The organism is Micromonospora radicis (assembly GCF_003583405.1).
GTDB classification, from domain to species: domain Bacteria; phylum Actinomycetota; class Actinomycetes; order Mycobacteriales; family Micromonosporaceae; genus Micromonospora; species Micromonospora radicis.
In genome coordinates, this window is record NZ_QXEC01000031.1 from 1 (window position 1) to 57,671 (window position 57,671).

The window sequence follows — 57,671 nt, forward strand, 5'->3', positions numbered from 1 at the left end:
CCAGGGCCGGCCCCGATGGGGCCGCCGCTCGGGGACCCCGCGCCCCTTAGCGCAAGCGCACGGGGCGCACCCCGGCGGTTGCAGCCCGCCGGCGGCGCGACATACGAAGAAGCCCCGGGCCGCCATGGGTTGATGGCAGATCCGGGGCTGCGATGTCGACCAGAACAAGTGCGGTGCCTCCGGCGGGGTCCTCAGGCACTCCGGGATGGTGGCGCCATCCCGACAACCTTCGTCCGGGCAGAGCCGAGTGGGTGGGGCCAGCCTGGTCAAGGTCGTTCAGACGGTGGTGTGCTCCACCTTGACCAGGCAGGCCCCACCCACTCCACGATGTGCGGACGAAGGCCGACGGGATGGCTAGGAGACGCAGGGTAAGGGGGCCGCGCGGGTGGGTCATCGCGGCCAGTACTTGGGCGGCTCACGTCTTGGATCGATTATCTTGAACCTTTTTGACGGATCGATGCCTTGGATTGCCACCAAGCGTTGGCCGTTGGCTCGCTCCAGCTCCTCCATTATCTGGGGCATGGAAGCGACGATGGCACCGACTGCAAGGGCGAGGCCCTTGAGCCCCGTTTGTCGCTGCCGATAGGACACATGGTGCAAGCCGGACTTCTTGATCCGGCTTGTCTCGTCCGGATCGTCAAACTGTTTGTAGTTGTTGGTGACGATAACGTCGAACCGGCCCATCGCATCCTGAAAGACGTAGAGGTCCTTCTTGCCGGACCACTTTATCGAATGGATGTGGTCTACTTCGTGACCGCGCAGGACGTGGCGAAGTACATGCAAAACCTGTTCTGGCACATCTTCGTCTAGGAGAACCCGCATTAAGCCGCCTGACGCCCAACCGATCGGTCGACGTAGTCCGCGAAGTCAACGGCATCCCGCGCCGCTTCCGCGCTGACTGAGGGGTAAAAGTCGGCCACTTCCTCCGGCTCGACGCCATCACGAACTAGCCCTGCGATGATCTCGAAGGGAACGCGGGTGCCCTCCACAACAGGATGCCCTCCGCGCACCTCGGGATCAACTGAGATCTTTTGCCGGGGATGCAGAAGGTTCGGCACCTCGACATCCCCCAGCGGGAACGACTGGAGTACGTCGCCAAGCTTGACTACGGTCAGTGACTGTCCCGGCTTCTCGACTAGATCCACTGCGCCCTCGTCGCGTACCAAGGCGATACTCTTCTTGCCTTGGGCGACTAGGCGGTAAGAGGAGAGGTGTTCGGTCTCACCAATGTCTGCCAGCGTTCGCACCGCTCGTCTGATGCTTTGCAAGGAGCGCTCGCCGCGAAGGTACGCAAACGTCCTGAGCGCGATCAGATCTCTGAACGAATAGAGCACAGGTCTCGAAGCGGAGATCTCGGGCTGAAGCACCCGTGTGACCCGCCAGTAGGAAAGTTGCCGGAGGGTGGCACCCGAGAGGGCGGCGGCTACGCGAGGCTCGTAGGACACTGCCAGCCCCCTCCCTCGACCGCTCGGTAGACAGAACTCCCAGCCGTAGCATAGATGGTCTGGTCGTCGGCAGTTGCCCTCGGCGTGTCGGGCTCGCGACATCCCCGGTAGCGAGGTGGTCCGGGAGGCATCAAGGCACCGAGCGGGGACGGGCCGCTCCGCGTCCAGGATCCAAGATCATGCCGTCGCCATGCCGTCCAACGAGAGCTGACAGCGACCAGCAGTGACCATCGATGCCAGTTGTGGCGGCAGCTCAGGAGCACACTCGCCCGGTTTGATTGTCTACGCCCGGGACCTAGATCAATACCGCTGGAAGTAGTGCCGCCCCGGGGCCGTCAGAGGGGGTAGGTACGGGCCACGGCGAGCATCTCGGAGGTGTGCGAGCCGGTGACGCCGACGTCCGGCGGGCGGGGCCGGAAGCCGGGCAGGGCGTCGAGGCCGTCGCTGGCGTCCATCGCGCGTAGGGCGATCTGGTCGGCCTTCGGCTCGACGGTGAGGGTGATCTCGATGCCCTCGGGCGGCGGGGCGTGGAAGACCACGCCGAAGCCCCAGCGGCCCTCGCGCGGCTCGATCGGCACCGCGCGCCCGGCCACCTGGGCGTTGCGGACCGTCGCCGTCGAGGTGTCCAGGTGCAGGGTGGCCAGGCGTACCGGGCGCTGCGGCGTGAGCCGCAGTCGCAGGGTGCGCTGGCCGTCCGCGCCGGTGTCGGCGAGCACCTCCAACCGGGGCGCGGGCAGGTCGGCCGCCTGCGCCGGGCCGCCGAGCAGATCCTTGCCGCCGATGCCAGGGAAGTCGTCGGCGACGGAGACCGGCCCGTCGACGTAGTCGGCGGTCCAGGGCTGCGGGTCGGACTCGTGGCTGAGCCAGCGGGCCTGGCCGGTGCCGGCATCCAGCGCATACATCAGGTGGGTGGGCACGGGGTGCGCGGCGTCGAACCGGTCGACGGCGAGCCCGACCCCGGCGAACAGCACCGCCGCCAGGGCGGCGGCACCGGCGGGCAGGGCACCCAGCCGACGGGCCCGCGCCGCGACCATGCCGCGCTGGCCGCCGGCCTGCGGGTGCAGCAGGTCCACCACCGGCAGGGCGGCCAGGCCGAGCAGCACCGCGAACAGCGCCGCCACCCCACCCATCGCCATGCCCAGCGCTGGGAAGAGCAGCACCACGGTCGGCAGCAGGACGACCACCGCCACCACGCCGGCCAGGGTCACCGCGAGCACGGCTACCGGGCCGTCGACCCGGGTGGCCACCGCGACCAGGCCGGCGAGGGCGCCGGCCAACGCCGGCACGGTCGCCAGGTACGCCCCGCCGGGCGCCACCACGGCGAGCAGTACGCCGAGCAGCGCCAGCCAGCCCAGCCCGCCGACGGCCAGCGCGGCCGGGCCGACCCGTCGCCGGGTCAGCGCGTACCAGCTGAACAGCACCGTGGCGGCCAGGGCCAGTACGGCCAGCCGGTACCAGGTCGGCCGGTACGGATCGAGCAGCTCGGCGTAGCCCGGCCGGACGACCGCGATCCCGGCCCAGAGCAGCTGCGCGCCCAGCGGCGCGACCACGATCGGTACCAGCGCCAGCCCGAACCCGGCGGCCAGTCGCCCTGCGGTGACCCGACCCCGACGTCGGGCCAGCCAGCCGAGGGCGATCACCGCGGCCAGCGCGAGCAGCGCCAGCGGCAGCACCAGGGTGCCCGGGTAACGGGCCAGGCCGCCGGGGACCGGGAAGTAGGTGGCGTCGTGGCCGGCGTCGAGGCCGCCCAGGTCGATCCGGCCGAACTCGCGGGCCAGACCCAGCGCGTTGTCCCCGTGGTGCTGGAGGCTGGCCCGGTCCATCGACTCCGGGGTGTCCAGCGGGGTGTGGTAGATCGCCCCGCCGTCGAGGTACGCCGAGTTCAGGCCGGCGAATCCGTGGTCGAGGAAGGCAGTGAAGTCGGTGTCGTTGGGCAGCGCGCGGTAGACCTCCACCGCGAACGAGGTGCCGACCGGGTGCGGTGCGGCCCGGCCGAACACGTCGACAAGCGCGGCGTTCTCCGGTGACGTCTCGAACATGATCACCGGCCCGGTACGGCCGCGGGCCTCCAGGTTGAGCACCACACCGTTGCCGGCGGCCAGCGGGTGGTCTGCGGCGAACGCCGACGCTCCGCAGAGGCAGGCCTCCTCGGCGTCGGTGAGGACGAACACGACGTCGTTGCGGGGGGCTGGCCCGCCGGCCAGCGCCCGGGCCACCTCCAGGATGGTGGCGACCCCCGCGCCGTCGTCGTTGCCGCCCGGCCCGGTCTGCACCGCGTCGTAGTGGGCGACCAGGAACACCGTGCCGGTCGGGTCGGTGCCGGCCAGCCGGGCCACCACGTTGCGGACCCGGGCCAGCGTGGCGCCGCCCGCCGCGCCGCTGAGTTGACCGGCCTCCTCGGCGACGGTGTCCTGCACCTCGGTCGCCAGACCCAACCGGCTCAGCTCGGCCGTCAGGTGGGCGCGTACCTCGTCGTTGGCCGGGCTGCCGGCGACGTGTGGCCGGCCGGCGACGACCGGCAGGTGCGCGTACGCCCGGCCGGCGCTGAACTCCTCCGCCGGTGCGTCGGCCGGTCGGGGCGTCGGCGGGCGGATGTCGAGCAGCGCCAACGTGCCGACGGTGCCGAGTACGACCAGCGCCGCCAGCGCGGCGACCAGCCGGTGTCGGGGGCGGGCGAAGGCACGGTCGGCGGCCAGGCTGGGGGGTGCGCCCACGGACGGCTCCTCGGGGGTGGGACCAGGGGTGCACATCATCCTCCATGTCACCCCAGGGCGCCCCGTCGTGTTGTGTGCGAACGTTGTCTAATACAGGATCAGCAGGGCACTCGGAAGGAGCCCGACATCACCAGCGATCTCCCGCCCGCCGCGGCGGTGACCCGGCCACACCGGGGGAGCGGCCCGGCCGCTCCCTCCGTCGTGTCGTGGCCGTACCCGCGAGGTGGGCTGGGCGGCAACCCGAACCTGCCGCCCGGGGAGCGGCTGCGGGTGCTGCTGGTCGAGGACGACGAGGGCGACGCCTTCCTCGTCGGCGAGCTGCTGGCCGAGACGAACTCCGGGATCGACCTGCTGGTCGCCACCAGCCTCAGCGAGGCCGGGCAGCGGATGGTGGGCGTCGACTGCGTCCTGCTCGACCTGGGTCTGCCCGACGCGCAGGGCCTGGACGGCCTGCGGCGGGTGCTGGAGATGTCCGGCAGCGCCGCGGTCTGCGTGTTGACCGGCCGCTCCGACGAGCACCTGGGCATCGTCGCGGTCGCCGAGGGAGCACAGGACTACCTGGTCAAGGGCCAGGTGGACGGGGTGCTGCTGACCCGCGCGCTGCGTTACGCGGTGGAGCGTAAGCGGGCCGACGAGAACGCCCGCCGGCTGCGCGAGGTCGAGCTGCGGCAGGCCGAGTCGGCGCGGTTGGAACGCGGCCTGCTGCCCCAGCCGCTGATGTCGACCGAGCAGATCGCGGTGCACACCTTCTACCGGCCGGGCCGGCACGCCGCCCTGATCGGCGGGGACTTCTACGACGTGGTGCAGACCCGGCCCGACCGGGTCGACCTGATCGTCGGCGACGTGTGCGGGCACGGGGTGGACGAGGCGGCGCTCGGGGTCGAACTCCGGGTGGCCTGGCGGGCGCTGGTCCTCGCCGGGGTGCCGGACGACGAGGTGCTGCCCGCCCTGGAACAGGTGCTGATGAGTGAGCGCCGTCTCCAGGAGATCTTCGCCACCGTCGCGACGGTCCGGCTCGACCTCGCCGGCAACCGGGCCACCGTGCGGTTGGCCGGTCATCCGCCGCCGGTGCTGCTCGCCGGCGACCGGGCGGCGCCCGTGCCGGCACCGGGTGGCCTGCTGCTGGGCGTACGGCCGCGCCGTCCCGTCGCCTTCGACCTGGAGTTCGACACCGATGACTGGTCTCTGCTGATGTACACCGATGGTCTGATCGAGGGCCGGGTGGGCGAGGGCGACGAGCGCCTCGACGTGCCCGGCCTGACCCGACTGATCGAGGACCCGGACAGCCGGGCCGTCCCGCTGCCCGAGTTGCCGGCCTGGCTGGTCGGGCGCGCCGAGCAGCTCAACGGTGGCCCGTTCGCCGACGACGTGGCGATGCTGCTGGTCACCCGGGGTGGTGGCCGATGAGCGGCGGGCCCGGCCGGTGGACGCTGCGTCGCCGGGTACTGGCACTGCTCGGTCTGGTCGGCGCGCTGCTGCTCGGCGTCGCGCTGGCGGAGGCGGTCGTCGCCACCAAGAACCGTGACTACACCGACGTGCTGCTGATGAAGGTCGGGCCGCTGCGGGTACACGGTCAGGACATGCTCAACGCGCTGCTCGACCAGGAGACCGGGGTCCGCGGCTACGCGGTGACCGGCGACCCGGAGGACCTCGTCCCGTACGAGCAGGGGTTGGCCCGGGAACGGGCGACGGCGCGGGAGATCCGGGAACTCTCCGACACCTACCCCGGCATCGAGGCGGATCTGGTGGCGGTGGAGCAGCAGGCGGAGCAGTGGCGGCGTACGGTCGCCCAGCCGGTGATCGACACCACCCGTACCAGCGGCACCGGGGCCGGTCAGGCGCTGCTCACCGACGAGAGCCGCCAGCGCTTCGACGAGCTGCGTGACGCGGTCGGCGCCCTGCAGGAGGAGATCCTCACCGCCCGGGAGGCCACCGCCCGCAACGTGGAGCGGACCGGCAACCTGCTGGTCGTACTGCTGATTGTCGCCGGCCTGGTGGTGGCGCTGGCCGGAATCGCGTTGCTGACGGCGCTGGACCGGATGGTGCTGCGCCCGCTGACCACCCTGGCCGGGCAGGTCCGGGAGGTCGTCACGGGCGACTACGAGCGGGAGATCGCCGGCACCGGGCCACCGGAGTTCCAGCGCCTCGGCGCGGACGTGGACGCGATGCGTCGCAAGATCGCGGCGGATCTGGCCGAGGTACGCGAGGCACGCGAGCGGATCGAGTGGGTCAACACCCAGTTGCAGCGGCAGGCCGAGGAGTTGACCCGGTCCAACCGCGACCTGGAGCAGTTCGCCTACGTCGCCTCGCACGACCTGCAGGAACCGCTGCGCAAGGTGGCCAGCTTCTGCCAGTTGTTGCAGCGCCGCTACGCCGGCCGGCTCGACGAGCGGGCCGACCAGTACATCGCGTTCGCGGTCGACGGCGCGCAGCGGATGCAGCGGCTGATCAACGACCTGCTGGCGTTCTCCCGGATCGGTCGGCTCACCGCCGGCTTCACCGACGTCGACCTGAACGGCCTGATGGCGGAGGTCGCCGCGCAGACCGAGCCGGCCCGGCAGTACGCCGACGCCGAGCTGACCTGGGACGAGCTGCCGGTGATCCGGGGCGAGGAGCCGCTGCTCACCAACCTGCTGGTCAACCTGGTCAGCAACTCGGTGAAGTTCCGGCGGCCCGACGTCGCGCCGAGGGTGCACGTCTCGGCGCGGCTGGTCGGTGACGAGTGGGAGATCACCTGCCAGGACAACGGCATCGGGATCGAACCGGAGTTCGCCGACAAGATCTTTGTGATCTTCCAGCGGCTGCACGCCAAGGACGCGTACCCGGGCACCGGGATCGGTCTGGCGATCGTCAAGAAGATCGTGGAGTACCACGGCGGCCGGGTCTGGGTGGACACCGACGTGCCCGAGGGCACCGCCATCCGGTTCACCCTGCCCGTACGCGCGGGTGACGTCGAGGCCGCCGCCGGTTCGTCCGCCGGGGCCGGTGCGGACGAGTCCCCGTCGGAACCGGCCGGCGCGGCCGCTACCGGACCGGTCGGCGCGGCCCCGTCCGACCCGGCCGGCGCGGCGGCTACCGGACCGTCGACCGGTCAGGTGGCCGGAGCCGTGGGCGAGCGCCCCGCCGGTGACGGTACGGTCGGCGCGGAGGCCGCCGCCGGATCGGTGGCCCGGACCCCGGCCCCGGCCGGCCCGCCCGACGGTGGGGTGTCGGAGAGCGGTGCCACAGGTGGCAGGAAGGAGGCGGTGAGATGACCGCGCCAGCGGACGGGAACAGCCCGATCGAGGTGCTGCTCGTCGAGGACGACCCCGGTGACGTGCTGATGACCCGCGAGGCGTTCGAGGAACACAAGCTGCGTAACCGGCTCAACGTCGTCTCCGACGGTACCGAGGCGCTGGCCTACCTGCGCCGCGAGGGCCAGTACGCGGACGCGTTGCTGCCGGATCTGATCCTGCTCGACCTGAACCTGCCCCGCCGCGATGGCCGGGAGGTGCTGGAGGAGATCAAGAAGGACGAGCAGCTGTGCCGGATCCCGGTGGTGGTGCTGACCACCTCCCAGGCCGACGAGGACATCCTGCGCAGCTACCAGCTGCACGCCAACGCGTACGTGACCAAGCCGGTGGACTTCGAACGGTTCATCTCGGTCGTCCGGCAGATCGACGAGTTCTTCGTCAGCGTGGTGAAGCTGCCGCCGCGTGGCTGACACCCTGCTCGACGACGTCGCCGGACTGCTGCGGGAGACCGCCGAGCGGGTGGTCCTGCCGTCGTTCCGCCACCTCGACGCGGCCGACGTGACCGAGAAGGCGCCCGGTGAACTGGTCACCGTCGCCGATCGGCGGTCCGAGGAGGTGATCACCGCCGGCCTGCTCCGGATGCGGCCGGGTTCGGTGGTGGTCGGCGAGGAGGCGGTGGCGGCGGATCCGGGTCTGCTGCGGCACCTGCGCTCCGCGGGGGACGTGTGGTTGGTGGACCCGATCGACGGCACCGCGAACTTCGCGGCCGGTCGACGTCCCTTCGCGCTGATGATCTCTCTGCTCGCCGACGGCGAGCCGGCGGCCGGCTGGGTGTTCGACCCGCTGGCCGGGACGCTGGCCACCGCGCGGCTCGGTGAGGGGGCATACCTCAACGGCCGGGCGCTGCGCCTGCCCGCCGAAGCGCCGCCGGTCGGCGACCTGCGGGGCGCCGCGATGACCCGGTTCCTGCCGCCCTCCTCGCGCCGTACGGTCGAGTCGGGTGCCGCGCGCGTCGGTGAGCTGCTGCCGGGCCAGCACTGCGCCGGCCGCGAGTACCTCGACCTGCTCACCGGCGAACAGCAGTTCGTGCTCTTCTGGCGAACCCTGCCGTGGGACCACGGGCCGGGCACGCTGCTGGTCCGGGCCGCCGGTGGGGTGGCGCGTCGGTTCGACGGCACGGACTACCACCCCGCCGACAGTGACGACGGTCTCCTGGTCGCCGTCAACGAGCGGGTCTGGGACGAGGTCCACGCCGCTCTGCTGCCGGGCTGACCGGTTTCCGCCGGCCGATCCGGGGCGACGCCAGCCCGGCCGTCACGAGCTGCGGATGCGTTCGGTGAGAGATGCGTTGCGATCTGTCGACGATCGATGGGGTGGGAGGGTCGGGGGAGTGGTCGGCCGGGCCGATTCCGGTATCCTGACCGGCGGCCTACCGCCAGCAGGCCGCCGACCGGCGCCGGCGGGGGTCGCCGCCGCGCAGTGATCTCACCGGGGGCCGGCGGACGACGAAAGGATGCTTTCGTGCGCAGGTCCATGCCCGTCCGGCGGCGCGTTCAGCGGCCGCTGATCGCCCTGCTCGCCGCAGCGGCGCTGCTGCTCGGCGTCGGTGCCGTACCGGCGTACGCCGAGCCCAACGAGGGGGGCAGCAAGAAGCTGCGGGACGCCCTGGCGGCCACCGCGAAGGCGCACATCGAGGCCAAGCGCAAGCTCGACGGCTCCAAGAAGCGGCAGCAGGCGTTGGCCAAGGAGCTGTCCGCGATGGAGGGCCGGCTGGACGAGCTGACCGTGATGGTCGGCGAGGTGGCCGCGCAGTCGTACCGGATCGGCCGGCTGAGCGCCGCTGCCGCCCTGCTCGACAGCGGCACCCCGGAGGCGTTCGTGCAGCGGGCCGCCAGCCTCGACATGATGGCCCAGCGCGACGGCCGGCGGGTGCGCGAGCTGACCGAGGCCCGTGAGCAGACCCGACAGGCCAAGCTGGCGATCAACGCCGAGGTACGCGAGCAGACCAAGCAGCTCGCCGTGATGGCCAAGAAGAAGAAGGAGGCCGAGGCGGCCCTCGCCGCGGTCAGTTCGGGCAGCAGCGGCGGCTTCAGTGGCGGCAGTTCCACCTCGGCGAAGTCGGCGCCGCGCAACTCGGACGGTTCCTGGCCGTCGGAGTCGTGCTCGGTGAACGACCCGACCACCTCCGGCTGTATCACCGCACGCACCCTGCACATGCTCAACCAGACCAAGGCCGCCGGGTACAAGCGGCACGTCTCCTGCTACCGCAGCGGCGGCTCGGGCGAGCACCCCAAGGGTCGGGCCTGCGACTTCTCCGCCGCCACCAACGGCTTCGAGGACCGTACGGCCACCGGCGGCGACAAGGCGTACGGCGACAGCCTGGCCGCCTGGCATGTGCGCAACGCCGACCGGCTGGGCGTGCTCTACGTGATCTGGTACCGACAGATCTGGCATCCGGGCACCGGCTGGCGGGCGTACAACGGCAGCGGCAGCCCGGCAGCGGACCACACGAACCACGTTCACACTTCGATGTACTGACCCGTGACCGTCGACTGCTGCGTACCATCGCCACGGTGAACTCTCCATCGCCTGGCCTCGTGGAGCCGGATGCGCCGGCCGAGTCGGCGGCCCCACGGGCCCTGCCCAACGGGCTCGCCGCGTTCCTGGTCTTCTACTCCAGTGGCGCTGTCCTGGTCCTGGAGACCGCCGCGTTGCGCCTGGTCGGGCCGTACGTCGGGGTCACCCTCCAGGTGACCAGCTCGGTCATCGGCATCGCGCTGGCCGCGATCGCGTACGGCGCGTGGGCGGGTGGTTGGCTGGCCGACAAGCGCAACCCCCGGACCATGCTGGCGCCGGCCCTGGTGCTCTCCGGCATCGCCACCGCGATCACCCTGCCCGCCGTGCGGTACGCCGGTGAGGTGCTGCGCGGCGGCGCGACCGGCGCGATCCTGCTGCTGGTCGCGGTGGCCGTGTTCGCGCCCGCGATGCTGCTCTCCGCGGTCAGCCCGCTGGTGATCAAGCTTCAGCTCGCCGACCTGCGCCGTACCGGTCAGGTGGTCGGCCGGCTCTCCGGCATCGGCACGCTGGGCGCGGTCACCGCCACCCTGGTCACCGGCTTCGTGCTGGTCGCCGCGCTGCCCAGCACGGTCATCCTGTTCGGGCTGGCCGCCTCGCTCGGCGTCACCGGGATCGCCCTCGGTGTCTACCTGCACCGGCAGGATCGGGCGGTGCTGCCCGGCCCGGCCCGGGTGAAGGCCGCGCTGGCGGTGCTCGGCCTGGCCGGTGCCGGGTTGACCATGGTCGCGCCGAATCCGTGCGACGTGGAGACGGCGTATCACTGCGCCCGGGTCGAGGCCGACCCCGACCGGCCCGACGGGCGTACCCTGCTGCTCAACTCGGCCCAGCACTCGTACGTGGACCTCGCCGATCCGACCCACCTGAAGTACGCGTACACCCGGTGGATCGGTGCGGTGGCGGACGTGGCCGCCCCGACCGGTCAGCGCCTGGACGCACTGCACCTGGGCGGCGGCGGGTTCACCATGCCGCGCTACCTGACCGCCACCCGACCGGGCACCGACAACCTGGTCTTCGAGATCGACGGCGGCCTCGTCGAGTTGGGCGAACGACGCCTGGGCGTACGCCAGGGGCCGGAGCTGCGGGCGGAGGTGGGCGACGCGCGGCTGCTGGTCGCCGGTGAGCCGACCGACAGCCGTGACCTGGTGGTCGGCGACGCGTTCGGGCACCTGGTGGTGCCCTGGCACCTGGCCACCCGGGAGATGGCCGCCGACATCCGGCGGGTGACCCGTCCCACCGGCGTGTACGTGCAGAACGTCATCGACTACCCGCCGCTGCGCTTCATCCGCAGCGAGGTGGCCACCGTGGCCGCCGAGTTCGAGCACCTGGCGCTGATCGCCCCGGCCGAGGCGCTGGCCGGTGAGCGGGGTTCGAACTTCCTCATCGTGGCCTCGGACACGCCGCTGCCGCTGGTGGCGCTCCGGGCCCGGTTGGACGCCGACGCCGAGCCGGTCAGCCTGCTCTCGGGCGACACCCTGGCCGACTTCGTCGGCGACGCGCTGGTGCTCACCGACGACTACGCGCCGGTGGACCAACTGCTCGCGAACGCCTGATCGGGTGATTCGCTGACCGAATCCGACCAGAAAGGTGTAGTCGGCCTCACGTCGGGCAACAACGCCGACCATGGGTGGGGAACGCAGGAACGCGCAGCTGCTCGGTGAGCGGTACCGGCTGATCGAGCAGCTCGGCGCGGGCGGGATGTCCGTGGTCTGGCGGGGCTACGACGAGGTGCTCGGCCGGCAGGTCGCGGTCAAGGTGCTCGCCTCCCGGCTGGCCAGCGACCGGGCGTTCCGGCACCGGATCCGCAGCGAGGCCCAGGCCGCCGCGCGGCTCTGCCACCCGAACATCACCAACGTGTACGACTATGGCGAGTCCCACCAGGTCGGGCTCACCGTGCCGTACGTGGTGATGGAGTTGATCGACGGCGGTCCGCTGACCGCGCGGCTCGCCGACGGCGCGCGCCTGCCCTGGCGGGAGGCGGTGACCGTCGCGGCGGAGGTCGCCTCGGCGCTGGCCACCGCACACGCCCGGGGGGTGGTGCACCGGGACGTCACCCCCGGCAACGTGATGCTCACGCCCACCGGGGTGAAGGTGGTCGACTTCGGTATCTCGGCGCTGGTCGGGGAGAGCGAGAAGGGGCCGGACGGCACGCTGCTCGGCACCCCCGCCTACCTCGCCCCGGAGCGGCTCGACCAAGGGCAGGTCAGTCCGGCCACCGACGTGTACGCGGTCGGTCTGCTGCTCTACCGGATGCTCACCGGACGTCTGCCCTGGCAGGCCGAGACCACCACACAGATGCTGCGGGCGCACATGTACCACGAGCCCCGGCCGATGCCGCCGGTGCCGGGTCTGCCCACCGAGGTGACCGACCTGGTGCGGCGTTGCCTGGCGAAGCGGCCCGCCGACCGGCCGACCACCGCCGAACTGGCCCGTACCCTCGCGGAGTCGGCCGGGAAGGTGCCGTCGGTGCGGGTACCGGCCGGCGGTCGACCCGGGCCGTTGTCGCTGGCCGCCGTGAGCACCACGATCCTGTCCTGGTCGGCCGCGACCGACGCGCTGCCGTTCGCCGGTCGGCAGACCGGTCGGACGGCGGATCGCCGCCGCCGGATCGAGGCGGTGGTGGCCGCCGCCGCGTTGATGGCCGTCACGGCCGCGGTGTGGGGGGTCACCTCGCACAGCCCGGCCAGCGGCGGCATCGACCAGCCGACCCAGGCTCGGATCGGTGGCGAGCAGAGCAGTCCGTGCCAGGTGTCGTACGCGCTGCACAAGGATTCCGGTAAGGACTTCACCGCCGAGTTGAAGCTGACCAACACCAGCGACCGGGACCTGCGCGACTGGACGGTGCGGTTCGTCTTCCCGGGCCGCCAGCAGGTGACCGGCGCCGGTTCGGCGCCGGTCCGCCAGCAGGGGCAGGCGGTCGCCCTGCAGGCGGCCCCGGACCGGGCGGTGCTGGCCTCCGGCGCCACCGAGAAGCTGCGCCTGACCGGTACCTACACCGGGAACAACCCGTTGCCGGTGGAGTTCCGGGTCGGTGACGCGCGGTGTGGGGTACAGGTGTCCGGTGTCGCCGGCACCGCGCCGACCAAGCCGGCGGGTAACGCCGGTGCGGGTGGCTCCGGCGGCACCAAGAGCAAGGCCGAGCAGGGCAAGCAGAAGTCGACGCCGGCCAAGGCGGGCAAGGAGAAGCCCGGCAAGGAGAAGCCCGGCAAGGACAAGTCCGGCAAGGAGAAGCCGGGCAAGGAGATGGCGGGCAAGGAGCCGGGCGAGGGTGGCTCCGGCGGCGGTGACGCCGGCCAGGGTGGCCCGGGTGGCGACGACGCCGACCAGCCCGACCCGGGCAAGGGCGACCCGGGCGAGGGTGACTCCGGCGGCGGTGACGCCGGCAGCGGTGGCGGCTCCGGCAGTGGTGGCGGCTCCGGCAAGGGCGGCGACGACCAGGGTGACGACGGCCAAGGGGCCGACCAGGGCGGCGACAGCTCGAAGGAGGGTGACCCGGAGCAGGTGTGATGCCGGTGCGCTGCCCTCCCGGCTGCGCGAGGAGCCGGTTGGAGAGCGCCGCCGACCGCGGGCAGCAACCCTCCGGCGGTCACGACAGCGACGCGAAGCCCTGCACCTGCTCGATGGTGCCCTCGATGATGAGGATGTCGTCCCGGCTGAGTTCCACCCCGTCGGTGACGTACCGGAAACGTTGCTCGGTCGACCGCTTGAGCCCGATCAGCCGGATCCCGTAGCGGTCCAACAGCCGCGTCTCGCTCATCGCCTGCCCGACCAGTGGCTCCGGTACGCGCAGCTTGGCGATGGCGAAGGCGTCGCCGAGTTCCACGAAGTCCAGCAGCCGGGTGACGATCAGGTGCGCCAGCCGTTCACCGGCCTCCGCCTCCGGAAAGATCACGTGTTGGGCGCCGACGGCGGCCAGGATCTTCGAGTGCTGGACGGAGGTCGCCCGGGCCCAGATCTGGGGTACGCCCAGTTCCACCAGCGCGAGCACGGTGAGCACACTGGCCTCCACCGAGGCGCCGATGGCCACCACCACCCGGTTCAGGTCCGCCACGCCGAGCTGGCGCAACGCATCCTCGTCGGTGGAGTCGGCCTGCGCCACCTGGTCGACCCGGGCCGACCACTTCTGCACCTTCTGCGGGTCACGGTCGATCGCCAGTACCTGGTAGTTGAGCGCGTTGAGCGAATCGGTCAGGCGGGCGCCGAACCGGCCGAGGCCGATCACGGCGATGCCGCCGGAGTCCGGTTTCCTATCCGACAATGGGTTGCTCCTCTGGATAGCGGTAGAGCCGGCGGCGGGTGTTCAGGGCGATCGCCGAGCCGAGGGTGAGCGGCCCGACCCGGCCGATGTACATCAGCGCGGCCAGCAGTAGATGGCCTCCGTCGGAGAGGGCCGACGTGACTCCGACGGAGAGCCCGGTGGTGCTGAACGCCGAGGTGACCTCGAAGAGCACCGCGTAGAGCGGGACGTGGTTGGTCACCGCGATCAGCAGGGTCGTACCGCCGGCGATGATGGCGACGCTGAGCAGGGCGACGGTGAGAGCCTGTCGTTGGCTGGCGGTGGCGACCCGGCGGTGCCCGACCGTGACGTCCGGCTCGCCGCGGATCTCCGCCCACATCACGAAGGCCAGCAGGAAGAAGGTGGAGACCTTGATCCCGCCGGCGGTGCTCGCGCTGCCACCGCCGACGAACATCAGCCCGATCAACAGGGGGTAGCTCTCCTCCCGCAGCACGTTGGTCGGTACCACCTCGATCCCACCGGTACGCGACAGCGCGATCTGGGTGAACGCGGCGAGCACCTTGTCGGGGGCGGCGTACTGGCCGATGGTCCACGGGTTGGCCCACTCGATCAGCAGGAACAGCACGGCGCCGACGACCACCAGGGTGGCGCTGCCCCAGATGGTCAGCTTGGTGGCCACCGCCCAGCGGTCCGGCCGCCGCCACTGGCGTACCGCTTCGAACAGAGCCGGGAAGCCGAGCCCACCCACGATGCTGCCGAACGCCAGCGGCAGGCTCACCCAGGGATCACGGGAGAAGGCGAGCAACCCGTCGCTGTAGAGCGAGAAGCCGGAGTTGTTGAACGCCTGGACGGCGTGGAACCCGGCCGACCAGAGGGCGTGCCCCGGCGGGTAGTCGTAGCCGAGCCAGAGCCGACCGGCAACCACGACGGTCATCGCCGCTTCGCAGGCCAGCACCGTCGCGGCGATGTGCAGCAGCAGTCGGCGCAGGTTGCCCAGACCGTACTCCAGCGTCTCCGCCTGCACCAGCATTCGGTTGTGCAGGCCGAGCCGCCGGGACACGGTCAGGATGACCAGCGCGGCGCCGGTCAGGATGCCGAGCCCGCCCAGTTGGGTGAGCACCGTGATGACCACCAGGCCGGTGGTGGACCAGTAGTTCGGGGTGTCGACGACGGTCAGCCCGGTCACCGAGATCGCCGAGGTGGCGGTGAACATCGCGGTGAGGAACGGCGGCCGCTGGTGCAGCGTCGTCATCTGCGGCCACATCAGCAGGCCGGTGCCGATCAGGATCGCCACCAGGAAACCGACCGGCACCAGCCGTACGGGGTGACGAAGGAACCGGCGCACCAGACAATCTTCCGATTCCACCCGATTCGGGGTGGGTAAATCGACATCCGAGGATTCACCCGGTGGTCAGGCGTGGACCATCTGGCGGTCAGCCCGGGCGGGTCTGCCGAGCCGGTGCCTCGACGCGAAGGAGACGGCGTTGCGGCGCAGCTGCTCGACGCCGCCGGCAGGCTGCTCGCCCCGACCATGCTGGTCCGGGACACGCACCGGGCGCTCGTGGATGGGGCGTGATCATGTGCCAGCCGCCGTTCGCTGCACGACCCGGGCTGCCCTCGGGTGAGCCCGGCTGGTCCCGCTGGCGTCCGGCCCCCACCGCCACCAACGCGGTGGGGGCCGGGTTACGCGCGGAAGGGCCAGGCATTGACTAGGCGTGATTTCACACCGAAATTTTTATTTCACTGTGAAATCAGCGACCTGGAGACAACCGCCCCGGGCATGCCAGCCACGGTGCCAGCGCTGATCATCCGGCATCGGGCCGGGTTCACCGCCGCCAGGCAAGGGTGGCTCATCCTCCCGAGATCGAGCGCGTGCTGAGCTGGTGGTGGGGGGTGGCGACACAGGGGTGCCCGGCGCCGTGGGACGGCCGGCCATCGTCTCGCCGGGTGGTCACTGTCTTGTCATCGTCGTTGTCATCGGGCGCCACCCACCTCCGGTTACTTGTGTGTTTCCGCCACATAGCCCGTGGGTGACGTCACTTCTAGCGTGAGCCGACACATAAGGTTTCCCTTCCTCTGAGTCCTCACGTGGAGTCGCAATGACGGTCCGGACGACACGGCGGGTGTTCCTGTCCACCGCCACGATGATGGCCGCGGCGCTCGCCGCCACGGCGTGTGGCAGTCCGCAGAACACTGCCAGCGGCGGCGGCGACAGCGCCGCGCCGGTGAAGGTTGGTCTGGTCTACTCCCAGTCGGGAGCACTGGCCAGTTACGGAAAGCAGTACATCGAAGGGTTTCGGGCCGGTCTCGACTTCGCCACCGGTGGCACCAACAAGGTGGGCGACCGGGCGATCGAGATCACCGAGGTCGACGACGCCGGTGACCCGGCCAAGGCGGTCTCCGCGGCCAAGGACCTGATCGGCAAGGGCAGCAAGATCATCGCTGGCTCGACGGCGTCCGGTGTGGCGCTTCAGGTCGCGCCGATCGCCGCCCAGAACCAGGTGCTGTTCATCTCCGGTCCGGCCGCCACCGACGCGGTCACCGGCGCGAACAAGTACACGTTCCGCTCGGGGCGGCAGTCGTATCAGGACGTGGTGACCGCCAAGTCGTTCATCGGCGACCCGACCGGCAAGAAGGTCGTGGTCTTCGCCCAGGACGGTGCGTTCGGCGACGCCAACGAGGCGGCCGTCAGGGCCGTCATCGGCGGGGCCGGCGCGAACGTCAGTGCCGTCCGGGCGCCGGCCAGCGCGACCGAGTTCACCCCGTTCGCCAGCCAGATCAAGTCCGCCAAGCCGGACCTGCTCTTCGTCGCCTGGGCCGGCACCACCGCCCCGGCGATGTGGCAGACCCTCGACCAGCAGGGCGTGCTGACCTCCACCACGGTCGTCACCGGCCTGGACATCCGCGCCTCCTGGCCCACCTTCGGCGCGGCCGGCAGCAAGATCTCCTTCCTGTCGCACTACTTCGACGGGGCCAGCGACACCGAGGCGGCCAAGGCCGCGAAGGCGAAGATCCCCGGTGGCACCCTCGACCTGTTCCACCCGGACGGCTTCGCCGCTGCGCAGATGGTGGTCCGGGCCGCGCAGGAGGGCGGCGACGACGTCGAGAAGATGATCAGCGCGTTGGAGGGCTGGAGCTTCGAGGGCGTGAAGGGCACCATGACCATCCGCGCCGAGGACCACGCGCTGCTCCAGCCGATGTACCAGGCGAGTCTGACCGGCAGCGGCGACACCTTCACCGCCACCGCCCAGAAGGCGCTGGCCGGTGACGAGACCGCGCCGCCGGTCCAGGCGATGAAGGGCTGAGGTTCGCCATGCTCGCCACCCGCGGTCTGACCTGGCGGATCGGTGAGGTCGCCATCGTCGACTCCGTAGCCATCGACCTGGCGCCCGGGGAGTTCCTCGGCGTGATCGGGCCCAACGGCGCCGGCAAGACCTCACTGTTCAACCTGATCACCGGCCTGCGCCGGGCCACCGAGGGCCAGGTCACGCTGGACGGGCAGGACATCTCCGCCCTGCCGCCGTACCGCCGGGCCCGGCTCGGTCTCGGGCGTACCTTCCAGGCGTCCTCGGTCTTCGGCTCGCTGAGCGTGCGGGAGAACGTCCGGCTCGCCGTGCAGGCACACCGCGGGGGCTCGATGAAGCTGTGGCGGCGGGCGGCGGCCGACCGGGAGGTGGCCGCCGCCGCCGACGCGGCGCTGCACCGGGTCGGCCTGACCCACCGGGGTACGGCCCTGGCCGGCACCCTCGCTCACGGTGAGAAACGGAAGCTGGAGATCGCCCTGCTGCTGGCCGGCGAACCACGGGTGATGCTGCTCGACGAACCGATGGCCGGGGTCAGCGCCGAGGACGTCCCCGACCTCGTCCAGGTCATCCGCTCGCTCACCGGCGACAGCGGCCGGTCGGTGCTGATGGTCGAGCACCACATGGACGTGATCCTGGAACTGGCCGACCGGATCGCCGTGATGCACCACGGCGCCCTGCTGGCCTGCGACACCCCGGAGACGGTGATGGCGAACCCGACGGTCCAAGAGGCGTACCTGGGGGAGGAGCTGTGAGCGCGACCAGCGTGCCGGGTTCCCGAACGGGGCAGTCGCAATCCGGCGACGACTCGGCGACCGAGCCGATCCTGACGGTCGAGGAGTTGTCGGTGCGGATCGCCGGGCTGCACATCCTGCAGGGCGTGTCGTTCACGGTGGCACCGACCGGCGTCACCGTGCTGCTCGGCCGCAATGGCGTCGGCAAGACCACCACCCTGCGCGCCGTGGTCGGGCTGACCCCCCGCAACGGCGAGGTGGGCGGCGCGGTCCGGATGGGCGCCGAGGACCTGCTGACCCGTCCGACCCACCGGCTGGTCCGCGGTGGGCTCGGCTACGTGCCGGAGGACCGTTGCGTCTTCGCCGGACTCACCGTCGCGGAGAACCTGCGGCTCGCCGAGCGGCGCGGCAGCACCCCGGCGTACGACCGGGTCTACGCGCTCTTCCCGGAGCTGGACCGGCGGTCCCGGCAGCGGGCCGGGTCGCTCTCCGGCGGGCAGCAGCAGATGCTCGCCATCGGCCGGGTGCTGATCAACGACAACCGGCTGCTGCTGGTCGACGAGCCGACCAAGGGGTTGGCGCCGAAGGTGGTGACGGAGGTGGCCGAGGTACTGCAACGGGTCGCCGAATCCGTGCCGGTGCTGCTGGTCGAGCAGAACCTGGCCGTGGTCCGGCGGTTGGCCCGCGACGCGGTGGTGCTGGACGCCGGCCGGGTGGCCTGGACCGGCGACGCCAAGCGACTGCTGTCGGAGGCCGCGCTGACGAAGTCACTGCTCGGGGTCGGCTCGGCGGAGGTGCAGCACTAGTGGACGCGATCATCCTGTTGACGCTGACCGGGCTGGGCCTGGCGGCGCTGTACTTCCTGGTCGCCTCCGGCCTGTCGCTGGTCTTCGGCCTGGCCGACGTGCTCAACTTCGCGCACGGGCTCTTCCTCGGCGTCGGGGCGTACGCGACCTGGTGGGCGGCGGGGAACCTGCCCGGCGCCGGCCCCGACGGCCTCGGCTTCGTCGTCGCGGTCGCGTTCGGCGTCGCCGCCGGCACGCTGATGGCGGTGCTGGTGGAGCTGGTGCTGATCCGGCCGCTCTACTCCCGCACCATCGAGCAGGTGCTGGTCACCGTCGGCCTCTCGCTGGCCGGCGTGGCGTTGCTACAGGCCACCTGGGGCGCCGACGCCCGGCCGTTCCCGCGACCGGAGTGGACCCGCCAGGTGACCCCGATCCTCGGTGCGCAGGTGCCCAACGGGGGGCTCCTGCTCATCGTCGCGGCGACGCTGGTACTCGGCGCGATCCTGGCCTTCCTCCGCTGGACGCGCTACGGCCTGATCATCCGGGCCGGGGTGGAGAACCGGGAGATGGTCACCGCGCTCGGCATCGACGTACGCAAGGCGTTCACCCTGGTCTTCGCCATCGGCGGGGCGGCGGCGGCGCTGGCCGGCGCGCTGGGCAGCGTCTACTTCGGCACCGTCTCGCCCCAGCAGGGCGGCTCGCTGCTGATCTTCGCGTTCATCGTGGTGGTCATCGGCGGCATGGGCTCGGTCGTCGGGTCGGCGTACGCGGCGGTCGCGGTCGGGCTGCTGCAACAGTTCGTCAACTACTACGGCACCTCCGGGCTGGGCGACATCTGCGTGGTCGCGCTGCTGGCCGTGGTGCTGCTGCTGCGCCCGCAGGGCATCGCCGGAAAGGTGGCAACGGCATGACCGAGGTCAAGAGTCCCGAGACCGCGGCGCCCCCGGCGGCGGTGCCGTCCGAGCTGACCGAGGAACCGGGCCGGTGGCACCGGGTACGCCCCTACCTGCCGCTGGTGGCGCTGGTGGTGGCGTTGATCCTGCCGTACTCGACGCTGCACCTGCCGGGCATCTTCGAGGGCGCGCTGAACTCGCCGGGCACCCTGCAACTGCTCGCCGTCTGCCTGGTCTTCGGTGGCCTCGCGGCCGGTTACGACCTGTTGTTCGGGCGGACCGGGATGCTCTCCTTCGGGCACGCCCTCTACTTCGCCGCCGGGGTGTACGGCACCGACATCCTGATCACCCACGCCGGGCTGCCGCTGTGGCAGGCCGCCCCGCTGGCGATCGTCGGCGGGACCATCCTCGCCGGGCTGATCGGCGCGGTGGCGCTGCGTACGGTCGGCATCGCCTTCGCCATGGTGACGCTGGCCTTCGCCCAGGTCGGCGCGATCCTGGTGGCCCGCGACTTCGGCGGGCTCACCGGCGGCGAGGAGGGACTCCCGCTGGACGTGTCCGGCGTACCGGCCGGGTTGGTCGGCGTCGCCAACACGGTGAACCTGTACTGGCTGGCGCTGGCGTACCTGGTCGTGGTGGTCTTCGTGGTGCACCGGGTCAGCGGCTCGCCGACCGGTCGGGTGCTCGCCGGGCTACGCGACGACGAGCGGCGCATCGGTGTCCTCGGGCTCGATCCGTACCGCTTCAAGCTCGTCGCCTTCACCCTGGCCGGCGGCCTGGCGGCGGCGGGTGGGGTGGTCTACTGCCTGATCGTCGGTGGCGCGTCACCGCACATCACCAGCAGTGAACTGACCCTGTCGTTGCTGGTGATGGTGGTGCTCGGCGGGCCGGGCACCCGCTGGGGTCCGGTGCTGGGCGGCATCCTCTACATGTACCTCGACCACCGGCTGGTCTCCGTCGGCAGCTCCGGTGCGGTGGACGCGCTGCCGGGCTTCCTCAGCCGGCCGCTGTCCCAGCCGCTCTTCGTGCTGGGCACGGTGTTCATCCTGGCCGTCTACTTCTTCCCCGGCGGCCTGGCCGGCCTGGCTTCCCGGGTGGCCCTGCTGCGCGACTCGCTGCGTCTCGGCTCCCGCCGGCAGAGCTGAGCCGGCCGAACGGGGCTGCGGCCGAACGGGGGGCTGCGGGCCGAACGGGGGCTGAGCCGGGCGGTGGGTGGCACGACGACGTGTCGTCCCACCGCCCGGCCCGTCAGCCGTTCAGCAGGTCGTACGCGGCCTTCGGCGCCTCCCGCGCCTCCTCGCCGACGAAGGCGACCACCTCGGGGGCGGCGCCGAAGTCGAAGTACTCCACGACGTACTCCGACGCCTTCCGCTTGCCCTGCGCGGGGATCTCCAGGGTGAGCGAACTGAGGTTGCCGTCCGGGCCGACCACGGCGGTGAACGGGATCGGCTCGGCCGCGTCACCGAGAGTGGCCACACCCTCCAGGGCGTCCACCAACTCCGGCCGGCTGGCGAGGTCGACCAGGCCCGTGTACGTCCCGCCCTCGCCGGCCTGGACGTCGGTGGCCGCGCGGATGATCACCTCGACGTTGCCCGGGTCGGTGCCCTCGTAGCTGGGCAGGGAGTCCGGGCCCTCGATCTTCGTCGGGTCCAGCTCCATCCACTCGGTGGGCAGCTTCATCAGCTTCTGGATGTTCTGCGCACCCTTGAAGTTGACCTTCATCCAGGTGCGCGACTCGACCATCCGGAAGGACATCTCCAGGGTGAAGTCCTTGTCCTTGGTGACGGTGTCGATGTCCATACCCCGGTTCGCCGGGTCGACCACACCGGACACGTCACCCGAGGTGTCGCTGGTGGTGAAGCGGAAGGCCGGATCCTCGTCGGTCGGCACCGCCGCCAGCAACTCCTGCTTCGGGTCCGGCGGCGGAGCCGCCGCCGGCGTCCGGTCGTCGCAGCCGGCCACCAGAGCAGCGGTGAGCAGGGCCACCGCCGTGACGGCGATCCGCCGGCTCGCGACGGTGGCGCCGGTTCGCTGTGTCATCTCGTCCTCTCTCGCTGATCGAACGGCATCGTATGCCAGCGGCCCCGATGCCGCCGGAGGACTCGACCGCCCCGGCTGCCGGCGATCCGTCGCCCGCGGGCTGCCGGTGGTCCGCCGGCCGGTCGCAGGCTGCTTACCCGGCGCCCCGTCGTGCGCTGGTAGAAATGCCGGATGAGCCAGGAACGCACGGTGGTCCGGGACCGGGCCGAGGCGGTGTTGCGACGGCTGGCCGGTGACCGGGCCCGCCTCCGTGAGGATCAGTGGCGGGCGATCGAGGCGCTGGTCGTCGACCGGCGGCGGGTGCTCTGCGTGCAACGTACCGGTTGGGGCAAGTCGGCGGTCTACTTCGTGGCCACCGCGCTGCTGCGCGACCGCGACGGCCAGGGCGCCGGTACCGAACCCACCGGCCCCACCGTGATCGTCTCGCCGTTGCTGGCGTTGATGCGCAACCAGGTCGACGCGGCGGCCCGGGCCGGCATCCGGGCTCGCACCATCAACTCCGCCAACCTCGACGAGTGGGACGAGATCACCGCCGAGATCCACGCCGGCACGGTGGACGTGCTGCTGATCAGCCCGGAACGGCTCAACAACCCGGACTTCCGCGACGGCGTCCTGCCGAAGCTGGCCGGTACCACCGGGCTGCTGGTGGTCGACGAGGCACACTGCGTCTCGGACTGGGGCCATGACTTCCGGCCGGACTACCGTCGGCTGCGCAGCTTCCTCGGTAACCTGCCCGAGCGGACACCGGTGCTGGCCACCACGGCGACCGCCAACGCCCGGGTGACCCAGGACGTGGCCGAGCAACTCGGCACCGAGCCGGCGGGATCGGCTGGGCCGGCTGGGCTGGCCGAGTCGACTGGGCTGGCCGAGCCGATCGGGCAACAGCCGGACGTCCTGGTGCTACGGGGCAGTCTGGACCGGGAGTCGCTGCGGTTGGGTGTACTCGACCTGCCGAGCCCGGCGCACCGACTCGGCTGGCTCGCCGACCACCTGGACCAACTCCCCGGCTCGGGCATCGTCTACACCCTGACCGTCGCCGCGGCGACCGAGACCGCCGAGTTCCTGCGGTCGCGCGGCTGGTCGGTGGCGGCGTACACCGGGCAGGCCGAGGACGCCGACCGCCGCGCGGCCGAACAGGACCTCCTCGACAACAAGATCAAGGCGTTGGTCGCCACCAGCGCCCTCGGCATGGGCTTCGACAAGCCCGACCTCGGGTTCGTCGTACACCTCGGCGCGCCGCCCTCGCCGATCGCCTACTACCAGCAGGTCGGCCGCGCCGGCCGGGCCGTCGAGCACGCCGAGGTGCTGCTGCTGCCCGGCACCGAGGACGTCGCCATCTGGCGGTACTTCGCCTCGCTCGCCTTCCCACCCGAGGAACAGGTCCGCGCGGTGCTCGCCGCCCTGCACACCGACCGGCCGCTCTCCACCCAGGCGCTGGAACCCCTGGTCGACCTGCGCCGGGCCCGCCTGGAGCTGATGCTCAAGGTGCTCGACGTGGACGGCGCGGTCCGCCGGGTACGCGGCGGCTGGCTCGCCACCGGCGAGCCCTGGGTCTACGACGAGGCCCGGTTGCGCCGCGTCGCCGCCGCCCGCGCCGCCGAGCAACAGGCCATGCTCGGGTACGCCTCGACGACCGGTTGCCGGCTGCGCTACCTGCGCGAGTGCCTGGACGACGACCAGGCGACCGACTGCGGCCGGTGCGACAGGTGTGCCGGGCCGCTGTTCCCGGCGCAGGTGTCACCGGCGGCGCTGACCGCCGCACAGACCTTCCTCGGCCGTCCCGGCGTCCAGATCGCGCCGAAGAAGCTCTGGCCGACCGGCCTGGACGCGGTCGGCGTACCCCTGAAGGGCCGCATCGCCCCCGCCGAGCAGGCCCTTCCCGGCCGGGCCGTCGGTCGGCTCTCCGACCTCGGCTGGGGCGACCGGCTCCGGGGCCTCGTCGGGCCGGGTACGCCGGACGGGCCGGTGCCCGACGACGTGGCCGCCGCCGTCGTCGAGGTACTCAAGGCGTGGGCACACGGCGACGACCCGTGGCCCAGTCGCCCGGCCGGCGTGGTCTCCGTCGACTCCCGCAGCCATCCGCTGCTGATCGGCTCACTGGCCGGGCACATCGCCACCGTCGGACGCCTGCCGCTGCTGGGCCAGGTCACCGTGGCCGGCCCGGCGGCCGGCGACGGCCCGCGCGGCAACAGCGCCCAGCGGGTACGCGCCCTGCACGGCACCCTCACCGTGCCCGACCCGCTCGCCGCCGTCCTGGCCACCCTCACCGGCCCCATCCTGCTCGTCGACGACCTGGTCGACTCCGGCTGGACGCTGACCATGGCCGCCCGTGAGCTCCGCCGAGCCGGCGCCCCCGCCGTCCTCCCCCTAACCCTCGCCCTAACCGCCTGAACCCCATAACCCCGCTCCACCCTGCTCGCCCCCACCCTGGTGGGGAGGGCTGCGGGGGTGGGGTGGGGGAGGGCTGGTTACGGTGGGTGTGTGGGGGAGCGGGAGAGTGACGTGCCGGTGCTTGGGTCGGTGCGGGTCGCGGAGCGGAGGGCGGCCGGCCACGACGGTGACGTCCGCGCCGAGTCGGCGGTGCCGGACCGGGCGACGCTCCGCCTGGCGCTGGTGGTCGGCGGGCTGGTGCTGGCGGTGTTGTTCGGGTTCGGCCTCGGGAGAATCAACAGTGGCACCGTCGCGGCGGCCAGCGGGTCGCCGGACAGTGCCCTGGCCGAGCACACCCACTCGCCGGGGACCGGGGCGCATTCGCACGAGGCGGGGCAGGCCGACGCGGCCGCGGCGGGCGGCTTGGCGGTCAGCCACGCCGGCTACACGCTCAGCCCGTTGAGCGGGGAGTTCACCGCTGGGCAGCCCGGTGAGCTGCGGTTCCAGATCAGGGACGGGCAACGCCGTGCGGTCACCCGGTTCGCGGTGGTGCACGACAAGCCGATGCATGTGATCGTGGTGCGCCGCGACCTGACCGGCTACCAGCACCTGCATCCGATCATGGCTACCGACGGCACCTGGTCGGTACCGCTGACGTTGCCGCGGCCGGGCGTCTGGCGGGCGTACGCCGACTTCACCGCGCTCGCCGACGACGGCCGGCAGACGGCGACGACGCTCGGCGTGGACCTGGTCGCGCCCGGCGGGTACCTGCCACGCGGCCTGCCTGCCGTGACGACCAGCACCACGGTCGGCGGGTTCACCGTCGCCTACCAGGGCACCCCGGAGCCCGGCCTGACCGTGCCGGTGAGTTTCCGGGTGACCACGCCGGACGGCACCAGCCCGGTGCTGGAACGCTACCTCGGTGCGTACGGTCACCTCGTCGCGCTACGTGAGGGTGATCTCGGCTACCTGCACGTACATCCGGAATCGGAGCTGGTGGACGGGGCGATCCAGTTCTGGCTGACCACACCCGGGTCGGGGCGTTACCGCCTCTACCTCGACTTCGCCACCGCGGGTGAGGTGCGGACCGCCGAGTTCACGGTGATCGTGCCGTAAGCGCCGGGCCGGAACCCGGGCCGAGCAGAGTCCGAGCAGCGCCGGGGGCCGGTGTCAGCCGGCGCGGCGGATCGGGCGGCGGGCGAGGTAACGCAGCAGATCCCGGATGTGGTGCTTCTCCTCGGCCGGCACGCTCGGGTCCGCCAGCCGGTGCAGGATCACCCGGACGTCGGCCTCGACCGGGCCGTCGTCGCCACGTCGCCACGGACCCGTGCCCGCGTCGGGTAGGCCGAGCGCGCGGAAGGCCGCCGCCACCGGCAGGTCCAGCGCGGCGCAGAAGCCCCGCACCTTGGCCAGTTCCGGGTAGTCCTGCCAATCGCCGGCCAGCCAACGGAAGACTGTCGAACGACCGACGCCGGTGTGCGCGGCCAGATCGGTGACCGTCCACCCGCGCTCCTCGCGGGCATCGTCGATAGCCCGCCGCACGAAGCGCGCGAACGCCATCTGCGGCGATATTTCTGCCGAACCCATCCGGTGGGTGTTCCTTCCCGACCGGCACCCCCACGGTGCGTTCTTCGAGAGTAGTACGGCACGCCGGAGAAAGCGCTGACTGACCGGCCAGACGGCGCCGGTGGCGCGGTGGCCGCCCCGGCCGCCGCTCCGGTTCGAGTCGGCTAACGCTCCGGTTCGAGCTGGGCGAACAGGGTCTCCAGGCGCGGGGTGAGCTGCCACTGTCCGACCAGTTCCCGGTACTCCGTGCGCTGCGCGGCAGTCGGTGCGGCATCCGTACGCCGGGCCCGGATCAGCAGGTTGCGCGGGGTGTGTGCGGAGTCGACGAACTCGACGACCTCGGCCCGGTAGCCGTGCAACCGCAGCAACCCGGCCCGCAACGAGTCGGTGAGGACGTCCGCGAAGCGCTCCCGCAGGATGCCCTGCCGGGTCAGCAGGTCGTACGGTGCCGGCGCGCGCCGGGCCCGTAGTTGTGCCGCGATGTCGTGGTGGCAGCACGGCGCGGCGAGTACCCAGCGGGCGCCCCAGCCCACCGCCCGGGCCAGTGCCTCGTCGGTGGCGGTGTCGCAGGCGTGCAACGCGAGAACGAGATCGGGTGCCGGCTCGACGACGGCGTCGGCGATGCTGCCGGCCACGAACCGTACCCGGTGTGCCCAGCCGAGTCGTTCGGCCAACTCCGTGTTGCGTCGCCGCTGGTCGTCCCGGACGTCCACGCCGACCAGCTCCACGTCCAGGCCGAGCCGGGTGAGGTACCGGTAGGCGGCGAAGGTCAGGTACGCGTTGCCGCAGCCGAGGTCGACCACCCGCAGCGGTCCGGTCAGCCCGGCGGGCAGGGTGGCCACCAGGGCCCGCAGGAACGCGTCGACCTGTCGTCGCTTGGCCGCCGTACCGCCGATCTCGGTGAAGATCGGGTCACCCGGGTCGAGCAGGTACTCCTTGGCCCGGTCGTGCCCGCCCGGCGCGGCGTCCGGCGGCGGGTCGTTGCGGTGGCCCCGCGACGGCGGTGCGGTTGCCGGATGGTCCTGGGCCGGCGGTGCCGCCGACCGGTGCACCTGCGCCTCGCCCGACTTGGTGACGCGCAGTTGCACCGTGCGCTCGGTGGTCTCGACGTGCCAGTTACCGAACGGCTCGGCCAGCAGCGCCTCGACCGCGGTCTCCGCCTCCGGGCCCGGCGCCACGTTCCGGGTGTGCGGTCGGGCACCGTCGGAGGTGGCGATCTGTAGTCGCGGACCGGCCTTGAGGGCGACCGGCCGCAGCTCGGCGCGGACCACCGACGGGCGTTGCCCGCGCCGCCGGCCGGCGGCCACCGCCCGGGTCAGCGCGGGGCCGAGCAGCAGCGAGCGGACCTCGGCCAGGGCGGCGTCCAACGGTTCGGGCATCGTTCCATCTTCCACGTCGGTTGTCGGTGTCGCCCCGGAGCTGCCCGCGCGGCGCGGAGCCCGGAGCTGCCCGCATGGCGCGGAGCCCGGAGCTGCCCGCACGTCGTCGGCCTGGGAGTCGGCCGCGGGTCGGCGGTGCGCATGGTCGATCCCGGATCGGGTGGCCCACTGGACCTGCCAGGCCACTCGATCCGGGATCGGCTGTTTCGATGTGCTCTTCGTCCGGCCGCACCGATGGGTGCCGGCGGACTTGTCAGTCGCTGGCCTCGGCGGAGGCACCGGCGGCCGAACGACCACGGCGCCGACGGCGGCGCGGTCGCGGTGCTTCACCGATTCCAGCGCCGTCGGTACCGGCCTCGCCGGTGTTGGTGGCACCGGTTTCGGCGGCACCGGTTTCGGCGCCACCTGCCGCCGTGGTCGAGCCGGCAACCGTCTCACCGGCCCGGCGACGCCGACGACGGCGGGGAGTCCGGGCGGAGTCGCCGGCCGGGTCGGTTGCCTCGGCGGTGGCGGTCTCCGGCGTGGCGTCGTCGTCCTGCCGGCGACCGCCGTCGCCGCGTCCGCGGCCGTCCCGGCGTCCACCGTCACCGCGTTCCCGGCGCCGGCCGCCGCGTGCCTCACCACCACCGCGACGGGACCGGCCGCCACCCAGGTCCTCCTCGACCTCGGCGGACAGTCCGGCACGGGTCCGCTCGGCGGTCGGCAGCGTGCCCGTCACCTCGGTGGAGATGTGCAGGTCGGTGTAGAGGTGCGGGGAGGTGTGGTACGTCTCCGCCGGCTCGGGCATGTCCAGCCCGAGCGTCTTGTCGATGATCCGCCAGCGGGGCATGTCGTCCCAGTCGACGAAGGTCACCGCGACGCCGGTGGCCCCGGCCCGGCCGGTGCGGCCGATCCGGTGGGTGTAGGTGTCCTGGTCTTCCGGGCAGTCGTAGTTGATCACGTGGGTGACGCCGCTGACGTCGATCCCGCGGGCCGCCACGTCGGTGGCGACCAGAGTGTCGATCTTCCCGGCCCGGAACGCCCGCAACGCCCGCTCGCGGGCGCCCTGGCCGAGGTCGCCGTGCACGGCGGCGACCGCGAAGCCGCGGAAGTCGAGATCCTCGGCGACCCGGTCGGCGGCCCGCTTGGTACGGGTGAAGATCATGGTCAGCCCGCGGCTCTCCGCCTGGAGGATCCGGGCGACGATCTCGATCTTGTTCATCGAGTGGGTGCGGTAGACCAGCTGCTCGGTCTGCGGCGACGGACCGGTCTCGGCGGTGTGGCCCGCGTGGATCGTGATCGGGTGGCGCAGGAAGCGCCGGGACAGCGTCACGATCGGGTCCGGCATGGTCGCCGAGAACAGCATGGTCTGCCGGTCCTCCGGCAGCATCGCCAGGATCCGCTCGACGTCGTCGAGGAAGCCCAGGTCGAGCATGCGGTCGGCCTCGTCCAGCACCAGCGCGCGTACCCCGTGCAGACGCAGGTGCTTCTGCTTGGCGAGGTCGAGCAGGCGGCCTGGGGTGCCGACGAGGATCTCCACGCCCTTGCGTAGCGCGTCGACCTGCGGCTCGTACGCCACACCGCCGTAGATCGGCAGTACCCGTACGCCCCGGGTGCGGCCCGCGGCGGCGATGTCCTTGGCGACCTGGATGCCCAGCTCGCGGGTGGGTACCACGACCAGCGCCTGAGGCAGTCCGTCGCCGCCCTCCTCGGGGGCGAAGACCCGCTCCAGCAGCGGCACGCCGAAGCCCAGCGTCTTGCCGGTACCCGTCGGGGCCTGCCCGATCAGGTCGGCGCCGCGCAGCGCGATCGGGAGCGCGTACTCCTGGATGGCGAACGCGCGGGTGATGCCGGCCGTGGCCAGCGCGTCGACGGTCTCGGCGCGGGCGCCGAGCTCGGCGAAGGTCGGTGCCTCCGGTCGAACCGGGGCGGTCGGGGCCAGTTCCTGGCCGTCGGTGAGGTCTTGAATCGGCTCACTCATGTGGATTTGGGGGTGCCCTCTCGTGGGTGCGCCCCGTCATGTCCTCAGGGCGCGTTCGGTATGGCGCGGGCCACACGGTCGGCGGCAGAAAGCCGAGCGGACCGGGCCGCACGCGCGCCGTGGGTCGGACTTCGACCGGGATCGGACTGCGACTCCGGCCGGGATCGGCACCTACGGCAACTCTTCCATGGTACCTGAACGGGCCAAACGCCGTCTCGATTCCGAGCGGGCAAGCGTCACCGGGCGGGTTCTGATGTGACGCGCATCACGCAGAGGTGGAGTGGGCTGCGGCGCACCGAGGGTGCGTCGACCCCGGCGGAGCCGCGCGACGGGCGGAGAAGTCCTCGACGCCGGTCGGCAGAGCGCTCTCGTGGCCGGGTGGGATCGTTGCGGCGGCGGGCCGCCGCGCACGAGGCGCGGGTGGCCGCCGCCGGCCGCAACGTCTGGTTCGTCAGCGGACGGTGAAACCCACCGCCCGGGGCGCCGCCTCCGCGATCTCCACGTAGGCGACCTTGCCGACCGGCACGATGATCCGCCGGCCCTTCTCGTCGGTCAGGGACAGCGTGCCCTCGCCCCTGGCGACGGCGTCGGTCACGATCCGCTCGATCTCGGCCGGCGACTGCGCGCTCTCCAGGACCAGCTCGCGTGGCGCGTACTGCACGCCGATCTTGACCTCCACAGTGCCTCCTCCGTCGGGCGAAATGGTCGCCGTGCGAAGGCTATCCGATCACAAGGCGGTAGTTCAGGCTGACTCACCTTGCAGCGGAAAGCTGGCGATTCCCCGCCAGGAGAGCGCGGCCACCAGTGCCTCCGCCTCGGCCTTGGGCACCTGGCGACCCCCGGCCAGCCAGAACTGGGCGGCCGTCTCGGCGGCACCCACCAGACCGGAGGCGAGCAGCTCGGCGTGGGCCCGGCTCACTCCGGTGTCCGAGATGATGGTGTCGGTGATCGCCGCGATGCAGCCCTGCTCGACGCGTTCCACCCGCTGCCGTACCGCCGGCTCGTTGCGCAGGTCCGACTCGAAGACCAGGCGGAAGGCCTCGCTCTCGTGGTCGACGAAGTCGAAGTACGCCCGGACCGAGGCGCTGACCCGGTCCTTGTTGTCCATGGTGCTGGCCATCGCCTCGTGCACCTTCGCGACGATCGCGTCACAGTGCGTGTCGAGCAGCGCGAGGTACAGCTCCATCTTGCCCGGGAAGTGCTGGTACAGCACCGGCTTGGAGACCCCGGCGCGCTCGGCGATGTCGTCCATGGCAGCGGCGTGGTAGCCCTGCGCGACGAACACCTCCTGAGCTGCGGCTAGCAGCTGCTTGCGGCGCGCCGAACGGGGCAGGCGCGTGGGCCGGCCGGCGGTCTGGGCGCCGTTCCCCACAGCGGTCATGGGAACCTCCGAGTTGTCGTACGAGCCGGCATTTCGCCCGAACCGGTCGAGGCCGCGAGGGCCCCTTGCGGAATTGGCCCGCCGCTGTAACTTATCGCCACTGTCGCCACACGGTAGCCTCAGCGAGGGCGACCAAGGAGCGCGCGGTGAGTGAAACAGGGCAACCCGGTGCCGCCACCCCGGGAGAGCACGGCGACGGTACGGGTCAGCAGGATGACCTGGGCCGTTCCGGCAACGGGTGGGCCCCACCGGTGGCCAACTGGTCCTGGGGGGTGGACGCCGCCCAGGACGCCGGGGAGACCTGGCACCCGGGCCAGTCGCCCGCCGGATGGGCCGACGCGTCGCCGCGCTACGCCGACCTGCCCGCCCCGGCCGGTGCCGCCGTGTCGCCCGAGCGCGCGGAGCGGGTCAACGGCCACCAGGTCAACGGCCACCAGGTCAACGGCGTGCACCACGCGGGCGAGTCACCGGCCGGGCGGCATGCCCCGGTGAGCGCCCCACCCGGGCTGCGTGAGTCGGATCACGAGGCCGGCAACGACCGCCTCGTGGTGCCGGCGCCACGCCCCGCGCCCGGCGGCGAGCGACCCGTGTCACCGGCCCCGGGCTCGCCGACCTCCGCGCCGCCTGCCATGCAGGTGCCGCCGGTCGGCACCGCCGCCTCCGGTTTCGAGATGCCACCCGGCCTACATGCGCCGGGCACCGAACGACCGGTGGACGAGCCGACCGGCCCGTCGCGCGGCTGGGACGAGCCGACCGGCCCGTCGCACGGCTGGGACGAGCCGCCGGGCCCGTCGCACGGCTGGGACGAGGCGTACCCGTCCGCCGACCTGCGGCCCGGGGCGGCCGCGACCGATCGGTCGGCCGCCGAGCACCCGCCCGCCGACCAGCGGCCGGCGGAGCCCTCGGCGGCCGAGCACGAGCGGCCGAGCTGGGCCCGGTCCGGCCCACCCAGCGACTGGGCCCCGGCCTGGGCGCGTGGCGAGGGGGAACCGGCCGGTCGCCGGTCGCGTGAGGCGCCGGCACAGACCTGGGCCCACGAGCCGAGCCGACCGTACGAGCCGGTACGCGCCGAGTCGACCCGCCCCTACGAGGCGGTACCCGTGGACCGTCCCCGCCCGTACGAGCCGTCCCGACCCGAGAGCGGCCCGGCGCCGGCCGACCCGCGCGAACCGGCCGCGGCGGCCGGGCCCCCGTGGGCGGCCACGCCCACCAGTGCACCACCCTCGACCGACCGGCCCGCCTGGGCAACCGGCCAGGCCAGCGCCCCGCCGGCGGCGGACCGGCCGTCGTGGGATGCGCCCGTCGCCGCACCGGCCTCGACCGACCGGCCCGCGTGGGCGACCGCTCCGGCCGGCGCCCCGCCGGAGCGCCCCTCGTGGGGCAGCCCGCCGGCCGACGCCCCGCCCGCCGAACGTCCCTCCTGGGCGGCCAGGTCCGCCGACGAGCAGCCGGCGTCGGGTGCCCGGCCGGTCAGTGGCGCACCGGGTGGTGAGCGTCCCTCGTGGGCCCGCCCGGTCAGTGCGGCGCCGGCCGACGAGGGGCTGCCCTGGGGTACCCGGGCGACCAGCCAGCCACCGGCGGACGAGCGCCTGCCGTGGGCGTTGCGCCCGGCCAGTTCGCCACCCGCCGGAACCTCGCCGACCAGTGCCCCGCCGGCCGTTCCTGAGGCCAACCCGGCACCGACCGTGGTCGATCCGGTGGCAGGTGCGGCCGCCGGTGGGCCCGGCCGCCGGGAACGCACCCCGTCCGCGCCCGTACCGACGAGCGCAGTCCCCTACGCGGCACGTCGATCAGCGTCCGAACCGGTGCCACCGGCGGAACCGGCCAACGGTCGGTCACCGGACAGCACGTCGGCGGTGTTGCCGCAGCGCGTCCCCGCCGAGCCGGACGTGCCCGTAGTGCCGGAGCCGCCTGCCGTGGAGCCACCCGCCGAAACTCCGGAACTCGCCCGGATTGCCACCCACCTGCGCCGGGACGACGAGCCGGCCCCGCTGCGTGAGCGACCCGAGGGCTTCGACGTCAACGCGATCCTCGACGCGGTCCGTGGCGTCGAGGGGGTACGCGACGCCGCGCTGCGCCGTACCCCGGCCGGCGCCCACAGCCTGCGCCTCGACCTCTCCGACGGTGCCGACCCGGCCGAGGTGAGCCGGCAGGTCGCCCGGTTGCTCCAGGAGCGGATGGGGCTGGCCGCCGCACCCCGCGGCATGCCGGGCACGGCGGCCGCGCCGGTGCGTCGCCGCTCCAGCGAGAACCGCGGCGGCGACGTGTCCGCCGGTGAGCCCCGGCGTCCCACCAACCGGCCGGCGGGTGCGCGGGCCGAGACCGTGACGGCCCGCGCCGAGCCGGTGCCGGAGAACCTGCGCCGACGGCGCCCCGCGCCCGCCCCGAACCGAGGCCGCGCCGTGGTGGAGGAGGTCGGTCCACCGGGCAGCCCGGTGACGCTCGGCGCCTCGTACTCCGGTGGACAGTTGACCACCACGGAGTCGGCGCCGTCCCGGCCACTGGACACCGGCGGCGCGCCCGGCCCCCGGGTGGTCCTCGACCACGTGCAGGTGAGTACCTTCGGCCTCGACGCCACCGTCGAGGTCCGGCTGATCGCCGGGGAACAGAGCGCGGCCGGCTATGCGACCGGCCCCGCCGTCGACGGGTACGTCATGCGCCTCTGCGCGGTGGCCGCCGCCGCCGCGATCGACGAGCTGTTGCGGGGCGCCGGCACCACCGCCGACCGGGGACGGTGCTTCGTGGAGCACGCCGCCGTGGTGCCGTTCGGCAACTGTGAGGTGGCCACCGTCGTGGTGCTGCTGGTCTGCGACGGCTGGGTCGAGCAGCTCGCCGGCTCCGCCCTGGTGGCCGGCGACCCCCGGCAGGCCGTGGTACGCGCCACCCTGGCCGCGGTGAATCGTCGGTTGGAGGCACTGCTGGCCTGAGCCGGCCGGGGCAGACTGGAGTGGTGAAGCCCGCCACCCTCGCACCCGACCGGCTGCTGCCCGCCCACTCGGTACCCCCGCCGTGGCCCGGCCGCCAGGTCCGCCTGGACGGCACGGTCACCTACGTCCGGGAGACGCCGGCCACCGCACCGGACGCCGAACCGGCGCTGTACGTGCACGGGCTCGGCGGCTCGGCGCAGAACTGGACCGACCTGGCCGGCCTGCTCGCCGACCGGCTCGACGGCCACGCGATCGACCTGCCGGGCTTCGGTCGTAGCGAGCCCGGCCCGCGCTACACGGTGCCGTTCTTCGCGGAGCGGGTGATCCGCTGGATCGAGCACTCCGGCCGGGGCCCGGTGCACCTCTTCGGCAACTCGCTGGGCGGGGCGATCTCGGTGCGGGTGGCCGCGCTGCGGCCGGAGCTGGTCCGGACGTTGACCCTGGTGTCGCCGGCCCTGCCGTTCCTGGACTTCCGCCGGTCGTTGCAGGGCCGGATGCTGCCGCTGTTGGCGATCCCCCGGGCCGAACGCCTGGCCGCCTGGCGGCTGGCCCAACTGGCGCCGGAGGTGATGGCCCAGCAGGTGATGGAGGCCTGCGTGGCCGATCTGAGCCGGATCTGTGATCAACGCCGGCAGGAGGCGCTGGAGGAGATCCGGGTGCGCTACGAGGCGGAGCACTACGCGGCGGCGTACGTCCGGACGTTCCGGGGACTGGTCGGCAGCTTCCTCCGGTCGTACCTGCCGGGCTCGGGGTCGTTGTGGCGGATGGCCGGTTCGATCCCGGCCCCCACCCTGGTCGTCGGCGGGCGGCGGGACCGGCTGGTCGACGTACGGGTGGCACCGCAGACCGCCCGGGTGATCCCGGACAGCCGACTGCTCATGCTCGACGGCGTGGGGCACGTGGCGCAACTGGAGGTGCCGCGCCTGGTCGCGCGGGCCGTGCTCGGGCTGCTCACCGAGACGGGGGAGGTGCGGCAGCAGGCTGACCTGGCAGGATGACCAGGATGCGCAGCCCCCGTAGCCACCGCCGGCAGCCTGGTCGACACGCCCGTCCGCCGGCTTCGGGGGACGGCCCGGGGGGCGGGCCAACCCGGCGTCGGCCGGAGCTGGTGGCCCGGGTGGCCGTGTTGGTGGCGGCGGTCGGCGCCGCGGTGGCGTTGGTCGCCGGCGGCGCGGGCTGGCTGCCCGACCGGGCCGACGCCGACGAGACGAACCCGGGCTCCTCGGCAGCTCCGTTGCTGGCGGCGGTTCCGCCACCCGTGGTGACCCCGTCGCCGACTCCGCCCACGGCCACGCCGTCGCCGCCAGCGCCGGTGTGGCAACTGGCCGGCCCGGTGCCGTCGGACGGGCGTGGTCGCTTCGACTACGACGAGCGGACCGGGCCGGTGCTCGGCGGGGCCGGCGGGGTGCAGCGCTATCGGGTCGCGGTGGAGTCCGGTTCGGAGGTGACCACGGACGAGTTCGCCGCGGCCGTGCAGGAGGCGTTGACCGGTCCGGGTAGCTGGGTGGACAGCGGGCGCTTGCGGTTGCGACAGGTCGACACCACGTCCCGGTACGACTTCACCGTCTACCTCGCCACGGCGACGACGGCGGGTCGGATGTGCGCGGCCGGCGGGGTCGACATCCGGGTCGGCGGGCGACCGTACACCTCCTGCCGGGCCCCCGGAAAGGTGATCATCAACCTGGAACGGTGGTGGCGTTCGGTGCCGCACTTCGTCGAGGCGAGGGTGCCGCTGTCGGTCTACCGCACCTACGTGATCAACCACGAGGTCGGCCACCAGCTGGGTAACCGGCACGAACGCTGCCCGGGCGCGGGGAAGCCGGCTCCGGTGATGATGCAGCAGACGCTCTTCCTCAAGGGCTGCGTGGCGAACCCCTGGCCGTATCTCGACGGCCGGCGTTACGCGGGACCGCCACTCTGATCCGGTAAACGGGAATCCGTGTGACGGAATGCGCCACGCGTCGATAAAGCGCAGATATGCCCGATTGGCATGCGACGATGGTGTCATGCCCTCTTCACCCCTTTATGGGCACCCTTCGGCGGGGGATCGGCCGACGGTGCCCGTGCCCGTGCCCGTGCCCGCGGCCGTGCCCGTGCCCGCGGCCGCGCCCGTGTCCGCGCTCCGGTACCGGCGGCGCCGGTTGGTCACGACCCTCGGCCTCACGGTGGCGCTCGCGGTCACCGCCACGGTGCTGCTCGGCCGGGGCGGTGACGACCGACGGCCCGCCCGGGATGCCGGCGGCCAGAGCCGGCTCGCGTACGGGGCGGTGGAGCAGCCCAGCGCGTACCCGAGCGTCGGTGCCGGCAGCTTCCAGCTCGCCGACGGGGACTCACCGGTGCACGGATCCGACGGCCCGCTGGCACGTTACCGGGTGGCCGTCGAGCAGGGCACCGGGCAGGATCCGGCCGGCTTCGCGGCGGATGTCGACGCGGTGCTCGGTGACCCGCGCAGCTGGATCGGCTCGGGCGAACTGCGGGTGCAGCGGGTCGCCGCCGACGCCGACTTCACCGTCTACCTGGCCAGCCCGCGTACCTCCGAGGCGATGTGCGCCGAGGGGGGCCTGGACACCGAGGCGTACACCTCGTGTCGCCTGCCCGGACAGGTGATCATCAACCTGGCGCGCTGGCTGGAGGCGGTGCCGGACTACGGCGCGCCGATCGAGGTCTACCGGGCGTACGTGATCAACCACGAGGTCGGGCACGAGTTCGGCGAGTGGCACGAGGCCTGCCCCGGCCCCGGCCACCCCGCGCCGGTGATGCAGCAGCAGACGTACGGCCTGACCGGCTGCGTGGCGAACGCCTGGCCGTACCTCGACGGCCACCGGTACGCCGGCGACGTCGTCCCCTGACCCGGCGCCCCGGCCGGTATTCCCGCTCCCGCATGCCGGGCGACGTGTCGCTGCTCATGGTCGATGGGTGGGTGACCGAGCGACAATGGGCCGGTTGTCCGCCACATCGATCCCGGGGAGTTCATCGTGTCGTTGCCCCCGCTCGTCGAGCCTGCCGCCGAGCTGACCGTTGACGAGATCCGCCGCTACTCACGCCACCTGATCATTCCGGATGTCGGGGTGACCGGGCAGAAGCGGCTGAAGAACGCCCGGGTGCTCTGTGTCGGCGCCGGTGGACTCGGTTCGCCCGCCCTGATGTACCTGGCCGCCGCCGGAGTCGGCACCCTCGGCATCATCGACTTCGACACCGTCGACGAGTCCAACCTGCAGCGGCAGATCATCCACGGCGTCTCCGACGTCGGCCGGTCCAAGGCCGAGTCGGCGGCGGCCAGCATCCGTGAGATCAACCCGCTGGTCAACGTCGAGATCCACAACACCGCGCTGGATCGGGAGAACGTCCGCGAGATCTTCGCGCAGTACGACCTGATCGTCGACGGCACGGACAACTTCGCCACCCGGTACATGGTCAACGACGCGGCGGTGCTGCTCGGCAAGCCGTACGTCTGGGGGTCGATCTACCGGTTCGACGGCCAGGCGTCGGTGTTCTGGGCCGAGCACGGCCCCTGCTACCGCTGCCTCTACCCGGAGCCCCCGCCGCCCGGCATGGTTCCCTCCTGCGCCGAGGGCGGTGTGCTCGGCGTGCTCTGCGCCTCGATCGGCTCGATCCAGGTCAACGAGGCGATCAAGCTGCTCGCCGGCATCGGTGAGCCGCTGGTCGGCCGACTGATGGTCTACGACGCCCTGGAGATGAGCTACCGCAAGATCAAGGTCCGCAAGGATCCGAACTGCGTGCTCTGCGGCGAGAACGCCACCCTCACCGACCTGCTGGAGGACTACGAGGACTTCTGCGGCGCGGTGTCGGTGGAGGCACAGGAGGCGACGCTCGACGCGACCATCACCGCGGCCGAGCTGAAGGAGTGGCAGGACGCCGGCAAGGACATCTTCCTCGTCGACGTGCGGGAGCCGGCCGAGTACGAGATCGTCCGCATCCCCGGCGCCACGCTGATCCCCAAGGGCGAGATCCTCTCCGGAGAGGCGCTCGCCAAGCTGCCGCAGGACAAGCAGGTCGTGCTGCACTGCAAGTCCGGCGTCCGCTCCGCCGAGGCGCTGGCCGCGCTGAAGGCGGCCGGATTCCGCGACGCCGTACACGTGCAGGGTGGGGTGCTCTCCTGGATCAAGCAGATCGACCCCTCACTGCCCGCGTACTGACGTGAGGAAGGGCCCCTCTCGACGCCTCCGGGTAGCGGAGGGGCCCACTCGACATCGGTCACTTCGCCCTGCTCGAACCTGCCGTCGGGCCGGTGTCGGCTGCCCGATTCTCCGAGGCGGGATCATGTTTGCGCCGGTAGCCTGACCGCCGTGGTCGACATCGACGCCGCGATCGGGTTCGTGGTGGCACACGGGGACGCGGTGGAGCGTGCCCGGCTCTCCTGGTTGCGTACCGGCGCGTCGCCGTCCGCCGAGACGCTGGACAGCGCCGAGGTCGGCCAGACCCTGGGCGGCGGCTGGCCGGCCTCCTGGGGCGACGAGGTCGCCTCGGTCGACGCGACCTGCTTCCGCCTCGCCGAACTCGACGACCTCGGCGCGCTGAGCCGCCCGGCCGCCCGGCGGGCGTTGGACTGGCTGGCCGCCGGCCAGCGGCAGGACGGCTGCTGGGAGGAGGACGCGGCGCTCGCCGACGTCGCGCCCGAGTGGGCCCGCCCCGGCGATCCCGAGGCACGGCTGTACCTGACCGCCAGTGCCGCCTTCTGGCTCACCGTGGCGGGCCTGGACGCCCGCGCCGCCGGGCCACTCGACCACCGGGTCGGCGGAGCGTACGCCGGGGTGGTGCACGCCGCGGGCCAGGCGCTCGCCGCCCACCTCAACCCCGACGGGAGCTGGCCGTCGTACCTCGCCACCGGCTGGCTGAGCGCCGCGGTGCTGCACCGGCAACAGCTCTTCTACGAGTCGGCCCGGATCAAGGCGGTGCTCGCCGAGCGGATCCCGCAGGCGTCACCGACCGACGCCGCGTGGCTCGCCGCGACGCTACGCCGCGTCGGCGTCGACGAGCAGGAGTGGACCCTGGTGGCGGCCCGCCGCCGGCTGGCCGAGACCCAACGCAGCGACGGCGGGTGGACCAGCGACGACGGCCACCAGTTCGACGTACACACCACCCTCGCCGCAATCCGCGCCTTCCGCTGACCCCACCCCCCGTCCCTCCGCGCCCGTCCCTCCGCGTTGATCATGAAGTTATTGCACGGGGAAGCGCTTGCCGCTGGCAATAACTTCATGATCAACACGGAGGGACGCGGAGGGGCTCGGAGGAGGGAGGGAGGGAGGGTTAGGGGCGGAGGTGGCCGGTGCCGGTTACTACGTACTTGGTGCTGGTCAGTTCGGGCAGGCCCATGGGGCCACGGGCGTGCAGCTTCTGGGTGGAGATGCCGATCTCGGCGCCGAAGCCGAACTCGCCGCCGTCGGTGAACCGGGTGGAGGCGTTCACCATCACCGCGGCCGAGTCGACCCGGGCCACGAACTCCCGGGCGGCGGACTGCGAGTCGGTGACGATGGCCTCGGTGTGGCCGGTGCCGTACCGCCGGATGTGTTCGACCGCCGCGTCGAGGGAGTCGACCACAGCGACCGAGATGTCCGCCGACAGGTACTCGGTGGCGAAGTCCTCGTCGGTGGCCGGGACCACCGCGTCGGAGAGGCGTGCCACCTCGGCGGAGCCGTGCACGGTCACGCCGGCCTCGGCGAAGGCGGCCAGCATCGCCGGCAGGAAGTCCTCGGCGACGGCGGCGTGTACCAGCAGCGACTCGGCGGTGTTGCAGGTGGACAGCCGCTGGGTCTTCGCGTTCAGGGCGATCGACACGGCCATCGACAGGTCGGCGGCGGCGTCCACGTAGACGTGGCAGTTGCCCACCCCGGTCTCGATCACCGGCACGGTGGACTCCTCGACCACGGTCCGGATCAGCGACGCGCCGCCGCGCGGGATCAGCACGTCGACCAGGCCCCGGGCCCGCATCAGTTCCTTGACCGAGTCGCGGCTGCTGGCATCGAGCAGCTGCACCGCGTCGGCCGGCAGGCCGGCACCGGTGATCGCGTCCCGCAGCACGGCGACCAGCGCGGCGTTGGAGTGCGCGGCCGACGAGGAGCCGCGCAGCAGCGCCGCGTTGCCGGACTTCAGGCAGATGCCGGCGGCGTCCACGGTGACGTTCGGCCGCCCCTCGTAGACGATGCCGACCACGCCGAACGGTACCCGGATCTGGCGTAGCTCCAGCCCGTTGGGCAGGGTCGAGCCGCGGACCACCTCACCCACCGGGTCGGGCAGCGCGGCCATCTGGCGCAGCGCGTCGGCGATGCCGGCCACCCGGTCCTCGTCGAGGGCGAGCCGGTCGAGCACGGCCGCGCTCAGTCCGGCTTCGCGCCCGGCCGCCAGGTCCGCCGCGTTGCCGGCCAGGATCTCCGGCGTACGCGCCACCAGCGCGTCGGCCATCGCGTGCAGCGCGGCGTCCTTGGTGGTACGCGTCGTCACGGCGAGGGTCTCCGCCGCCGTCCGTGCCCGGCGCGCCTGCTCGGTCACGCTCATCCCATGCTCCTTCGGGTAAGGAAGGGCTCCCTGTTGACGCCTCGGGTGGCGGAGGGGCCCCATGTTGTCACGTCGTCCCGGCTCACAGCAGCACCAGGTCGTCGCGGTGCACGACCTCCCGTTCGTACGCCGGGCCGAGCGCCGCGGCAAGTTCCGCGGTGGAGCGACCGAGTAGTCCGGGTAGCTCGACCGCGTCGTAGTTGACCAGGCCACGGGCGACCGGCGCACCGGCGGTGTCGACCAGGTCCACCGGGTCGCCCGCGGTGAACGCCCCGTCGACGGCGGTGATCCCGGCCGGCAGTAGTGACTTGCGCCGACCCACCACGGCGGCCACCGCGCCCGGGTCGAGGTGCAGCCGACCGCGGGGCGAGGTCGCGTGGGCGAGCCAGAACAGCCGGGCCGCCGGCCGGCTGAGGCTGGGCTGGAAGTACGTCCCGACCGGCTCGCCGGCCAGCGCCGCGACGGCCTGCGCGGCGGAGGTGAGCACCACCGGGATGCCGAAGCCGGTGGCGATCCGGGCCGCCTCGACCTTGGTCACCATGCCGCCGGTACCGACGCCGGAGCGTCCGCTGCCGCCGATGTCGACCCCGACCAGGTCCGTCTCGTCGCGTACCTCCGCGATGCGGCGGGAGCCGGGCCGCGACGGGTCGCCGGTCCAGAGGGCGTCGACGTCGGAGAGGAGGACCAACAGGTCGGCGTCGACCAGCGCGGCCACCAGCGCGGCCAGCCGGTCGTTGTCGCCGAACCGGATCTCCTCGGTGGCGACCGTGTCGTTCTCGTTGACGATCGGCACCGCCCGCAGGTCGAGCAGCTTGCGCAGGGTGCGGTACGCGTTGCGGTAGTGCGCGCGCCGGGTCACGTCGTCGACGGTGAGCAGCACCTGGCCGACGGTGCGACCGTGCCGGGCGAAGGCGGCGGCGTACCGGCCGATCAGCAGGCCCTGGCCGACGCTCGCGGCGGCCTGCTGGGTGGCCAGGTCGCGTGGTCGCCGGGTCAAACCCAGCGGGGACAGGCCGGCGGCGATCGCGCCGGAGGAGACGAGCACCACCTCGCGGCCGTCGGCGGTCCGGGTGCCGAGGGCATCGACGAGCGTGTCGAGGCGCTCGTCGTCCAGCCCGCCGGTGGCGGTGGTCAACGAGGAAGATCCGATCTTGACGACGACCCGCCGGGCCGCCGTGACTGCGTCGCGCACCCGCCTATTCTGCGTGGTCGTCGCCGGGCGGTCCGTCGGCGTTCCCATACTCTGGCCGGTTGTGACACCAGACGAGTACGTCGAGGCGGTGCTGGAACTGGTCGACCGGATCCCGCCGGGCCGGGTGATGTCGTACGGGGCGGTGGCCGACGCGCTCGCCGAGCGCTCCGGCCGGGCCTCCGCCCGGCTGGTGGGGGCGATCATGGCCCGGCACGGTGGGGCCGTCGGCTGGCACCGGGTGGTCAACGCCTCCGGTGCGATGCCGCCCCGGCTCGCGGCCGAGGCGCGGGCGCGCTGGCTCAGCGAGGGCACCCCGTTGCGCCAGGACCGGGTGGACATGCGAACGGCCAGTTGGTGGCCCGGTGAGGGGATGTGACCGGAGGCGTAACGTGAGTAACATTCGGCACTATGAGTGCACCGCCGGGCGGCTCCGGCTCGTCGCCAGATCCCGGCTCGTCGCCAGATCCCGGCTCGCCGACCGGTTCCGGTTCGTCGCCTGATCCCGGGGCACCCGTCGCGGCACCGGCCCGGCTGCCGCGCAAGGTGCATGTCGGGTACGCGGCCGGCTCGCTGGCCACCGGGGCGTTCGGCACGGTGCCGGGCTTGCTGCTGCTGCCTTACCTGACCGACACGCTCGGCGTGGCGGCGGGCGTCGCCGCGTTGCTGGTGCTCTTGCCGAAGGCGTGGGACGTGCTGGTCAACCCGGTCGCCGGGCGGATCTCCGACCGCACCCGGTCGCGGTGGGGCGCCCGCCGCCCGTACCTGCTCTTCGGTGGGCTGGCGCTGGCCGTGCTGTTCGGGTCGATCTTCGCGGCACCGTTCGGCGCCGGTCCGGCCGCCGGGGCGTACGTCGCCGTCGCCTTCCTGGCCACCGCGACCGCGTTCGCCTTCTTCCAGGTGCCGTACGTGGCGATGCCGGCCGAGTTGACCTCCGACTACGCCGAGCGTACCCGGATGATGACCTGGCGGATCGCGGTGCTGGCGCTGGCCATCCTGGCCGCCGGTGCGCTCGCGCCGCTGGTCCGCGACGCCGCCGGTGGTGGGCTGCCGGGGCACCGCTGGATGGGGCTGTTCGTCGCCGCGTTGATCGCAGTCGGCGCGGTCGGCGCCTTCCTCGGCACCCGCTCCGCTCCCCGGGGTGAGGTGGGCGAGAGCGAACCGAGCCTGCGCGCCCAGCTCGCCGTGGCCGGGCGCAACCGTCCGTTCCGGGCGCTGCTGCTCTGCTTCGTGGTGCAGTCGGCCGGGGTGGCCACGATCCTCGCCGGGGTGCAGTACTTCGCCGACCAGATCCTGCGTGACTCGGCCACCGGTCCGACGCTGCTGTTCGTCTGCTTCGTCGGGCCGGCGCTGGTGGTGATGCCGCTGTGGTCCCGGGTGGGTGCCCGGCTGGGCAAGCTCGCCGCCCTGGTGCTGGCCTCGCTGATCCTGGCGTCCGGCGGGCTGGCGCTGGTCGTGGCGCCGCTGCTGCCCACCGTCGTGATCTACCTGCTGGTCGCGTTGCTCGGCGTCGGCTACGCGGGGCAACAGGTGTTCGCGCTGGCCATGTTGCCGGACTGCATCGCGTACGACACCGCCCGTACCGGCCGTCGCCAGGCCGGCGTCTTCACCGGCCTGTGGACCGCCGGGGAGACCTTCGGCCTGGCCCTCGGCCCCGGCATCTACGGTCTGGTGCTGGCCCTCACCGGCTACGTCTCTTCCACCACCGGTACCGCCGCCGCCCAGTCCGACACCGCCCGCCTCGGCGTCCTGCTCGGCTTCACCCTCCTTCCGGCCCTGCTCATCGCCCTGGCCATCCTGTTCCTGCGCCCCTACGACCTCACCGAAGCTCACCTCGGACCCACCACCGACGTGGCCACCGCACCCGATCGTGCAGTCGTGGTCGGGGCGGCAGCCGCTGAACCGAACGGAAAGGGCATCACTACTTCATGATCGACGAAGACCGGTCGGCGTTGCCGGCGCAGGGAGTGCCGGCGGAGCGGGTGCTGGCGGAGATCCGCGAACTGCGGGGGATGGACCGGCCCACGCACGGCGGGCGGCTGTTCGCGTACGTCTACGACCCGGGCGTTGCGGGGCTGGAGGAGCTCGCCGCGGCGGCGTACGCCGAGAGCGCTCATGTCAACGGGCTCGATCCGACCGCGTTTCCCTCCCTGCTCGCCATGGAGAACGCGCTGGTGGGGGCGGCGGCCCGGCTGCTCGGCGGTGGGCCCGGCACGAACGCGCCGGCGGTGGTCGGCAGCGTCACCAGCGGTGGCACCGAGTCACTGATCCTGGCCGTGAAGACCGCCCGGGACGCCCGGCCGGAGATCGACGAACCTCGCATCGTGGTGCCGGCGAGCGCGCACGCCGCGTTCGCCAAGGCGGCGCACTACCTGCGGGTGGAGATCGATTCGGTGCCGGTCGACCTGGACACGCTCCGGCCGGCGGTCGCCGACGTGGCCGCCGCGATCCGGCCGGAGACGGTGCTGGTGGTCTGCTCCGCACCGTCGTATGCGCACGGCGTCATCGATCCCGTCGAGCAGATCGCCGAGGTGGCCGCCGCGGCCGGGGTGCGCTGCCACGTGGACGCCTGCTTCGGCGGTTGGACGCTGCCGTACCTGCGTCGCCTCGGCGCACCGGTACCCGCCTTCGACTTCGCCGTGCCCGGCGTCACCTCCATCTCGGTGGACCTGCACAAGTACGCGTACGCGCCGAAGGGCGTCTCCGTGTTGCTGCACCGCGACCCGGCGCTGCGCGCACCGCAGTACTTCGCGTACGCCGACTGGCCCGGCTACACGATGGTCAACCCGGTGATCTCCTCCACCCGCTCCGGCGGGCCGATCGCCGCCGCGTACGCGACCCTGCGGCACCTCGGCGACGACGGCTACCTGGAGCTGACCCGGCAGACCCGGGAGGCGGTGCGGGTACTCGCCGACGCGGTGCGCGGGGTCGACGGGCTGCGCCTGGTCGCCGAGCCGGCGTCCACCGTGGTCTGCTTCACCACCACCGACTCCGGGCCCGACCTGTTCGTCCTGGTCGACGAGTTGGCCGCGCGGGGCTGGCACACCCAGCCCCAACTCGGGTACGCCGGACTGCCGCGCAGCGTGCACCTGACGGTGACCGCCGCGGTGGCCCCCCGGGCGGCCGAGTTCGGCCCCGACCTGGCCGAGGCGGTCACGGCGGCCGGCGTGACCGGTCCGGTCACCCTCCCACCGGAACTGCTCGCCCTGGCCGGCGCGCTCTCCCCGGAGGCGTTGACCGCCGACCTGGTCGCCGGCCTGGCGGCCGGGCTGGGCCTCGGTGCCGGCGGCGGGCTGCCGGAGCGGATGGCGCCGGTGAACACCCTGCTCGACGCCGCGGCCCCGGCGCTGCGCGAGCGGCTGCTGGTCGAGTTCGTCAGCCTGCTGCAACGCCCGTCGTACTGACCGGCTGCGTTGCACGTCGAGAAGGGCACGTCGAGAAGGGGCACGTCAGGGAGGGGCCTGCTGCTACGCGAGGCGTCAGTAGCGGTCCCCTCCTTTCCGAGGGGCTGTGGTTGACTGTCGGGGAGGGGAAGGGGGCGGTCGTGCAGCTGCCGGCGGTGCTCGGCGAGCCGATCCGGTTCGTGCTGAACTGGGGCCGGCGCTACTCGCTCTGGGTCTTCAACTTCGGGTTGGCCTGCTGCGCCATCGAGTTCATCGCGACCAGCATGTCCCGGCACGACTTCATGCGCCTGGGCGTGATCCCGTTCGCGCACGGTCCCCGGCAGGCCGACCTGATGGTGGTCTCCGGCACCGTCACCGACAAGATGGCCCCGGCGATCAAGCGGCTCTACGACCAGATGCCCGAGCCGAAGTACGTCATCTCGTTCGGCGCCTGCTCCAACTGCGGCGGCCCGTACTGGGACTCGTACTCGGTGACCAAGGGGGTCGACCAGCTCATCCCGGTCGACGTCTACGTGCCCGGCTGCCCGCCCCGGCCCGAGGCGCTGCTGCACGGCATCCTCCGCCTCCAGGAGAAGATCGCCGCCGAGCAGTCCGGCGTCGGCGGCGTGCCCCGCCCCGACCTGCTCGCCCCGCCGACCGACACCCCGCCGACCGACACCCCGTCGGCCGACACCCCGTCGGCCGAAGCCGCGTCGACCGGCACCCCGGCGACGGGCGCCGCGTCCCGCTCCACCGCCTCGCTGACCGCCCCACCGGTACGCCCACCGACCGCCTGAGTCGGCGTGACGCGCCGGTCGCGCCCAGGCCGTCCGGTGGCGGTGGGCGGCTAGCGTACGAGCCATGACCGACGTCGCGGAGCGGCGCTCCGCCTTCATCGTCGAGGTGTTGACCGAGGAGTTCGGCACCCTGATGGCGCTCGACCCGGCCGCCTTCCGGCGCAAGTTCCGCAAGATGGCGGCCTCCCCGTTCGCGTTCTACCGGGGCAGTGCCAGCCTCTTCTACGCCGACCAGCGGGGCGACTTCGCCGACGACCGCTTCCTCGACGAGCGGACCAGCCGGGTGTGGATCCACGGCGACCTGCACGCGGAGAACTTCGGCACCTACATGAACGGCTCCGGTCAGCTGGTCTTCAACGTCAACGACTTCGACGAGGCGTACGTCGGGCCGTTCACCTGGGATCTGCGGCGCTTCGTGGCCAGCGTCGCGTTGATCGGCTACACCAAGGCGCTCTCCGACCGGGTGATCACCGAGCTGGTGACCGGCTTCGCCGAGTCGTACCTGACCGAGCTGCGGGCCATCGCCGCCGGTGGCGACGACGCGATCGGCTCGATCACCCTGGACAACGCCGACGGCGTGTTGCGCCGGGTGCTCCAACAGGCCCGGCTCAACACCCGGGTCGACCTGCTGCGGGCGCAGACCACCATCGACGCGTACGAGCGGCGGTTCTCCCTCGGCGACGGGGTGTACGAGGTGGACGGCGACGTGCGGGCCCGGGTCTGCGCCGCCTTCCAGGACTACCTGGACACGCTGCCGGCCACCACCCCGGCCCGGCCGGTGGCGGCGCAGGTCAAGGACGTGGTGCTGCGCAAGGGGGTCGGCATCGGCTCGGCCGGACTGCCGTCGTACAACCTGCTGTTGGAGGGGCACACCCAGGCGCTGGAGAACGACGTCGTCATCTACATGAAGCAGGCCCAGGTGCCGGCGGTGGCCCGGTACGTCGACGACGAGCGGGTCCGTGGCTACTTCCGGCACCAGGGTCACCGCACCGCCGAGTCGCAGCGCGCGTTGCAGGCGCACGCCGACCCCTGGGTGGGTTTCACCGAACTCGACGGGGTGGGTCAACTGGTCGCCGAGGTCTCCCCGTACGCCGCCGACCTGGACTGGGCGGACGTCAACGAGCCCGAGGAGTTGGCCGGCGTACTGGCCGACCTGGGGCGGGCGGTGGCCCGGATGCACTCGGTCGCCGACGACGAGTCCAGCCACGACCTGGTCGACTACTCCACCGAGGAGGCCGTCGTCGCGGCCGTCGACACGGATCCCGCCGGCTTCGTCGGGCACCTGGTCGACTTCGCCCACGCGTACGGCGTACAGGCCCGGCAGGACCACCAGCTCTTCGTGGACCTGTTCCGCAACGGCCGGCTGCCGGGCATCTGACCCGGCCGGGTTGCGGATCAGACGGTGAAGTCGATGACCACCTTGATGTCCTGCGGCCCGGGGGAGTAGGCGCTGGCGTACTCGGACAGCGGCACCCGGCGCGTGATCAGCGAACCGAGCCACGACCGGTCGGCCCGGGACAGCGCCTCGGCGGCGGCGTCCCAGTGCCGCCGGTTGGCGTTGACCGAGCCGAAGACGACGTTGTTCTCCAACACCAGGGTCCGGTTCAGCGCACCGGCGTCGAAGTCGATGATCCGGCCGCCGCTGGAGACCCCGGCCAGGCAGACGATCCCCGTCGGGGCCACCCTGCACATGGCCTCCAGGACGACCACCGGCGCGCCGGTGCATTCGACGATCACGTCCGGCTCGAAGTCGAGCTGGTCCAGCGGTCCCGAGTGGTAGGTGGCGCCGAGCGCGCCGGCCAGCTCCGGCTTCGGCCCCTCGGTGGCCAGGTCCAGCACGTGTACGGAGAGCCCGCGCTGGCTGGCCAGCAGCGCGGCGAGCAGGCCGATCGGTCCGGCACCGGTGATCAACGCGGTCCGCGGCTGCCACTCCGCCCGCCGGCCGATCCGGTCGATGTGGTCCCATGCCTTGACGACCACACTCGTCGGTTCGAGCAGTACGCCCACCTCGTCGAGCGTCGGGTCGAGCCCCACGGCGAAGCGGGGCTGGAGCCGCCACCGCTGCCGGGCGAAGCCGGGTAGCGCCTTGATGCCGTGCTCGGTGAACATCCCGTTGCGGCACATGTCCCACTCGCCGACGGCGCAGTTCGGGCAGGGCAGCGGATCCGGATGCCGGACGATCCCGGCGACCAGGTCACCGGGTTGCAGGGTGCCGGTCGGATCCTCGATCACCCGGCCCAACGACTCGTGCCCGATCACCAGGTGATCCGTGCCGGGCGGGGCCTCGCCGTACTGCCCCTCGATGATCTCGAGGTCGGTGCCGCAGATCCCCACCGCGACCGCCTCCACCAGGATCGAACCCTCCTCGGTCGGCGGCTCCGGATAGTCGTCGAGCAGGCGCAGCGATCCGGGCACTCCGGGGATGACAGTCACAGCACGCACCGGCCAATCCTCGCGGGCGCCACCCCGCTGGCGCCGGCAAAGCCCGGATCTCCACCCGACCGCGCGTACCCGACCGCCGGGCGCCGTCGGCCGGGGCCGCCTGCACCGGGCTGGCGCGTTCGGCCGCGCTCGGCCATAGGATCAGCGTCATGACACCGGAGGAGATCGGCCAGCGGCTCGTCGCGCTACTCGCGCCCGTCGAGGTCACCGCGGCGGTCTCCGGAGGCCAGGCGTACGCCCGCGGCACCGTCGACGTCCCCCCGGCGCAGTGGCGGGCGGCGCTGCTGGCCGCCCGCGACGACACCGAGCTGGCCTGCGACTTCTTCGACTGGTTGTCGGCCGTCGACGAGCTGGCCGAGGGCTTCGAGGTGGTGGCCCACCTGTGGTCCACCCGGCATCGACACGGCCTGCTGCTGCGGGCGCGGATACCCCGGTCGACCCCGACGATCGACTCGGTGGTGTCGGTCTACCCGGGGGCCGCCTGGCACGAGCGGGAGACCCACGAGATGTTCGGCATCGACTTCGCCGGGCACGCCGACCTGCGGCCGTTGCTGCTGCCACCGGAGTTCGAGGGGCATCCGCTGCGCAAGGAGTTCGTGCTCGCGTCCCGGGTGGCGAAGCCCTGGCCGGGGGCGAAGGAACCGGGTGAGTCGGAGGCCGGCGGCGGTCGGCGACCGATCCGGCCGCCGGGCGTCCCCGCACCCGGCGAGTGGGGTGTGGTGCCGACCCCGGCGGGAGCCGGTGGCGCCGGGGAGGGGCCGCGCGGCGGTACCCCGGCCCGGCCCGCCCGGGAACGACCCGCCCGCCCGGCACCGGGCGCACGCGCCCCCCGTACCCCCGGTTCCGCCGCCGCACCACCGCCGACCTCGACCGACGCCCCGCAGCCCGGCCCGGCACCCGCCGCTGGCCCGGCCTCCGATGCTGGCCCGGCACCCGACGAGGGGGGTACGAGCTGATGCCACTGTGGCTGGAGCTGGTGATCCGGATCGGTGGCGTGCTGGCCGCCTTCCTCATCCTGCCGCTGCTGGTGGGCCAGGCCGAGCACAAGGTGATGGCGCACATGCAGGGCCGGCTCGGGCCGATGTACGCGGGCGGATTCCACGGCTGGGCGCAACTCGTCGCCGACGGGGTGAAGTTCGTGCAGAAGGAGGACATCACCCCACGTGCCGCCGACCGTCCGGTGTTCCGGCTGGCTCCGGCGGTGGCCCTGGTGCCGTACCTGCTCGCCTTGCTGGTGATCCCCCTCGGGCCGAACGACCTGGTCGGGCAGCCACTCGACGTCGGCCTGTTCTTCGTCCTCGCGGTGGTCGGTGTCGGTGTGCTGGCGGTGCTGATGTCGGCCTGGGCATCGGCCAACAAGTACAGCCTGCTCGGCGGGCTGCGTGGCGCCGCCCAACTGCTCGCGTACGAGCTGCCGCTGGTGCTGGCCGCCGCGTCGGTGGCGATGGCCGCCGGCACACTGAGCCTGTCCGGCATCGTCGAGGCGTGGCAGCCGTGGTGGCTGCTCTGGCAGGCCCCGGCGATGGCGGTCTTCTTCCTCGCCGGCCTGGCCGAGATCCGCCGGCCACCGTTCGACATGCCGGTGGCCGACTCCGAACTGGTCTTCGGTTACCTGACCGAGTACAGCGGCCTGCGTTTCGCGTTCCTGCTGTTGGCCGAGTACGTCGGCATCGTGGTGATCGCCGCGCTGACCACCGTGCTCTTCCTCGGCGGCTGGCAGGGCCCGTTCGCCGACGAGCAGCTCGGTTGGCTCTGGACCCTGCTCAAGGTCGCCGCCGTCAGCTTCGTGATCATCTGGCTGCGGGTCTCCTACCCCCGCCTGCGTGAGGATCAACTCCAGCGTCTCTGCTGGCTGGTCCTGGTCCCCACCGCCCTCGCCCAACTAATCCTCACCGCCACCATCCGCCTAGCCCTCTAACCACCCCCACCCGCGCCCACCCCCGCACCCCTACCCGCGACGCTTCTATAGGCGGCACGGCAGGCGGCGCGGCGTGGCGCGGCGGGAGGCGGGCGTGGGAAGGCCGTGCGGGGTCGGTGGGGACGTTAGGGCAGGGGGGTGTGGGTGGGGGTTACGCGTTCGGTCTGGGGTGGCGGTGGCGGGGGAGTGCCGTCGCCGAAGGGGCGGCCGCCGAGGGCCTCGCGGTCGTGTGGGGTGAGCCAGTTCGACAGGTCGGGGCCGAGGGGTACCACGCCGGTCGGGTTGATGTCCCGGTGCACCTCGTAGTAGTGCCGCTTGATGTGGTCGAAGTCGACGGTGTCGCCGAAGCCAGGGGTGGTGAACAGGTCCCGGGCGTACGCCCACAGCACCGGCATCTCGCTGAGCTTCTGCCGGTTGCACTTGAAGTGACCGTGGTAGACGGGGTCGAAGCGGACCAGCGTGGTGAACAGCCGGACGTCTGCCTCGGTGATGGTGTCGCCGACCAGGTACCGCTGCCCGGCGAGCCGCTCGCTGAGCCAGTCCAGCCGGTCGAACAGCCGGTGGTACGCCTTCTCGTACGCTTCCTGGCTGCCGGCGAAGCCGCAGCGGTACACGCCGTTGTTGACGTCGCTGAAGACCACCGCGTTGACCTCGTCGATCTCGGCGCGTAGGTGTTCGGGGTAGAGCTGCGGCGCGCCGGGACGGTGATGGGCTGTCCACTCGGTGGAGAGGTCGAGACTCATCTGGGCGTAGTCGTTGGTGACCACCTGCCCGGTCGGCACGTCGACGATGGCCGGCACGGTGATCCCGCGCGGATAGTCGGGGTAGCGGGCGAAGTACGCCTGCTGGATGCGTTCGATGCCGAGCACCGGGTCACGCCCGTCGGGGTCGAGGTCGAAGGTCCAGCTCCGTGCGTCGTGGGTCGGTCCCGTGACGCCCATGGAGAGGACGTCCTCCAGGCCGAGCAGCCGCCGTACGATGATCAGCCGGTTCGCCCAGGGGCAGGCGCGGCTGACGACCAGCCGGTAGCGCCCGGGTTCGACCGGGTAGTCGTCCCGCCCGTCGGCGGTGATCCGGGTGGTGATGTACCGCTGGTCCCGGTTGAACTCGCCGCCCGGCTCGACGTACTTCCCGCCGGTGCTGGTGTCGCCCTCGCCCATGTCGCCCCCAGGTGTCGCCGGTTCCTTCCCGGTCCCATCATGGCGGATCTTCGACCGGCTGGCCCCTCGGGTGGGGCAGATCCCGACCCTCCGGCCCCTCGGGCGGGGCAGATCCCGACCCTCCGACGCCTCGGGCGGGGCAGATCCCGACCCTCCGACGCCTCGGGTGGGGCAGTGGTCAGCCGTGCGGGCCCGAGGTGGCCGGACCCGACCTCCGGGTGGTGGTCGCGCGTACGCAAGCCACAGGGCAGGATGTTCGGCATGAGCGAGCGAAGCGAGCCGGCCGGCGTGCCGGGCAGCGGCCTGGTCAAGGGGCTGGCGGTCACGCTCAAGACGATGACGAAGCGTTCCACCACCCAGCAGTACCCGGACGTCGCCCCCGACCTGCCGCCCCGCTCGCGCGGGGTGATCGCGCTGTTGGCGGAGAACTGCACGGTCTGCATGCTCTGCTCCCGCGAGTGTCCGGACTGGTGCATCTACATCGACTCGCACAAGGAGGAGGTGGCGGTGCCCGGCGCCGCCCGCCCCCGCCAGCGCAACGTGCTCGACCGGTTCGACATCGACTTCTCGCTCTGCATGTACTGCGGCATCTGCATCGAGGTCTGCCCGTTCGACGCGCTCTACTGGTCGCCGGAGTTCGAGTACGCCGAGTACGACATCAAGGATCTGCTGCACGACAAGGATCACCTGGGCGAGTGGATGGCGACCGTGCCGCCGCCGCCCGCGCACGACCCGAACGGCGAGCCGGCCAAGGAGGAGACGGCTGCCGCGCGCAAGGCCGCGGTCCCTGCCGCGGCCGCCGCCCGTCCCACCACCCCGGCGGTACGCCCCGACTCCCGTCCCGCCGCCCGCCCGGCCACACCCGCCGCCGTCCCACCCCCGGCCGACGCTGAGCAATCCACCCGCCCTGAGCCGGCCGGCGGCAGCGAGCCGGCCACCGGTGCCGATGGGACGGGCGACGGGGCGGCCGGCGAAGGTACGACCAGGTGACCGGCGTGGACGTGCTGCTGCTCGCCCTGGGGGCGGTGGCGGTCGGCTCGGCGGTGCTGGTGGTGACCACGAAGCATCTGGTCCGCGCCGGGCTGTATCTGGTGGTCTGCCTCGGTGCGGTGGCCGGGCTGTACCTGGTGCTCGCCGCGGAACTGGTCGCCTGGGTGCAGGTGCTGATCTACGTCGGCGCGGTCGTGGTGCTGCTGTTGTTCGCGGTGATGCTCACCCGCGCGCCGATCGGCGCCTCCGACGACCTGGACCGTCCCGGTTGGCCGGCCGCGCTGATCGGCGGCGGGGTCGGGCTGGGGCTGGCCGTGCTGATGGTCGACGCGTACCGCTGGACGACGGTGGAACTGCCGGCGGCGGGTACCGCCGAACGCATCGGTGAGCAGGTCTTCGGCAGTTGGGTGCTGCCGTTCGAGGTGTTGTCGATCCTGCTGCTGTCGGCCCTGGTCGGCGCGATCGTGCTGTCCCGTCCGGACATCGGTGCCGCCCGGCAGGCCACCGGCGATCCGGACCGCGAGCCGGGGCGGTCGCGGTGAGGCCGGTCATCCCGTACGTCACCGCCGCGCTGCTCTTCGGCCTTGGTGTGTACGGCGTCCTGCGGCGTCGCAACGCGGTCCTGGTGCTGATGGCCGTCGAGCTGATGCTCAACGCGGTCAACCTGATCCTGATCACCGCCGACACCACGGCGCGAGCGTTGCTGCCGCAGGGCGGTCAGGTCTTCGCGCTCTTCGTGATCGTGCTGGCCGCGGCCGAGATCGGCGTGGGGTTGGCGATCGTGCTCCAGCTCTACCGGATGCGGGCCAGCGTCGCCGTCGACGAGGTGCCGCTGGCCGACGGCCCAGCCACCGAACCGATCCCCGCCGGCGTCACCGGTTCGGGCCGCGTCGCCGGTTCGGGCCGCGTCGCCGGTTCCGGCCGCGTCGCCGGTGGGGCCGGTGACGCCGGTCCGGGTGCCCAACGGCCGGAGGGGGAGCGGTGAGCACCACGACGCTGCTGGGCGTGCTGCTGCCGGTCGTACCGCTGGTCGCCGGCCTGACCGGCCTGCTGCTGCCGCCCTCCCCGCGGGGCGCGGCCACCGGTCAGGAGACCGCCCGCCGCCTCGCCGTCGGCCTCGGCGTGGCCGGTGCGGCCGGCGCCCTCGCCCTGGCGGTGGCGCTGCTGTTCACCCTGGACTCGTCGACCGAGGCGTCGACCACCTGGATCCGGTTCGGCGGGCTCACCGTCACCCTCGGGGTACGCCTCGACGGCGCCGCCGCGCTGGTCGCGGTGGCGGTCGCCGCGGTCGCCCTGGCCGTGCAGGTCTACTCCACCGGCTACCTCAAGCGCGGCCCGCACGATGACGTCGACGTGGACCACCGCTACCCGCCGTACGCGGCGCAGATCAGTCTCTTCACCGCCGCCATGCTGCTGGTGGTGGTCTCCGGGGACCTGATCCTGCTACTGGTCGGCTGGGAGGTGATGGGTCTCTGCTCGTACCTGCTGATCGCCCACGACCGGCGGTTGCCGGCGGCACCGGCCGCGGCGATGAAGGCGTTCCTGGTGACCCGGGTCGGCGACGTCGGTTTCCTGCTCGGCATCGCGCTGCTCGGCGTCTCGGCGGGCAGTTTCCGGATCGCCGACGTGCTCGCCCACGACCACGGCACCGGTACGCTCACCGCCGCCACGCTGCTGCTGCTCGCCGGGGTGGCCGGCAAGAGCGCGCAGTTCCCGCTGCACACCTGGCTGCCGGACGCGATGGCTGGCCCCACCCCGATCTCCGCGCTGATCCACGCCGCGACCATGGTCGCCGCCGGGGTGTACGCGGTGATCCGGCTCTGGCCGCTCTTCGAGGCCACCCCCACCGTGCTGGCGGTGCTCGGGGTGATGGCTTCGGTGACCCTGCTGCTCGGCGCGTTCGCGGCCACCGCGCAGGACGACATCAAACGGGTGCTGGCCTGGTCCACGGTCTCCCAGCTCGGCTACATGACCGGTGCGCTGGCCGTCGGCTCCCCGCCGGCCGCCCTGTTCCACCTGCTCACCCACGCCGCGTTCAAGGCGCTGCTGTTCCTCGCCGCCGGTGTCGTGATCCACGCCGTCGGCACCACCCTGATGTCCCGGATGGGCGGGCTGCGGCACCGCATGCCGGTCACCTTCTGGTGCACGGTGGTCGGCCTGGGCGCGCTGGCCGGGGTACCGCCGCTCTCCGGTTTCTGGAGCAAGGAGGGCGTGCTCGCCGCCGCCGAGTCCGCTTTGCTGGGCGACGGTCCGGCCCCGGCCTGGGTGGGCTGGCTGGTCTTCCTGTCCGGGCTGCTCGGCGTCGCGGTCACCGCCTGGTACGCCACCCGGCTGCTGCTGCGTACCTTCTTCGGTGCCGCCCGCGACCCGCTGCTGAACCCGCACGATCCGCCGGCGGTGCTGCGCTGGCCGGTGCTGCTGCTCGCCGTACCGGCCGTGCTGCTCGGCCTGGCCGGCTTCTGGCCCGCCTTCGCCGACCGGCTGCCGTCCGCTGTCCCCGGCGAGCCGGCAACAGCTGAGCTGCTGCACGTCGCGCCGCTGATGCTGCTGCCGCTGGCGTTGCTGGCCCTCGGGGCCGGGCTGGCCTGGGTCCGGTGGCGCCGCGACAGCGCCGCCGATCCGGCGACGGCGCTGGGCCCGCTGCGGCCGGTCTTCGCCCGCGCGTTCCGCCTCGACGACGTCCAGCACACCCTGGTCGTACGCCCCACGGCGGCGCTGGGTCGGCTGGCCCGTGGTGCCGACGAGCGCCTCGTCGACGGCGCGGTCACCGGCACCGGCCGGGCCGCTCGGGCCCTCGGCGGTGGGCTCGGCGACCTGCACCGGGCGGCGTTGCCCCGGGCCGCCACCGCGGTGCTCGCCGGTGCGCTGCTGATCGGCCTGGCCGCCGTCCTGATCGGAGCCACCTCATGACATCCGGCGCGGCGTCGGTGAAGACCGGAGGGGCGGCATGAGTCTCGGGCAGTTGCTGCTGGTCGCGGTGCTCGCGGTACCCGCCGTCGGCGCGCTCGCGGTGGCGGCCACGCCCCGCGACCGGGCCGCCCGGCTGGTGGGTGTCGCCGCCGCCGCGCTGACCCTCGTCGCGGCGGTCGCGCTGGTCGTCGGCCGGGACGCCGGCTGGGTCTCCTACGGGACGGCAGCACCGGCGGTGCGGCCCTGGCACGCGGTCGACCTGCCCTGGGTACCGGGGCTGGACCTGCGCTTCCACCTCGGCGTGGACGGCATCTCCTGGCCACTGGTGGTGCTGACCGCGCTGCTCACCCTGCTCTGCTGCGGGTACAGCCTGTGGCGGGTGCCGCCGGGCGGCAGCGGCCGGGCGCTGGTGGCCCTGCTGCTGGTGGTCGAGGTCGGCATCCTGGGTACCTTCCTCGCTCTCGACCTGGTGTTGTTCTTCCTGTTCTTCGAGGTCGTCCTGCTGCCGATGTACGCGATCATCGTCGGCTGGGGCGGCGACGGCACCGATCCGGCGGCGGTGGCGGCCCGGCGCCGCGCCGGGCGCAAGTTCGCGCTGTACACGCTCTTCGGTTCGGTGCTGCTGCTGGTCGGCGTCTACGTCGTGGTGGCCGCCGCCGGCACCGCCGACATCGTGGCGCTGACCGGCGGCACCGGGCTGCCCCGGAGCACCCAGCTCGCCGCGTTCACGCTGCTCGCCCTCGCCTTCGCGGTGAAGAGCCCGCTCTGGCCGTTGCACTCGTGGCTGCCCGACGCGCACACCCAGGCACCCACCGTCGGCAGCGTGCTGCTCGCCGGGGTGCTGCTCAAGATGGGCACGTACGGCCTGATCCGGGTCGCCGTCGGGGTCGCACCGGAGGGCGCCCGCTGGGCCGCCCCGGTGCTCGGGGTGCTCGCCGTCGCCGCCATCCTGGTCGGCTCGCTGGTCTGCCTGGCACAGACCGAGCTGAAGCGGCTCATCGCCTACTCCAGCGTCGGGCACATGGGCTTCGTGCTGCTCGGAGTCGCCACGCTGACCGCTACCGGCATCCAGGCGGCGCTGATCGGCAACGTCGCCCACGGCATCGTCACCGGCCTGCTGTTCTTCCTGGCCGGTGCGATCAAGGACCGTACCCACACCGGTGCGCTGCGCGAACTGTCCGGGCTGCGGGAGACCGCGCCCCGGCTGTCCGGCCTGCTGGCCTTCGCGGCGGTCGCCTCCCTGGGGCTGCCCGGCCTGGCCGGGTTCTGGGGTGAGGCGTTCGCCGTGGTCGCCGCCGTCCAGACCGGCGGTGCGCTCTGGACCACGCTGGCCGTACTGGCCGCGCTCGGCGGGGCGTTGACCGCGGCGTACCTGCTCCGGCTGCTGCGGCGGGTCACCCACGGCCGACCGAGTACGGCGGTCGCCGGGCTCCGCCCGGGGCTGGCCGGCGCGGAACTGGCCGCCTGGGTGCCGCTGGTGCTGCTGACGCTGGCCGTCGGGCTGGCCCCGACGCTGGTGCTCGGTGTCGCCGAGGCGCCGGTGGCCGCCCTGGTGGGGGTGTTGCGATGAGCGCGCGAACCGGTTGCCCGGTGGGCTCCCGTAGTGGTGTCGACCGGAGGGAGGCGGCGTGGTGAGCGTGGCGCAGACCGTCGACAGCGTGGCGTTGCTGCCGGCGTACCTGGCTGCCGGGACGGCCGTGCTGGTGCTCCTGGTCGACCTGCTGCTGGCCCGGCCGGTGGCGACGGTGGCCGCGGCGGCCACCGGCGCGGTCGCCACCGCGGTCGGCGCGGCGGCGGTCAGCGTCGGCGGTGAGCGCCGCACCTTCTGCGTGGGCGCCGACTGTTCGTACGTCTTCGGTGGCCGGGCGGCACTGGTCGCCGCGCTGGTGGCGTTGCTGGTGCTCGGCGTGCTGGCGCTGTCCGGGCCGCTGCTGCGCGACGGGCGCACCCCGGTGGGCGAGTTCTGCTTCCTGCTCGCCTGCTCGATGACCGGCGGCGTGGTGCTCGGCGCGGCCGGTGACCTGATCACCCTGATCGTCGCGGTGGAGACCCTCACCCTGCCGCTGTACATCCTGGTCGGGCTGCGCCGGGGCAGCCTGGCCGGTGCCGAGGCGGCGGTCACCTTCTTCGTGGTGAGCGTGGTGGCCACCACGCTCACCCTGCTCGGCGCCGCGCTGCTCTACGCCGCCACCGGCGGGCTGCACCTGGAACGGCTGGGTGTGCTCCTGGCCGACCGGTCGGAGTTGCTCGACCTGCCGCTGACCACGGTGGCGGTGACGCTTGTGGTGTCGGGGCTGGCGTTCAAGGTGGCGGCGGTGCCGTTCCACGCCTGGGCCCCGGCCACCTACGACGGGGCACCGTTGCCGGTGGCCGCGTACCTCTCCACCGCCTCCAAGCTCGGCGGCGTGGTCGCCCTGCTGGCTGTCGTGCAGCACGCGCTGCCGCCCGGCGTGACCGGCCCGGTGCTGGCCCTGGTCGCCGCGCTCACGATGACCGTGGGCAACCTGGTGGCGCTGCGCCAGCGGCGTACCGTCCGGCTGCTGGCCTGGTCCTCGGTGGCCCAGGCGGGGTACATCCTCGCCCCGCTCGGTGCCCTCGCCCTGGCCGACGCCGACGCCCGGGCCGGCGCGTACGCCGCCGCCCTCGCGTACGCCGTCTTCTTCGTGCTGTTGGAGTTGGCCGCGTTCGCCGGGGTGGTGGCGTTGCGCCCCGCCGGGGCGGACGGTGGTCGGCTCGACGACCTGCGCGGCGCCGCGCGACGGCACCCGTGGGTCGGCGCGGGCCTGGCGTTCGCCCTGGTCGGCCTGGCCGGGCTGCCGCCCGCGCTGG

Annotated in this window: 47 protein-coding genes and 2 pseudogenes (1 of these 49 running past the window's edge); 34 read left to right on the forward strand and 15 right to left on the reverse strand. The window is 72.8% G+C overall.

What is annotated here, in order from left to right; all coding sequences use genetic code 11:
* Positions 1-390 precede the first annotated feature (390 nt).
* The 3 genes from D2L64_RS23620 to D2L64_RS23630 all read right to left on the reverse strand — a co-directional run bounded on the left by D2L64_RS23620 (position 391) and on the right by D2L64_RS23630 (position 4,159).
* On the reverse strand, positions 391-822 hold the full coding sequence (locus tag D2L64_RS23620) for a DUF5615 family PIN-like protein (RefSeq protein WP_119579402.1): 432 nt from the start codon (positions 820-822) through the stop codon (positions 391-393).
* A complete protein-coding gene (locus D2L64_RS23625; protein ID WP_119579403.1) occupies positions 822-1,445 on the reverse strand; it encodes a DUF433 domain-containing protein in 624 nt (207 codons plus the stop codon). Before D2L64_RS23625 ends, D2L64_RS23620 begins: the two co-directional genes overlap by 1 nt.
* A gap of 335 nt (positions 1,446-1,780) precedes the next feature.
* Positions 1,781-4,159 (reverse strand): M28 family peptidase, encoded by a 2,379-nt coding sequence (locus D2L64_RS23630; protein ID WP_119579404.1) that lies wholly within the window; start codon positions 4,157-4,159, stop codon positions 1,781-1,783.
* A gap of 201 nt (positions 4,160-4,360) precedes the next feature.
* Here D2L64_RS23630 and D2L64_RS23635 point away from each other — a divergent pair, with 201 nt between their 5' ends.
* The 7 genes from D2L64_RS23635 (at position 4,361) to D2L64_RS23665 (ending at position 13,473) form a co-directional block, all read left to right on the forward strand.
* Positions 4,361-5,566 carry a PP2C family protein-serine/threonine phosphatase gene (locus tag D2L64_RS23635; protein WP_119579405.1) on the forward strand — a complete coding sequence of 402 codons (1,206 nt, stop codon included), beginning with the start codon at positions 4,361-4,363 and terminating at the stop codon, positions 5,564-5,566.
* On the forward strand, positions 5,563-7,413 hold the full coding sequence (locus D2L64_RS23640; protein ID WP_119579406.1) for a sensor histidine kinase: 1,851 nt from the start codon (positions 5,563-5,565) through the stop codon (positions 7,411-7,413). Before D2L64_RS23635 ends, D2L64_RS23640 begins: the two co-directional genes overlap by 4 nt.
* Complete coding sequence (locus tag D2L64_RS23645; protein WP_119579407.1) at positions 7,410-7,862, forward strand: response regulator; 453 nt, start codon at positions 7,410-7,412, stop codon at positions 7,860-7,862. The genes D2L64_RS23640 and D2L64_RS23645 overlap by 4 nt, the downstream gene beginning before the upstream one ends.
* Positions 7,855-8,664, forward strand: a complete 810-nt coding sequence (locus D2L64_RS23650; protein ID WP_119579408.1) for an inositol monophosphatase family protein — start codon at positions 7,855-7,857, stop codon at positions 8,662-8,664. Before D2L64_RS23645 ends, D2L64_RS23650 begins: the two co-directional genes overlap by 8 nt.
* Positions 8,665-8,925: 261 nt before the next feature.
* A complete protein-coding gene (locus tag D2L64_RS23655; protein ID WP_119579409.1) occupies positions 8,926-9,930 on the forward strand; it encodes a coiled-coil domain-containing protein in 1,005 nt (334 codons plus the stop codon).
* Between the two features lie 35 nt (positions 9,931-9,965).
* Positions 9,966-11,519 carry a fused MFS/spermidine synthase gene (locus D2L64_RS23660; protein WP_119579410.1) on the forward strand — a complete coding sequence of 518 codons (1,554 nt, stop codon included), beginning with the start codon at positions 9,966-9,968 and terminating at the stop codon, positions 11,517-11,519.
* A gap of 70 nt (positions 11,520-11,589) precedes the next feature.
* Complete coding sequence (locus D2L64_RS23665; protein WP_233559114.1) at positions 11,590-13,473, forward strand: serine/threonine-protein kinase; 1,884 nt, start codon at positions 11,590-11,592, stop codon at positions 13,471-13,473.
* A gap of 79 nt (positions 13,474-13,552) precedes the next feature.
* On the opposite strand, the gene D2L64_RS23670 is transcribed toward D2L64_RS23665, so the two are convergent.
* Both D2L64_RS23670 and D2L64_RS23675 read right to left on the reverse strand, forming a co-directional pair.
* Positions 13,553-14,224, reverse strand: a complete 672-nt coding sequence (locus D2L64_RS23670) for a potassium channel family protein (protein ID WP_119579411.1) — start codon at positions 14,222-14,224, stop codon at positions 13,553-13,555.
* Positions 14,214-15,548 (reverse strand): TrkH family potassium uptake protein, encoded by a 1,335-nt coding sequence (locus tag D2L64_RS23675; RefSeq protein WP_119579412.1) that lies wholly within the window; start codon positions 15,546-15,548, stop codon positions 14,214-14,216. Before D2L64_RS23675 ends, D2L64_RS23670 begins: the two co-directional genes overlap by 11 nt.
* Before the next feature lie 72 nt (positions 15,549-15,620).
* Here D2L64_RS23675 and D2L64_RS27390 point away from each other — a divergent pair, with 72 nt between their 5' ends.
* From D2L64_RS27390 to D2L64_RS23700, 6 genes are all read left to right on the forward strand, one after another.
* Positions 15,621-15,779 carry a hypothetical protein gene (locus D2L64_RS27390; protein WP_158603539.1) on the forward strand — a complete coding sequence of 53 codons (159 nt, stop codon included), beginning with the start codon at positions 15,621-15,623 and terminating at the stop codon, positions 15,777-15,779.
* A gap of 523 nt (positions 15,780-16,302) precedes the next feature.
* Entirely contained in the window at positions 16,303-17,508 is a 1,206-nt protein-coding gene (locus tag D2L64_RS23680) for a substrate-binding domain-containing protein (RefSeq protein WP_119579413.1), read from the forward strand.
* A gap of 8 nt (positions 17,509-17,516) precedes the next feature.
* Positions 17,517-18,260 (forward strand): ABC transporter ATP-binding protein, encoded by a 744-nt coding sequence (locus D2L64_RS23685; RefSeq protein WP_119579414.1) that lies wholly within the window; start codon positions 17,517-17,519, stop codon positions 18,258-18,260.
* A gap of 11 nt (positions 18,261-18,271) precedes the next feature.
* A complete protein-coding gene (locus D2L64_RS23690; RefSeq protein ID WP_119579447.1) occupies positions 18,272-19,045 on the forward strand; it encodes an ABC transporter ATP-binding protein in 774 nt (257 codons plus the stop codon).
* On the forward strand, positions 19,045-19,935 hold the full coding sequence (locus tag D2L64_RS23695; protein ID WP_119579415.1) for a branched-chain amino acid ABC transporter permease: 891 nt from the start codon (positions 19,045-19,047) through the stop codon (positions 19,933-19,935). The genes D2L64_RS23690 and D2L64_RS23695 overlap by 1 nt, the downstream gene beginning before the upstream one ends.
* A complete protein-coding gene (locus D2L64_RS23700; RefSeq protein WP_119579416.1) occupies positions 19,932-21,062 on the forward strand; it encodes a branched-chain amino acid ABC transporter permease in 1,131 nt (376 codons plus the stop codon). Before D2L64_RS23695 ends, D2L64_RS23700 begins: the two co-directional genes overlap by 4 nt.
* 103 nt (positions 21,063-21,165) lie before the next feature.
* Here the strand turns inward: D2L64_RS23700 and D2L64_RS23705 are convergent, their stop codons facing one another.
* Positions 21,166-21,957 (reverse strand): hypothetical protein, encoded by a 792-nt coding sequence (locus D2L64_RS23705; RefSeq protein WP_119579417.1) that lies wholly within the window; start codon positions 21,955-21,957, stop codon positions 21,166-21,168.
* A 171-nt stretch (positions 21,958-22,128) separates the two neighbouring features.
* Between D2L64_RS23705 and D2L64_RS23710 the strand changes: the two genes are divergently transcribed.
* Positions 22,129-24,348, forward strand: a complete 2,220-nt coding sequence (locus D2L64_RS23710; RefSeq protein ID WP_119579418.1) for a DEAD/DEAH box helicase — start codon at positions 22,129-22,131, stop codon at positions 24,346-24,348.
* A gap of 90 nt (positions 24,349-24,438) precedes the next feature.
* Positions 24,439-25,443: a hypothetical protein gene (locus tag D2L64_RS23715; RefSeq protein WP_407663184.1), complete on the forward strand. Its 1,005-nt coding sequence runs from the start codon at positions 24,439-24,441 to the stop codon at positions 25,441-25,443.
* A 54-nt stretch (positions 25,444-25,497) separates the two neighbouring features.
* Here D2L64_RS23715 and D2L64_RS23720 read toward each other — a convergent pair whose 3' ends face one another.
* The 5 genes from D2L64_RS23720 to D2L64_RS23740 form a co-directional block, all read right to left on the reverse strand.
* A complete protein-coding gene (locus D2L64_RS23720) occupies positions 25,498-25,914 on the reverse strand; it encodes a helix-turn-helix domain-containing protein (RefSeq protein WP_119579419.1) in 417 nt (138 codons plus the stop codon).
* Between the two features lie 143 nt (positions 25,915-26,057).
* Positions 26,058-27,272: a class I SAM-dependent methyltransferase gene (locus D2L64_RS23725; RefSeq protein ID WP_119579420.1), complete on the reverse strand. Its 1,215-nt coding sequence runs from the start codon at positions 27,270-27,272 to the stop codon at positions 26,058-26,060.
* A 253-nt stretch (positions 27,273-27,525) separates the two neighbouring features.
* Positions 27,526-29,232, reverse strand: a complete 1,707-nt coding sequence (locus D2L64_RS23730; RefSeq protein WP_119579421.1) for a DEAD/DEAH box helicase — start codon at positions 29,230-29,232, stop codon at positions 27,526-27,528.
* Between the two features lie 451 nt (positions 29,233-29,683).
* The gene (locus D2L64_RS23735; protein WP_119579422.1) at positions 29,684-29,911 is read right to left on the reverse strand and encodes a DUF3107 domain-containing protein; all 228 of its coding nucleotides are present in this window, start codon (positions 29,909-29,911) and stop codon (positions 29,684-29,686) included.
* A 63-nt stretch (positions 29,912-29,974) separates the two neighbouring features.
* Positions 29,975-30,613, reverse strand: coding sequence for a TetR/AcrR family transcriptional regulator (locus tag D2L64_RS23740; RefSeq protein WP_119579423.1), 639 nt, complete (start codon positions 30,611-30,613; stop codon positions 29,975-29,977).
* Positions 30,614-31,896: 1,283 nt separating this feature from the next.
* On the opposite strand from D2L64_RS23740, the pseudogene D2L64_RS28575 reads away from it, so the two are divergent.
* From D2L64_RS28575 to D2L64_RS23770, 6 genes and pseudogenes are all read left to right on the forward strand, one after another.
* Positions 31,897-33,540, forward strand: a pseudogene (locus tag D2L64_RS28575) (hypothetical protein); the annotation flags it as partial.
* Between the two features lie 23 nt (positions 33,541-33,563).
* A complete protein-coding gene (locus tag D2L64_RS23750) occupies positions 33,564-34,538 on the forward strand; it encodes an alpha/beta fold hydrolase (protein ID WP_119579449.1) in 975 nt (324 codons plus the stop codon).
* A gap of 119 nt (positions 34,539-34,657) precedes the next feature.
* Complete coding sequence (locus D2L64_RS23755) at positions 34,658-35,461, forward strand: DUF3152 domain-containing protein (RefSeq protein WP_233559115.1); 804 nt, start codon at positions 34,658-34,660, stop codon at positions 35,459-35,461.
* Between the two features lie 244 nt (positions 35,462-35,705).
* Positions 35,706-36,389 carry a DUF3152 domain-containing protein gene (locus D2L64_RS23760; protein WP_233559116.1) on the forward strand — a complete coding sequence of 228 codons (684 nt, stop codon included), beginning with the start codon at positions 35,706-35,708 and terminating at the stop codon, positions 36,387-36,389.
* Between the two features lie 126 nt (positions 36,390-36,515).
* On the forward strand, positions 36,516-37,697 hold the full coding sequence (moeZ, locus tag D2L64_RS23765; RefSeq protein ID WP_119579427.1) for an adenylyltransferase/sulfurtransferase MoeZ: 1,182 nt from the start codon (positions 36,516-36,518) through the stop codon (positions 37,695-37,697).
* Between the two features lie 150 nt (positions 37,698-37,847).
* Positions 37,848-38,669 (forward strand): prenyltransferase/squalene oxidase repeat-containing protein, encoded by an 822-nt coding sequence (locus D2L64_RS23770; RefSeq protein ID WP_199714733.1) that lies wholly within the window; start codon positions 37,848-37,850, stop codon positions 38,667-38,669.
* 139 nt (positions 38,670-38,808) lie between these two features.
* Here D2L64_RS23770 and D2L64_RS23775 read toward each other — a convergent pair whose 3' ends face one another.
* Positions 38,809-40,116, reverse strand: coding sequence for a glutamate-5-semialdehyde dehydrogenase (locus D2L64_RS23775; RefSeq protein WP_267898688.1), 1,308 nt, complete (start codon positions 40,114-40,116; stop codon positions 38,809-38,811).
* 19 nt (positions 40,117-40,135) lie between these two features.
* Entirely contained in the window at positions 40,136-41,245 is a 1,110-nt protein-coding gene (gene proB / locus D2L64_RS23780) for a glutamate 5-kinase (protein ID WP_199714734.1), read from the reverse strand.
* Positions 41,246-41,306: 61 nt separating this feature from the next.
* Between proB and D2L64_RS23785 the strand changes: the two genes are divergently transcribed.
* The 5 genes from D2L64_RS23785 to D2L64_RS23805 all read left to right on the forward strand — a co-directional run bounded on the left by D2L64_RS23785 (position 41,307) and on the right by D2L64_RS23805 (position 46,800).
* Complete coding sequence (locus D2L64_RS23785) at positions 41,307-41,621, forward strand: MGMT family protein (RefSeq protein WP_119579431.1); 315 nt, start codon at positions 41,307-41,309, stop codon at positions 41,619-41,621.
* 32 nt (positions 41,622-41,653) lie between these two features.
* Entirely contained in the window at positions 41,654-43,174 is a 1,521-nt protein-coding gene (locus D2L64_RS23790; protein ID WP_119579432.1) for an MFS transporter, read from the forward strand.
* A complete protein-coding gene (locus tag D2L64_RS23795) occupies positions 43,171-44,646 on the forward strand; it encodes a pyridoxal phosphate-dependent decarboxylase family protein (RefSeq protein WP_119579433.1) in 1,476 nt (491 codons plus the stop codon). Before D2L64_RS23790 ends, D2L64_RS23795 begins: the two co-directional genes overlap by 4 nt.
* A gap of 140 nt (positions 44,647-44,786) precedes the next feature.
* Positions 44,787-45,422, forward strand: a complete 636-nt coding sequence (locus tag D2L64_RS23800) for an NADH-quinone oxidoreductase subunit B (RefSeq protein ID WP_119579434.1) — start codon at positions 44,787-44,789, stop codon at positions 45,420-45,422.
* Positions 45,423-45,486: 64 nt separating this feature from the next.
* Complete coding sequence (locus D2L64_RS23805) at positions 45,487-46,800, forward strand: DUF2252 domain-containing protein (RefSeq protein ID WP_119579435.1); 1,314 nt, start codon at positions 45,487-45,489, stop codon at positions 46,798-46,800.
* Between the two features lie 17 nt (positions 46,801-46,817).
* On the opposite strand, the gene D2L64_RS23810 is transcribed toward D2L64_RS23805, so the two are convergent.
* The gene (locus D2L64_RS23810; RefSeq protein ID WP_119579436.1) at positions 46,818-47,864 is read right to left on the reverse strand and encodes a glucose 1-dehydrogenase; all 1,047 of its coding nucleotides are present in this window, start codon (positions 47,862-47,864) and stop codon (positions 46,818-46,820) included.
* A gap of 149 nt (positions 47,865-48,013) precedes the next feature.
* On the opposite strand from D2L64_RS23810, the gene D2L64_RS23815 reads away from it, so the two are divergent.
* On the forward strand, positions 48,014-48,820 hold the full coding sequence (locus tag D2L64_RS23815) for an NADH-quinone oxidoreductase subunit C (RefSeq protein ID WP_119579437.1): 807 nt from the start codon (positions 48,014-48,016) through the stop codon (positions 48,818-48,820).
* On the forward strand, positions 48,820-49,782 hold the full coding sequence (gene nuoH / locus D2L64_RS23820) for an NADH-quinone oxidoreductase subunit NuoH (protein ID WP_119579438.1): 963 nt from the start codon (positions 48,820-48,822) through the stop codon (positions 49,780-49,782). Before D2L64_RS23815 ends, nuoH begins: the two co-directional genes overlap by 1 nt.
* Before the next feature lie 125 nt (positions 49,783-49,907).
* On the opposite strand, the gene D2L64_RS23825 is transcribed toward nuoH, so the two are convergent.
* Positions 49,908-50,942, reverse strand: a complete 1,035-nt coding sequence (locus D2L64_RS23825; protein WP_119579439.1) for a glutathione S-transferase family protein — start codon at positions 50,940-50,942, stop codon at positions 49,908-49,910.
* Between the two features lie 252 nt (positions 50,943-51,194).
* On the opposite strand from D2L64_RS23825, the gene D2L64_RS23830 reads away from it, so the two are divergent.
* The 6 genes and pseudogenes from D2L64_RS23830 to D2L64_RS23855 form a co-directional block, all read left to right on the forward strand.
* On the forward strand, positions 51,195-51,932 hold the full coding sequence (locus tag D2L64_RS23830) for a NuoI/complex I 23 kDa subunit family protein (RefSeq protein ID WP_233559117.1): 738 nt from the start codon (positions 51,195-51,197) through the stop codon (positions 51,930-51,932).
* Positions 51,929-52,474, forward strand: a complete 546-nt coding sequence (locus D2L64_RS23835) for an NADH-quinone oxidoreductase subunit J family protein (RefSeq protein ID WP_119579440.1) — start codon at positions 51,929-51,931, stop codon at positions 52,472-52,474. Before D2L64_RS23830 ends, D2L64_RS23835 begins: the two co-directional genes overlap by 4 nt.
* Positions 52,471-52,782 (forward strand): annotated as a pseudogene (gene nuoK / locus D2L64_RS23840) (NADH-quinone oxidoreductase subunit NuoK); the annotation flags it as partial. The gene D2L64_RS23835 and the pseudogene nuoK, both read left to right, overlap by 4 nt.
* Positions 52,783-52,913: 131 nt before the next feature.
* Positions 52,914-54,842, forward strand: coding sequence for an NADH-quinone oxidoreductase subunit 5 family protein (locus tag D2L64_RS23845; RefSeq protein ID WP_119579441.1), 1,929 nt, complete (start codon positions 52,914-52,916; stop codon positions 54,840-54,842).
* A 37-nt stretch (positions 54,843-54,879) separates the two neighbouring features.
* Positions 54,880-56,412 carry a complex I subunit 4 family protein gene (locus D2L64_RS23850; protein ID WP_119579442.1) on the forward strand — a complete coding sequence of 511 codons (1,533 nt, stop codon included), beginning with the start codon at positions 54,880-54,882 and terminating at the stop codon, positions 56,410-56,412.
* Between the two features lie 61 nt (positions 56,413-56,473).
* On the forward strand, positions 56,474-57,671 hold the 5' portion of the coding sequence (locus tag D2L64_RS23855) for an NADH-quinone oxidoreductase subunit N (protein ID WP_119579450.1). 266 nt of this gene lie beyond the right edge of the window; only the first 1,198 of its 1,464 coding nucleotides appear in the window; it begins with the start codon at positions 56,474-56,476; its stop codon lies off the right edge, out of view.

Coding starts and splice junctions, on each gene's coding strand:
- D2L64_RS23620 (WP_119579402.1), bottom strand. CDS start 822: ATGCGGGTTCTCCTAGACGAAGATGTGCCAGAACAGGTTTTGCATGTA.
- D2L64_RS23640 (WP_119579406.1), top strand. CDS start 5,563: ATGAGCGGCGGGCCCGGCCGGTGGACGCTGCGTCGCCGGGTACTGGCA.
- D2L64_RS23645 (WP_119579407.1), top strand. CDS start 7,410: ATGACCGCGCCAGCGGACGGGAACAGCCCGATCGAGGTGCTGCTCGTC.
- D2L64_RS23655 (WP_119579409.1), top strand. CDS start 8,926: ATGCCCGTCCGGCGGCGCGTTCAGCGGCCGCTGATCGCCCTGCTCGCC.
- D2L64_RS23665 (WP_233559114.1), top strand. CDS start 11,590: ATGGGTGGGGAACGCAGGAACGCGCAGCTGCTCGGTGAGCGGTACCGG.
- D2L64_RS23680 (WP_119579413.1), top strand. CDS start 16,303: ATGACGGTCCGGACGACACGGCGGGTGTTCCTGTCCACCGCCACGATG.
- D2L64_RS23685 (WP_119579414.1), top strand. CDS start 17,517: ATGCTCGCCACCCGCGGTCTGACCTGGCGGATCGGTGAGGTCGCCATC.
- D2L64_RS23700 (WP_119579416.1), top strand. CDS start 19,932: ATGACCGAGGTCAAGAGTCCCGAGACCGCGGCGCCCCCGGCGGCGGTG.
- D2L64_RS23705 (WP_119579417.1), bottom strand. CDS start 21,957: ATGACACAGCGAACCGGCGCCACCGTCGCGAGCCGGCGGATCGCCGTC.
- D2L64_RS23710 (WP_119579418.1), top strand. CDS start 22,129: ATGAGCCAGGAACGCACGGTGGTCCGGGACCGGGCCGAGGCGGTGTTG.
- D2L64_RS23720 (WP_119579419.1), bottom strand. CDS start 25,914: ATGGGTTCGGCAGAAATATCGCCGCAGATGGCGTTCGCGCGCTTCGTG.
- D2L64_RS23725 (WP_119579420.1), bottom strand. CDS start 27,272: ATGCCCGAACCGTTGGACGCCGCCCTGGCCGAGGTCCGCTCGCTGCTG.
- D2L64_RS23730 (WP_119579421.1), bottom strand. CDS start 29,232: ATGAGTGAGCCGATTCAAGACCTCACCGACGGCCAGGAACTGGCCCCG.
- D2L64_RS23740 (WP_119579423.1), bottom strand. CDS start 30,613: ATGACCGCTGTGGGGAACGGCGCCCAGACCGCCGGCCGGCCCACGCGC.
- D2L64_RS23775 (WP_267898688.1), bottom strand. CDS start 40,116: ATGGGGCCCCTCCGCCACCCGAGGCGTCAACAGGGAGCCCTTCCTTAC.
- D2L64_RS23790 (WP_119579432.1), top strand. CDS start 41,654: ATGAGTGCACCGCCGGGCGGCTCCGGCTCGTCGCCAGATCCCGGCTCG.
- D2L64_RS23795 (WP_119579433.1), top strand. CDS start 43,171: ATGATCGACGAAGACCGGTCGGCGTTGCCGGCGCAGGGAGTGCCGGCG.
- D2L64_RS23805 (WP_119579435.1), top strand. CDS start 45,487: ATGACCGACGTCGCGGAGCGGCGCTCCGCCTTCATCGTCGAGGTGTTG.
- D2L64_RS23815 (WP_119579437.1), top strand. CDS start 48,014: ATGACACCGGAGGAGATCGGCCAGCGGCTCGTCGCGCTACTCGCGCCC.
- nuoH (WP_119579438.1), top strand. CDS start 48,820: ATGCCACTGTGGCTGGAGCTGGTGATCCGGATCGGTGGCGTGCTGGCC.
- D2L64_RS23825 (WP_119579439.1), bottom strand. CDS start 50,942: ATGGGCGAGGGCGACACCAGCACCGGCGGGAAGTACGTCGAGCCGGGC.
- D2L64_RS23830 (WP_233559117.1), top strand. CDS start 51,195: ATGTTCGGCATGAGCGAGCGAAGCGAGCCGGCCGGCGTGCCGGGCAGC.
- D2L64_RS23850 (WP_119579442.1), top strand. CDS start 54,880: ATGAGTCTCGGGCAGTTGCTGCTGGTCGCGGTGCTCGCGGTACCCGCC.